This is a genomic window from Methylobacterium ajmalii (genome assembly GCF_036448855.1).
GTDB classification, from domain to species: domain Bacteria; phylum Pseudomonadota; class Alphaproteobacteria; order Rhizobiales; family Beijerinckiaceae; genus Methylobacterium; species Methylobacterium ajmalii.
Map to the genome: position 1 here is coordinate 1 of NZ_JAZFXT010000055.1, position 54,584 is coordinate 54,584.

The window sequence follows — 54,584 nt, forward strand, 5'->3', positions numbered from 1 at the left end:
GCACGTCCACCTGCCGCAGCTTGGCCACAACCTCTTCCGGTTTGTGCTTCTTCGTTCCCATCGCGTCCGTCCTCCGTCGGCTCAAAGCCATACTTCAGGGCGGACCACTCCGATGGGGGCTGACCACCAAATGTAGTAAATTTTATAACTCTTTCTTTTGCCTTTTGTAGTGCGGGTGAATCGGTTTCTTTTTCTAGTTGTTTTATTCTGTCGAAATATCTTACCGCTGCCTCTCTGGCGGCTTCCCGCTGACCATGTTTGATAAGAGCGCTGAGATGACCATTAATTAATGTCACGATGGGATATTGATCTGTTGTGATTTGACTTTTGGCATCTTGCGTCGCAAGCGATTTAACGGCGTTATTGATCAATGATCTAGTGGCCGTATCGTAGTTTGGTCTGTCTTTTGCGACTCTGAGTTCTATATCAGCGAGGGCGTGAATGGCAAATTCATTGGCGGAGTACGCCTCAATCGATTTTTTTAACATCACGATAGCGGATCCGAGTTTATTCACATCCGCCATGTATAGACCGTACTGGAGCCAAAAATGGCCATCCAGCTGAAAATCTACCTCAAAATCCTGATAAACTTCTGCTCCTCTTTTTATTCGACCATGACTTTTGGCAATATTTATAACGAAGGAATGGTTGGTGACATACTTGAATAAGGTGTAATCAGTACGTGCAACACTTTTTATAACCGGAATATCAAATTTGCGATAAGTTTTGAGAATTGCTGTTATAGATTTGACGATTTCATCGAAATTTGTGACACTATCTAGAATATGTCTAACATATAGGTCGTGTCTTGCTACTAAACGGCCAGTCTCAGTTTCTGATACTATCCCATCTAGAGGGCTGATTGCTTGCTCGAAGCTTCTTTTTTCCGATATGTATCCATATGCCTCTTTGGCGGCTTCAATGCTTATACCAACTCGGGCAAGCGTGGATATTCCAATAATAATAAATAATCTACGAGAGTCATCGTCGGGCAGGCCTTCGAACTCGCTAGTAATGATCTCATCAAACCGCTCAGACTGTGTGGCTTCACGCAGCGCGATCAGCAGCTGGCTTTTGGAGTCGGCAAGTTTTGATATCTGCTCCTGTTTATTTAGCTGCCGAAATTTAGGAGACGGTACATATTTAACCAGCCGTTCAATCAGAGGTTCGTAATCTTTTCTGATGAATCTCTGAAACTGAAATGGCGTAACGAGATCGCCTAAATACCGTATAAAATGCTCGCCCCACTCGCCAGATCGAGCAGTAGAAACAACAATCGTTTGCTCGCCAGATACGCTATCCAAATAATTCCTAAAGTTGTCACCATAGATAAATAGGTCGCCAATATAAACGATTATTTTTCGATGATGAATCCGTTTAAGTACCGAAAATACTTTCGAAATATTTTTTACATCGGGCTTTAGTTCGTAGATGTCTAAATTGTTATTTTCGCTATATTTTGCGATCATGGACATTACGGCAGTTGTTTTACCGCTACCGGCCTGACCAGTAACAATAAAAAACTTGTTATTATTTTTTACGGCAACATCGAATGATCTGCACAGCTGCTCTGTATTGTCTAGCCACACTGGAATGTCTGATAATGCCACAACCCAACTTGGTTGAAAACCTTCGAGAAAATTTCGCGCTCGTCGATCTTGGTCGGTTTTGCTCAAGTGGACAAAGTTATCTCTGATTTCTCTAACCGAGATGGGTTTTACATTGTGAAGTGCCGGAATTTCATCGTAGCTGATCCCATCAAGATAATTCGATCGAAGATTATTAGCAGCCGCGACTATATCTCTCGGCGACCAGCCTCCTGGCATTTGGACTTTTAACCATTTAACAAACTCTTCTAAAGTACTTTGGATATGAACAATGCCTTTTGCTTTAAGGCTTGCTGTTTGTATGACCGATAATTTGTCAGGTGTTACTAGAAAAGATTTACCACCAACAACTTTTCCATCGCGTTTTGCCCGCTCAATTTCTGCAGTAAGTATAGGCTCTGCGAGCCTGGACCCAATAAATATCGGACATGTTGATAGATAGTCCTGAGCTAATTTCTGATACCAAAAATGCTTTTCATTTTTTATGTACTCGGCGTACTCTTGTTCTGTTAAAATGAATCCATGTTCCGGTTTCGCTGCCTCGCCATGAAGATGTATAATGTGAAGTATGTTTAGTCCTTCAAATTGGACTGCCTTATCTCTTAATCCGTTGTAATATCTTTTGGACTGTACCGATTTTCCTCTAGCATTCTCCAGTGTATCATCAATATTCCATGTATATATTCTCTTCCAAGTAAATTTAAAAAGGTCTTCTAGTTCAGAGGACGGTGTGCATCCTTTGAATTCGGTCGCTAGTATTGAATGAATTATTGGATCGCTTAATATAGCGCCCCTCACAGCCCCCAGAACTTCGACAAGATTTTCCCCCGCATATTCGATACCAGCGCGTTCTGCAAAAGTTTTTGCAAGACTGTCTCCAATCTTTATCTTCTTGCCGTGAGCGTTTTCGCTTGTAAACGACGCCCCCGCGCCAAGTACAAGCATTGCTTCTCCTGCCTTCAGAGAACTAATGAGATAGGACTGATCGCCAGAATCAATGTTCATAGTCTCAAGCTCGATATTGCTAGCCGCGCCGACTTCAATTCACGATTTATTGCAAATTATCGAGGCTTGCACAACCCATTATAGGCTTTAAGATGTATGCCGATGTCTTGGATGCGGCCAAATTACACAGAAAATCTTTTGCAACATTAAAATTCTTACAAATATTTGAAATTTCCCTTTGGGCTAGCGTGCACGATCAATCTGATAAGTATATCGAAATAACTAATTGATAATAGCAAATTACAACTAGATAGTAATTGGAGTGAAGACTAAGTGCGGCGCAAGCGGGCTCAGAATCACACTTGCGCCACGCCCTACTACGCCACCGCCGCCACACCCCCCGGCATCAACCGTCCTTCCTCCACCGCATGACACGCCACCCCATCCCGGAACACCGGCACCTCCGCCTTGCACCGCTCATTCGCGAACGGGCAGCGCGGGTGAAAGGTGCAGCCTGACGGCGGATTGATCGGGTTCGGAATCTCGCCCTGCACCGGCACCCGCTGCCGTCCGACATGCGCAAGGTCGGGGACCGCGTCGAGGAGCATGCGGGTGTAGGGGTGCTTCGGGGCGGTGAAGAGCTCGCGGCCGCCGCCGATCTCGACGATGCGGCCGAGATACATCACGCCGATGCGGTTCGCCATGTGGCGCACCACGGCGAGGTTGTGGCTGATGAACAGGTAGGTCAGGCCGAGCCGGTCCTGCAGGTCGCGCATCAGGTTCAGGATCTGGGCCTGGACCGAGACGTCGAGGGCCGAGGTCGGCTCGTCGGCGACCAGGAACTCGGCCTCGGAGGCCAGCGCCCGCGCGATGGCGATGCGCTGGCGCTGGCCGCCCGAGAAGGCGTGGGGGTAGCGCTTGCCGTCGTCCGGGTGCAGGCCGACCAGGGTCAAGAGCTCGCCGACCCGGGCTTGAATCTCGCGCTCGCCGCTGAGGAGCCCGAAGGCGCGGATCGGCTCGGAGACGATCCGGTCGACCCGCCAGCGCGGGTTCATCGAGGCGTAGGGGTCCTGGAAGATCATCTGGATGCGGCGGCGCAGCTGGCGCCGCTCGGCGGCCTGGCGCGGGTCGGTCATCGAGATGCCGGCGATCGTCACCTCGCCGTCGGAGGGCGGCATCAGGCCGACCACCATGCGGGCGACCGTCGACTTGCCGGAGCCGGATTCGCCGACGATCGCCAGGGTCTCGCCCTTGGCGACCGAGAACGAGACGTGGTCGACGGCGCGCAGGTACTGGCGCGGCTGGCGCTCGATCACCCGGTTGAGCCAGGGGCGCGAGACGTCGAACAGGCGGCGCAGGTCGCGGACCTGCACGTAGTCGGGCTGGGGGGTGATCACGGGCTTCAACGCAATGTGGGGCTTCATGCGGCGGCCTGTCCGGACGCGTCGTAGAGGTGGCAGGCGACCCGGTGCGAGCCGACGACCAGGGGCTCGGGCCGGTCCACCGTGCAGCGGGCAAAGACTTTAGGGCAGCGCGGGTTGAAGGCGCAGCCGGGCGGGATCGCCGAGAGCCGCGGCATCGCGCCGGGAATCTGGGCCAGCCGATCGGCCTCGTGCGACAGGGACGGGATCGCCCCCATCAGGCCCTTGGCGTAGGGGTGGAGCGGATCGCCCACTACGGCTGCCACCGGGCCGATCTCGGCGACGCGGCCGGCATACATCACCGCGACGCGGTCGGCGGCCTCGGCGATCACCCCCATGTCGTGGGTGATCAGCATCACGGCGGTGCCGTGATCGCGCCCGAGGCGCTTCAGGAGCGTGATGATCTGTGCCTGGACCGAGACGTCGAGCGCCGTGGTCGGCTCGTCCGCGATGATCAGCTCCGGCTCGGCGGCGAGCGCGAGCGCGATGACGACGCGCTGGCGCATGCCCCCCGAGAATTCGTGCGGGAAGCCGTCGATCCGCCGCTCCGGCGCCGGGATGCCGACCTCGGCCAGCAGGTCGATCGCCCGCTGGCGGGCGGCTCGTGCCGAGAGATCGGTGTGGGTGCGGATCGTCTCCTCGATCTGCCAGCCGACCCGGTAGAGCGGGTTGAGGCTGGTCAGCGGGTCCTGGAAGATCATGCCGATGCGCTTGCCGCGCACCTTGCGCATCGCGTCCGGAGCGAGGTTGTCGATGCGCTCGCCATTGAGGCGGATCTCGCCGCCGGCGATGCGGCCGGGCGGGTCGATCAGGCCGATCACCGCCGAGCCGGTCACCGACTTGCCGGCGCCGGATTCGCCGACGACGCCGAGCACCTCGCCGCGGTTGATCTCGAAGGAGACGCCGTCGAGGGCGGTCAGCACGCCGCGGCGGGTGGCGAACTCGACCCGCAGGTCGCGCACCGAGAGGACGGGTTGGGTCATGTCGGTCATTGCAGCTTGGGGTTCAGGGCGTCGCGCAGCCAGTCGCCGAGCAGGTTGATCGCCAGCACCAGGCCGGCCAGCGCCAGGCCCGGAAAGGCGACGATCCACCACTCGCCCGAGAACAGGAAGCGGTTGCCGGTGCGGATCAGCGTGCCGAGCGACGGCATCGTCTCCGGCAGGCCGGTGCCGAGGAAGGACAGCGTCGCCTCGGTGATGATGGCGAGCGCCAGGTTGATGGTGGCGATGACGAAGACCGGGCCGGTGACGTTCGGCAGGATGTGGCGGGTGAGGATCACCGGCGCCGACAGGCCGATGAGCCGGCCGGCCTGGACGTAATCCTTGTTCTTCTCGACCATCACCGAGCCGCGCACGGTGCGGGCGTACTGCACCCAGAACGACAGGCCGATCGCCACGACGATCAGGGCGATCTGCGTGTTCGCCTCCATGTGGCCGCCGGCCACCGCCTTGGCGACGCCGTCGACGATGAGCGCGATCAGGATCGCCGGGAAGGTCAGCTGCACGTCGGCGACGCGCATGATGATGGTGTCGACCCAGCCGCCGGCATAGCCGGCGATCAGCCCGAGGCCGATGCCAATGAAGCCCGACAGCAGCACGCCGAGCACGCCCACGAGGAGCGACAGGCGCATGCCGTAAAAGACCGCCGAGAGCACGTCGCGGCCCTGATCGTCGGTGCCGATCAGGAACGGCGCCTGGCCGTCGGCGTACCAGAGCGGCGGCAGGCTGGCATTGATCAGCTCGAGCTGCGCCGGGTCGTAGGGGTTTTGCGGCGAGATGACGGGGGCGAGGAGCGCCAGGGCGACGAACAGAACGGTGGCGGCGAAGGCCGCGATGGCGAGCTTCGAGCGCTTGAAGTTGGCGAAGAGATCCGAGTCGAGGAAGCGCGCGAGGCGCGAGGGTGGCGCTGCGGCTGAGAGGGCGGGGGCAGGGGAGGCCATGAGCTTCAAAAAATCCTCACGTCGCCCGCCGCACCGAGAGGCGCAGGCGCGGATCGACGATGGTGTAGAGGAGATCGACCACGAGGTTGATCGTCACGAAGATGAGGGCGACCAGCAGCAGGTAGGCGGCCATGATCGGCACGTCGACGTTCTGCACCGCCTGCACGAACAGGAGGCCCATACCGGGCCACTGGAACACCGTCTCGGTGATGATCGAGAACGCGATGATCGAGCCGAGCTGGAGGCCGGCGACGGTGATGACCGGCACCAGCGTGTTCTTGAGCGCATGGCCGAAATGGATGGAGCGGGTGGTGAGGCCCCGCGCTCGCGCGAAGCGGATGTAGTCGGTGCGCAAAACCTCCAGCATCTCGGCCCGGACGAGACGCATGATCAGCGTCATCTGGAACAGGCCCAGCGTGATCGAGGGCAGGATCAGGGCCTTCCAGCCCGACACCGTCAGGAAGCCGGTGGTCCACCAGCCGATCCGCACCGTCTCGCCGCGGCCGTAGGACGGCAGCCAGCCGAGCGTCACCGAGAACAGGAAGATGAGCAGGATGCCGATCAGGAAGGTCGGCAGCGAGACGCCGACGAGGGAGATCGCCTGGACGAGCTTGGCGCCGACGCTGTCGCGGCGGAGCGCCGAGTAGACCCCCATCAGGATTCCGGCGGTGAGCGCGAACAGGGTGGCGCAGAGCGCGAGCTCGAGGGTGGCGGGCATGCGCTCGGCGAGCAGCGTCGAGACCGGCTGGCGGAACTGGTACGAGTTGCCGAACTGGCCGCGCACGGCGTTGCCGGCGTAGCGGGCGAACTGCACCAGCACCGGATCGTCGAGGCCGAGGCTCTGGCGGATCTGCAGCCGCTCGGCATAGGGCGTATCGGGTGCCACGAGCTGGTTCACCGGATCGCCGGCGAACCGGAACATCGCGAAGGCGATCAGCCCGACCGCCAGCAGCACCCCGACGGATTGCAGCAGGCGGCGGAGAATGAAGGCGAGCATGAGGGGGTTTCTTGGGTTCTGGTGTGGTCCGAGGATTCCCTCGGGCTGAAGTTTGAAAAATAGAGCGCTTTCCCCTCCCCCTTGTGGGGAGGGGTCAGGGGTGGGGGTCGTGCCGCGTAGAGCTGGGCGGTGCCTCCAGCACCACCCCCACCCCTAGCCCCTCCCCACAAGGGGGAGGGGAAGTGCTCGTCCTTACAAGGGGTTGGCTCTCAGAGCGCCTTACGGCTCCTTCGACACCCAGTACAGCATCATCTGGTTGTCGGCGCGGGGCACGAGCTTGACCTTCTTCGACACGCCCCAGGCCAGCGCCTGCTGGTGGAGCGGGATGTAGCCCCAGTCGTTCATGACGATCTCGTAGGCCTGCTTGATCAGCAGGTTGCGGGCCTCCTGGTCGGTCTCGCGCTCGATCTTGTCGGCCAGGGCATCGACCTTCGGGTTGCAGTAGTTCCCGAGGTTGGTGGTGCCGCGCGGCGAGGCCTTGTCGGTGCGGCAGCCGGCGATCTCGAACAGGATGTTGTGCGAGTCCATCGACGACGGCGTCCACCCCAGCATGTAGAACGAGGTGTCGAAGGCGGGCTTCAGGATCTTGGCGAAGTACTTCGCCTTGGGCTGGGCGATCAGGTTCACCTTGACGCCGACGCGGGCGAGCATCGAGGTCACGGCCTGGCAGATCGCCTCGTCGTTGACGTAGCGGTCGTTCGGGCAGTCGAGGGGCACCTCGAAGCCGTTCGGGTAGCCGGCTTCCGCCAGGAGCGCCTTCGCCTTGTTCGGGTCGTAGGCCGGGCGCTTGAACTCGCCGGCGAGCGGGAAGAGCGGCGGGGCGATCAGCAGGGCGGCCGCGGTGGCCTGGCCGCGCATGACGCGCTTGACGATCGCGTCCTCGTCGATGGCGCGGAAGAACGCCTCGCGCACCCGCACGTCCTTGAACGGGTTCTTGCCCTTCACGTTGGAGCCGCGCAGCTCGTCGCTGGTCTGGTCCATGCCGAGGTAGATCGTGCGCAGCTCGGGCGCGTTCACCACCACCGCGTTGGGGCTGGAGCTGACCCGGCTCTGGTCCTGGAGCGGCACCGGATCGACCCAGTCGACCTCGCCCGAGATCAGCGCGGCGACGCGGGTGGCGTCGTTGCTGATGGTGGTGAAGATCGCCTCGTCGAGGTTCGACTCGACCTTGCCCCAGTAGCCGTCGAACTTCTTGAACACCGTGCGCACGCCGGGCTGGTGCTCGGTGATGGTGAACGGGCCGGTGCCGTTCTCATGCAGCGCCGCGTAGCTCGGGGCCGAGGCCGCGACCGGGGTGGGCTTCAGCGCATCGTGCTTCTCGGCCCAGGTCTTCGACATGATGTACCAGCCGCCGAACTGGTACAGGGCGATGGGGTTGGGGTTCTTCAGCACCATGTCGACGGTGTGATCGTCCACCTTCACGAAGGTGGCGTCCGCCGGCACGTTGGTCTGGAAGTTGGAGCCCGGCGCCCGCACGCGCTCGGCGGAGAAGATCACGTCGTCGGCGGTGAAGGGCGAGCCGTCGTGGAACTTGACGTTCTTGCGCAGCTTGAAGCGGTAGCGGGTCGGCTCCGGGGTCTCCCAGGATTCGGCGAGGCCCGGGACCAGCTTCAGGTCCTTGTCGCGGGTGACGAGGGACTCGTAGACCGCGCCGTGCGCCGCGATCGTGAACGTCTCCTTCAGGGTGTACGGGTCGAGGGACTTGAGGTCGCCCTGGAAGGCGAACCGGAAGGTGTTGGCGGCCGAGGCCGGCGCGGCACCGGCGACCGCCATCAGGGCGGTGGCGGCGGTCAGGCAGGCCAGCAGCGGACGGGACTTCACGAACGACATCGACGGGCACACTCCGCGGGGGACGCTGAAGCTCTTACTAGAGCCTTCCGGCGCCGCGCGCGACGCCGGATTGATGAAAAATGATGCATCGTCCCCGGTTCGTCTCGCAGGACGTCCCGCGGGGCCGGCGCGATCGCGCAGCTCTAACAAATCTCGGGCCAACCGGGCGAGGCCATGCGCCGGGCGCCGGGCCCGCGCCGTTCGCGAATGGCCGGAGGGAGTTGACCGCGCGCCGCTCTGCCTGTTGCATCCTGCGCGTCCGTTTCCGCCCCCACACGAGCGTATCGTCACATGCCCGTCATCAACCGCGTCGCCGCCCTCACCGACGAGATCACGGCCTGGCGCCGCGACTTCCACCAGCATCCCGAACTGCTGTTCGCCCTCGACCGCACCTCCGGCCTGGTGGCCGAGCGGCTGCGGGCCTTCGGCTGCGACGAGGTGGTGACGGGCCTGGGCAAGACCGGCGTCGTCGGCGTCATCCGCGGGCGCAGCGGCGGCTCGGGCAAGGTGGTGGCCCTGCGCGCCGACATGGACGCCCTGCCGATCGAGGAGACGAGCGGCGTTCCCCATCGCTCGACGGTGCCGGGCAAGATGCATGCCTGCGGGCACGACGGCCACACCGCGATGCTGCTCGGGGCCGCCAAGTACCTCGCCGAGACCCGCAACTTCGACGGCACCGCGGTGGTGATCTTCCAGCCGGCGGAAGAAGGCGGCGGCGGCGCCGACGAGATGCTGAAGGATGGTCTGATGGAGCGCTTCGGCATCCAGGAGGTCTACGGCCTGCACAACATGCCCGGCCTGCCGCTGGGCCACTTCGCAATCCGCCCGGGCGCGATCATGGCGGCGGCCGACCGGATCACCATCACGGTGCGCGGCAAGGGCGGCCACGCGGCGGCGCCCCACAACTGCATCGACCCGGTGCTGGTCGCCTCCCACATCGTCACGGCGCTGCAATCGATCGCCTCGCGCACCGTCGACCCGGTGGAATCGGCGGTGATCTCGATCACGCAGGTCAAGGCGGGTGACGCCTTCAACGTGATCCCGGAGACCGCGATCCTCAACGGCACGGTGCGCACGCTCTCGGAATCGGTCCGCGACCTGTGCGAGGCGCGCATCGGCCAGGTGGCCTCGAACATCGCCGCCGCCTTCGGCGCCACCGCGAGCGCCGATTACGGCCGCGGCTACCCGGTGACCGTCAACGACGGGGAGCGCGCCGGCTTCATGGCCGACATCGCCGCCGAGGTCTCGGGGGAGAACGCGGTGGAGCGGGCGGTCGCCCCGATGATGGGCGCGGAGGACTTTTCCTACATGCTGAACGCCCGGCCCGGCGCCTACATCTTCCTCGGCACCGGCCCGGGTGCCGGCCTGCACCACCCGGCCTACGACTTCAACGACCAGGCCACGCCCTACGGCGTCTCGCTGTTCGCCCGGATGATCGAGCGGGCGATGCCGGCGGCGTGAGGGGGCCGCGCTGTCGGATTGCCTCGTCCGATGGCTTGAGCAGCTTGCGGCTCATCCCCACTCGCTCAGGCGTGTGAAGGGAAGCTTCACCGTCGCGGGCCGGTCGTACCATTTCCGGAAGATTATTGCCGGAAATGGTACGACACGATAGGCGTCGCCTTTGCCGCGATCGCTCGAGAGGAACCCGATGCTCCACCAGTTGCGGACTCTCGTCCTGTCTGCAGCGCTCGGATTGCCGCTCTCACCCGCGCTCGCATTGGACGATGCGCCCGCGAGGCGTCCGGGTGCGCTCGATCAGTTCGACGTCGGCGGCGCGATCAGCCTGCCGGCCACCGGGGAGCTCGACCTCACGCTCGCCAGCACCGTCAATCCGGACGCGATCAAACTTGCGCCCGGCAACCGCGTGTCCTTCTGCCCAGCCTTGTCGTGCATCCGCGGCCCGAATGGTGACGCGAGCGTACCCGCCTTCTTCGATCACCAGCGCGCCTCGCTCCTGATTTCGGGCCGCTCGCAACTCGATGGCATCGCACAGGAGCAGACTTTCGCTGTCACCATGACGATCGGGACCGGCTACGCCAAGCCCTACGCGGCCTCCACCGCCTACGCCGCCGGCGACAACGTCAACATCGGAAATGCAACCTATCGCGCGGTGCAGGGCGGCACCACGGGACCCCACTCGGCCCCGCCCGGATCCCGCCCGGAGAAAGCGCCGTTCATTGCCAAGGATGGCACCGTGCGTTGGCAGTGGATCAACGATGCCATGATCAATGCCAAGGTCGGAAGCTACTTCGAGACGGAGGTCATCGATGGCGCCGGCGCGGCCTGGGGGGCGGCGTTCAACTACCACATCAAAACGAAGCCGAAAGCCGGTCAGTTCTTCCCCGGCGTTGAATTCGACTACGCCAACGACAGCGGCGCTGACTGCGCGCTCGGCGTCACCGATTGCACGGCAATCCGCGTCGGCCTCGCCGGCGATGCGCAGGTCACGCACGGCCTGCAGATCACCGGGGAGGGCTCGGCGACGACCGGCTATTCCGCGCTCTGGGCGCTGCGCATCAACGGCGAGAAGGTGGCACAACAATCGTCGATCGAGGTCGACTCGATGTCGGCGGTCGGGCTCGGGTTCGGGATTTCCGGCATCGGCACCTCGGCGCACAGCGTGGCGGCCATCCGGGACGTGTCGACGAGCCCACGCTCGATTCAGATCGCAGGAACGAAATCGTCGTCCGCGATCGAGGATACTTCGACGACACCCACTTTCGCCAATATCGGTGGGACGAAATCACTCGCCGGCCTTAGGGAGGCGTCGACCACGCCGACCGGAATCCTGCTCCAAGGCCGCTATGCGACGGCCCAGATCAGCGGGACCGGCTGGAGCGTCAATCCGGCGGGTATCCTCACCGCGGCACGCCTGAACTCGCCCCTCGCGACGCCGGCCTCGTCCAAGGCTCCCTGCGCGCCCGGCGACTGGGCGCACGATACCGGCTTCGTCTATACCTGTGTGTCCGCCAACACCTGGAAGCGCGCCGCCCTCTCGTCCTGGTGAGGGGCGGCGCCAAGACGCGATAAACCTTGCGCTCTACACCTCGAACGTCACCCCCTGCGCCAGCGGCAGGGTCTTGCCGTAATTGATCGTGTTGGTGGCGCGCCGCATGTAGGCCTTCCAGGAATCCGAGCCCGCCTCGCGGCCGCCGCCGGTCTCCTTCTCGCCGCCGAAGGCCCCGCCGATCTCGGCCCCCGACGGGCCGATATTGACGTTGGCGATGCCGCAATCGGAGCCCGAGGCCGATAGGAAGATCTCGGCCTCCGACAGGTCACGGGTGAAGATCGACGAGGACAGGCCGGCCGCGACCGCGTTCTGGGCGTGGATCGCTTCCTCAAGCCCGGTGTAGCGAGTCACGTACAGGATCGGCGCGAAGGTCTCGCGGCGCATCGGGCCGGTCTGTTCGGGCATCTCGACGAGAGCCGGGCGGACATAGGCCGCCGCCTCGCCGCGGATGTCGCGCAGGCGCTCGCCGCCATGCACCGTACCGCCGATGGCGCGGGCCTCGTCGAGGGCGCGCGCCATGCCGTCGGCGGCATGAACGTCGATCAGCGGGCCGATCAGGGTGGCGGGGTCGCGCGGATCGCCGATCCGCACCGAGCCGTAGGCGGCCTTCAGGCGCGGTACTAGCGCATCGTAGACGCTGTCATGCACGAAGAGCCGCCGCAGGGTGGTGCAGCGCTGGCCGGCGGTGCCCATCGCCGCGAAGGCGATGGCGCGCAAAGCCAGGTCGAGATCGGCCGAAGGCGCCACGATGGCGGCGTTGTTGCCGCCGAGCTCCAGGATCGCCCGGGCGAAGCGGGCGGCGAGCTTCGGCGCCACCTGCCGGCCCATCGCGGTCGAGCCGGTGGCGGAGACGAGCGCCACCCGCTCGTCCTCGACCAGCCGCTCGCCGAGTTCCCGGCCGCCGATCAGGAGGCCGAGCAGGCCGTCGGGTGCGTCCGACCCGAAGCGCCTCACCGCCTTCGCGGCGAGCGCGTGGACGGCGAGCGCGGTGAGCGAGGTCTTCTCGGACGGCTTCCAGATCACCGGATCGCCGCAGACGAGCGCCAGCGCGGCGTTCCACGACCACACCGCGACGGGGAAGTTGAACGCCGTGATGACGCCGCAGATGCCCAGCGGGTGCCAGACCTCCATCATCCGGTGGTCCGGCCGCTCTGTGGCGATGGTGAGCCCGTGCAGTTGCCGCGACAGGCCGACGGCGAAGTCGCAGATGTCGATCATCTCCTGGACCTCGCCGAGGCCCTCCGAGAGGATCTTTCCGGCTTCGAGCGTCACGAGGCGGCCGAGATCGTCCTTGTGGGCGCGCAATTCCTCGCCCAGCAGCCGCACCAGCTCGCCGCGGCGCGGGCCCGGCACCCGGCGCCAGGCGAGGAAGGCTTGCGATGCCTGCGCCAGCGCCGCCTCGGCCTCCGCGGCGGTGGTCTCGCGGACCGTCGTCACCACGCCGCCGTCGATCGGCGAGCGCGCCGGCAGGCCGCCCTCTCCACCTTCCGTCGCGAAGGCCGAGGCCGGGACGCCGAGGCGCTCCAGCACCGCCAGGGTGTCGTCGCGGACGGACAGGATGGTGGGGGCCATGGGGGATGTGCTCCGGCGGATCTCAGATCGGCGCGGACACTGCGACAGCGCCGCCCGCAGGGCAACCCGGGCTCACAGCCACCCGAGGGCGCGAAACCAGAGGATGTCGAGGGGCACCAGTATCACGGCGGTGACGGCCGCCACCGCGAGGCAGAGGCGCAGGCCGTCCCGGGCCGGGACACGCCCCATGCCCATCGCCACCACGACCGGCGAGGCCTGGTAGGGTAGGAGCGGGGTCGCGTAGCCGATCACCTGCACCATCAGCACCGTGGCGAGGGGCAGGCCGCTGGCTTCGGCGAGCCCGTGGGCGAGGGGTGTGAACAGGGCCGGGACCCCGTTCGCCGTCACGACGACGTTGAGCACTGTCGCGAGGCCGAGAAGGCCCGCGACGCTGGCAGCTGGCCGCGCCGGATCGAGGGGCAGCCAGGGCAGCAGCGCCTCGCCCACCCGGTCGCCCAGCCCGGTGCGGGCCACGAAGGCGGCAAAGCCCAGGATGCCGGCGATGTACAGGCAGGTGCGGACGTTGACCCCGGCGGCGAACTCGTCGCCGGACAGGAAGCCCACCCACGGCAGCAGGCACAGGCAGGCCGCGGCAAGGCCGATCCAGGCCGCCGTGACACCGTGCAGGGAATCGGTCATCCAAAGGACCAGGGTGGCAATGAGCAGGATCGCCAGCCGCACCTCCGCCGCGCTCACCGGGGCGGGCGCCGCTCCGGCAGCGACGGGCGCGAGGGGGCCGGGCGCGAAGAGCCGGACGACGCAGCCGGCGAGAACCGCCCCCTTCAACAGGCCCAGGACCGGCGCGTGCAGGGCGAGATAGGGCAGGTAGGCGAGACGGATCCCGTAGGCGCTCTCGGCCGCCCCGACCATGACGAGGTTCGGCACGTTGGCCGGCAGGATGCTGGCCGAGAGCTGGAACGTGCCGAAGCCTACCACCAGGGCGAGGCCGGTCCTGCCGCGCCCCTGCGCCGGCAGCCCGGCCCGGTCGGCGAGTGCCATCACCACCGGCATCAGCACGGCGATGCGGCCCATGTTGGAGGGCATGACGAAGGCGAGGGCGTAGGTAAGCCCGACCGTGCCGGCGACGAGGGCCGGCCAGGAGCCGACGAGGCGCGGCGCCAGGAGACCGGCGACCCTATCGGCGAGGCCGACCTTGCGGATCGCCGTCCCGATCACGAAGCCGCTCAGCACCAGCCAGAAGGCCGAGGATGAAAAGCCCGAGAAGATCACCTCGGGGGCTGCGAGCCGCAGGATCGTGGCGGCGGCGAAGAACAGCAGCGCGGTGAGGAATTCGGGCAGGAGGGCGAAGGCCCACAGCCCGATCGTCGCGGCCGCCAGCAGGGCCGGCAACACGAGGCCGCCCGCCATCGTCATGTCCATCGCAGAGCCTTCCCGTCATCTCGTCGGGGGCAGCGTCCGGTCTGGGCGGGTGGAAGAAAAGACGTGATCGCGGAAGGTCGGCTTCGTGCCGTGCGAAGGCCGGGCGTCGCTGATCCCGGTCCTTTCCTCGCGGAGCAGGGCGGCCCTCCCTCAAGGGGAGGGCCGGGCGCGTCACGCTGCCTTCTGCTTGGGCGAGATCAGCTTGCGGTTGATCAGCACCTCGGCGATCTGGACCGTGTTGAGGGCCGCGCCCTTGCGCAGGTTGTCCGACACGCACCAGAACGACAGGCCGTTCTCGACCGTGATGTCCTCGCGGATGCGCGAGATGTAGGTCGCATCCTCGCCCGCCGCCTCGTGGGGGGTGATGTAGCCGCCGGGCTCGCGCTTGTCGTCGACCAGGATGCCGGGCGCCGAGCGCAGGATCTGGGTGGCTTCCTCGGCCGAGAGCGGGCGCTCGAACTCGACGTTCACCGCCTCGGAGTGGCCGATGAACACCGGCACGCGCACGCAGGTCGCCGTCAGCTTGATCTTGGGGTCGAGCATCTTCTTCGTCTCGGCCACCATCTTCCACTCTTCCTTGGTGGAGCCGTCTTCCATGAAGACGTCGATGTGCGGGATGACGTTGAAGGCGATGCGCTTGGTGAACTTCTGCATCTTGACCTCGCCGGCGGTGAACACCGCGCGGGTCTGGTTGAACAGCTCGTCCATCCCTTCCTTGCCGGCGCCGGAGACCGACTGGTAGGTCGCGACGACGACGCGCTTGATGGTAGCGGCCTCGTGCAGGGGCTTCAGCGCCACGACGAGCTGCGCGGTCGAGCAGTTCGGGTTGGCGATGATGTTCTTCTTGGTGAATCCCACCACCGCGTCGGCATTCACCTCGGGCACGATCAAGGGCACGTCGGAATCGTAGCGGAAGGCCGATGAGTTATCGATGACGACGCAGCCCTGCTGGCCGATGCGGGGCGACCACTCCTTCGAGGTCTCGCCGCCGGCCGACATCAGGCAGATGTCGGTGTCGGAGAAGTCGTACTGGTCGAGGGCCTGGACCTTCAGGGTCTTGTCGCCGAAGGACACTTCCTGGCCCAGGCTGCGACGGGAGGCGAGCGCCACCACGGTGTCGGCCGGGAAGGCGCGCTCGGCCAGGATGTCGAGCATCTCGCGGCCCACATTGCCGGTGGCTCCGACGACGGCAACCTTGTAACCCATCTCAATCGCTCCAGTTCGGACTAACTCCTCCCCGGACGATCTCAGGCGGGCTTCGGGTAAGCCCGGCCTCCGTCCGCCACGGACGGGGAGGGATCCGAGGACGACGCGAGGCTTCAGCCGGCGGCGGTAATCGCCGTCGTGGCTTTGCGTTTCGTCGTGGTCGACACGAGCCGCATGGCGCGGGGTCAGTCCTCGAAAGGCGCACCCGAGACGGGGTGCGCGAGCGCGGACAGCAACAGCCCGAACGCGACGACCTGTCAAGGGGTGAATGGCGGACCGGATCGGGAGCCGGCGACAGATTCCGCAACCCGTCACGCGTTAGCGTGCCGTTCACCCTGACTCGCGCCGCCTGAGGACAAGCCGGGCCGGGTCAAGGAAATCGCTAAAATGCGATGCGACTCTTGGTTTCGCGAGATTGCGCGAACCGAAGGAGCGAGCCCGTGCGGCACAGGCCGGACTTCGACGACGCCGCCCTGGCGCGGGCGGGCCGAGCCCTCGTGCAGGACATCGGTGTCCAGGACATCGGTCCCGTCGAGCCGCTGCTGCCGCGGCCCTTGTCCCGCGCGGAGCCCCGCCGGCTCTCGCGCGGCGCCTGGCGCCTGCGTGCGCTGGCCCGCACCCTCGGCGCCGCCGGGGTGATCGCGCTGCTCAGCGTGCTCGCCAGCGAGCGGCGCCTCGCCGACCCGCCGCTCGCCGCCGAGCCGGCCGCCTTCGTGCCGCGCTACGCCGCTCCCGCGGTGGCGCCGCCGGCCTGGCGCGAGGCGGCGGCCGACCGCTACCGCCTCGGCGAGGCGACCGTCAGCGCCCGCACGCAGCCGGGCCTGCGGGAGGACACCCTGACCGCCGGCGAGTTCGCGGTCCAGGAGGCGCCGTACCTGCGCCTCGTCGCCGCCGAGTCCTCCGGACCGGACGGGGAGGGGAGCTTTTTCGTCACCCTGGCCCGCCGGGCCGCGGAGGCCGGCGGCCTCTCGGTGGTGCGCACCGGCGAGCGTGGCCAGGTGTCGAGCCGGTTCGGCGCCCTCGATACCGTCGACGCGACCCTGGCGGACGGCGAGGGGCGGCGCGCCTGCACGGCGTTCCGGATCACGGCCGCCCTGCGGCTCGAAGGCTGGCTCTGCGCCCCCTTGGGTCAGCTGCCCGAGCCGCAGGCGGTCGCCTGCACGGTCGAGCGACTCGCGGCGCTGCCGGGAGCCGACCTGCCGGCGCCGCTCGCCGCCATGCTGGCCGGCCCGCGCATGGCCGCGTGTCCGCCGGAGGAGCCGGCCACCACCGCGGCGGTGCCGGCGCCCCGCCGGGCGATCCGCAAGAATGCGGCGAGAGTGCGGCATTCGCGACCGGCTTCGCCGTGAGGTGGAACCTCGGCCGCGCTCGCACGTCTTTTTCCCCATAGGCGTCGTTTCTTAACGAGTGCGACGCTACCCCTGGCGACGTTCAGCAAAGGTGCGTCATGCGCTTCCAGACTCTCGCCCTGACCGGGCTTCTCTCCCTCGCGGCCCTGGGCGCCGGCACCGCTGCCTCGCAGGCGCAGGACAGCTACGTCATCCGCAGCTACAAGGACGGCCAGGGCCTCGCGATCCGGGTGCGCCCGCGCAGCTGGCTCGATGCCGGCAACGTGGTCGAGGCGAATTCGGGCGCGACCGGCAACCCGGCCACCAACCCGCACTTCATCACCGCCTCCTACCTGAACTCGCCGCCCTACATCGCCAACCGCGAGCGCTTCGGCGGCGCCGGCATCCTGCCCGACCCGATCACCAACGGCCCGTTCATCGGCGCCCGCCGCACCGCCGTCACGGTGGACCTCTCGGCGGTCGACTACCTCGATCCGACCTCGCCGCTGTCGCGGGCCCGCTACGGCTACTGAGCCGAGCGGCACGATCCGGATGCGCGACGGGCCCCGAAAGGGGCCCGTTTCCATGTCCGCGTCACGCGATCCTCGCGGCAGAGGGGCTGTAGGCCGTTACCGCTCCTCCGCCTTGACCCACTTGATCACCCGCGGCGGCTCGTAGGCGCGGATCCGCGCCACGAGGTCGGCGGGCTCGGTGCCGACGATCAGCATCGCCCGGTGCGGCTCGCGCACGAAGCCCTCCTCAACCACGGAGTCGAGGAAGCCCAGCAGCCCGTCGTAGAAGCCGCCGGCATTGAACACCGCGAGCGGCTTCCTGTGATAGCCGAGCTGGGCCCAGGTCCAGACCTCGAACATCTCCTCGAAGGTGCCCAGTCCCCCGGGCAGCGCCACGAAGCCCTCGGCGAGGTCGGCCATCATCGCCTTGCGCTCGTGCATCGAGGCGACGACGCGCAGATCGGTCAGGCCGCGATGCGCGGTCTCCTTCTCGACCAGGGCCCGGGGCATGATGCCGGTCACCCGGCCGCCGGCCGAGAGTGCGCCGTCGGCCACCGCCCCCATCAGCCCGACCTTGCCGCCGCCATAGACCAGCTCGATCCCGGCCTCGGCGAAGTGGCGCCCGAGCGCGGTCGCCGCCTCGCGGTAGAGCGGGCGGGCCCCGTCGCTGGAGCCGCAGAACACGCAGAGACGCATGGTGGTTCTTCCTGTCGATCGAAAACCGGGATCGGCTTGAACGTCATCCCATCCACGGCCTCATCCTGAGGTGTCGGTCGATCGAAGATCGATCGACCTCGAAGGAAGGCTCCAGGGATCGCCGAGACTCCTGGAGCCCTCCTTCGAGGTCCGCCGACGCGGCCACCTCAGGATGAGGTTGCGGGAGGGAGCGACCGCCTCTCAGCCCGCCAGCGCCTGCAGCTCGCGCACGATGGCGTCGCCCATCTCGGTCGTGCCGACCGCGTTGGTGCCCGGCCCGGCGATGTCGCGGGTGCGGGTGCCGGCGGCGAGCGTGCGGGTGATCGCGCCCTCGAGCTGGTCGGCGGCCTCGAGCAGGCCGAAGGAGTAGCGCAGAGCCATCGCCAGCGAGCCGATCATGGCGATCGGGTTGGCGAGGTTCTGGCCGGCGATGTCGGGGGCCGAGCCGTGGACCGGCTCGTAGAGGGCGCGGCGCGTGCCGTTCTCGACCGCGCCGAGCGAGGCGGAGGGCAGCATGCCGAGCGAACCGGTCAGCATCGCGGCCACGTCCGACAGGATGTCGCCGAACAGGTTGTCGGTGACGAGCACGTCGTACTGCTTGGGGTTGCGCACGAGCTGCATGGCGCAGTTGTCGGCCAGCACGTGCTCCAGCCCGACGTCGGAATACTGCTCGGCATGGAGCTTGGTGACGGTCTCCTTCCAGAGCACGCCGGTCTTCATCACGTTGTGCTTCTCGGCCGAGGCGACCTTGTTGCGGCGCTTGCGGGCGAGGTCGAAGGCGACCGCGGCGATGCGCTCGATCTCGCCGGTGGTGTAGACCTGGGTGTCGACCGCGCGCTTCTGGCCGTCCTCCAGGGTCACGATCTCCTTCGGCTCGCCGAAATAGACGCCGCCGGTGAGCTCGCGCACGATGACGATGTCGAGGCCCTCGACCAGCTCGCGCTTGAGGGCGGACGCCTCGGCGAGCGCCGGGTAGCAGATCGCCGGGCGCAGGTTGGCGAACAGGCCCAGGTCCTTGCGCAGGCGAAGCAGGCCCGCCTCGGGGCGCTTGGCGTAGGACACGCCGGCCCATTTCGGCCCGCCGACGGCGCCGAACAGCACCGCGTCGGCGGCCTTGGCCCGGTCCATCGCGGCTTCCGACAGCGGCACGCCGTGGGCGTCGATGGCAGCACCGCCGACGAGGTCGGTCTCGGTCTCGAACTGCGCGATGCCGGCGCGGGTGAACCAGGCCAGGACCTTGGAGACTTCCTGCGCCACCTCGGGGCCGATGCCGTCGCCGGGCAGGAGCAGGATCTTGTGCGTGGCCATGGCGTGGATCTTTCAAACCGGGAAGAGAGGGGAGGGCGGGAGGCGGTCCCCCCGCGGGAATCGAGGGATTTTAAGACTTGCGGGCGACGGTGAAGCGGGCGGCCTCGCACAACGTCGCGGCGGCCTCGCCCCAGGGCTTGAGCGCGGTCTCGCACTCGCCCACCAGGCGCTCGCACTCGGCACGCGCCCCGTCGAGGCCGAGGCGGTCGACGAGGGTGGCCTTGCCGGCATCCTTGTCCTTGCCGGTGCGCTTGCCCATCGCCTCGGAGGAAGCCTCGCGGTCGAGGATGTCGTCGGCGACCTGGAAGGCCTGGCCGAGCGCGCGACCGTAAGCGAGGAGCGCGCGGCGCTCCTCGGGCGAGGCGCCGCCGACGAGCGCCCCGGCATCGACCGAGAAGGCCAGGATCGCGCCGGTCTTCATCGCCTGGAGCTGGAGCGTCGCGTCGACGTCGAGGTTGGCCGGGCCGAAGCGCCCCTCCGCCCCGAGATCGAGGAGCTGGCCGCCGACCATGCCGCCGAGGCCCGAGGCGCGAGCGAGGCCCAGCACCAGCTCGGAGCGGATCAGCGGGTCGGCCTGCCAGGCCGGATCGGCGACGATCTCGAAGGCCAGCGTCTGGAGCGCGTCGCCGACCAGGATCGCGGTCGCCTCGTCGTACTTCTTGTGCACGGTCGGCTGGCCGCGGCGCAGGTCGTCGTCGTCCATCGCCGGCAGGTCGTCGTGGACGAGGGAGTAGCAATGGACCAGCTCGACGCCGGCGCCCGCCGCCATCGCGCCCTCGAACGGGCCGCCGAGCATCCGGGCGGTCTCGATCGCGAGGAACGGACGCAGGCGCTTGCCGCCGTTGAGCACGGCGTGGCGCATCGCCTCCATCAGCCGGGGCGGCCGGGCGATCTCGCCCGCCTGCACGCCGTCGCCGAGGCGCTCGGCGAGGAAGCCTTCGGTGCTCTTGGCCACGGCGGCGAGCCGCGCCGTGAAATCGCCTGCCTGCGGGTATCCTGTGGTGCCGGCCATCGTATTTTCCTGGGGACGGCCCGGCGTCGTGTGCTGCGGGGCCCGCGTTGACGTCATGGTGTCCTCGTATCGACGGGCACGCCGAGAGGAGGGTCGGATTCAGGAGCCGCGCGTCACGGCGGACCGCGACGGGGCTGGCCGGGACGGGAACGTCCTGCGGCCGCTGCGCCGCCTGGAGCCGAGCCACGCGCCGGTCGCCGGCAGCGCGACGCGGGCCCGCGGGCGGCGGGTGCTGCGCGCCGTGCTCCTCGTGCCCGTCATGGCGGTCGTCCTCGTCCTGGTCCTGGCGCTCGTCTATCGCGCGCTGACCCCGCCCTCAACCCTGATGCTCGGCCGCTGGGTCACGCTCCAGCCGGTGAGCCGCATCGCGGTGCCGCTGGAGGCGATCGCCCCGGCGCTGGTCCAGGGCGTCGTCGCCTCCGAGGACCAGCGCCTGTGCCTGCACGGCGGCGTCGATTGGGACGCGCTGTGGAGCGTCGTCGACGACGAGGACGGCCCGAGCCGCGGCGCCTCCACGGTGACGATGCAGACGGTGAAGAACGTCTTCCTGTGGCCGGGACGCTCCTACCTGCGAAAAGCTCTCGAGATCCCGCTGGCGCTGATGGTCGACTTGGTCTGGGGCAAGCGCCGGACGATGGAGATCTACCTCAACGTCGCCGAGTGGGGCGAGGGGATCTTCGGGGCCGAGGCCGCCGCCCGGCACTGGTTCGGCAAGTCGGCCCGCGACCTCACCCGGGGCGAGGCGGCGATGCTGGTCGCAACCCTGCCCAACCCCATCCTGCGCAACCCGCGCCGCCCGACCCGGGGCTTGCGGGCGATCGCGAACCGGATCCAGGGGCGGACGAGCGGGATCGGGGGCCTGAGCCAGTGCGTGCGGCCGTGACGTCCCGTGCCGGAGGCATCTGTCCGCGGCGTCCGCCTTGGGACGTCGCGATCATTTCGAGGCGGGAGAGAGCGATGGCGGGCCGCGGAGTTCGTGCGATCCGGGCCGCCGGCATCGGGGTCGTCGCGTTCCTGGCGGCGTCGCTCCCCGTGCCGGCCCGGGCCAACGACAGCGCCGCCGCCCTCGACGCCGGCGGCCTCGTGCTGGTGCGCGACCCGGACATCGCGCTCGCCAGCGAGGACCTGCGCATCGGCCTCGACCGCATCACGGTCGACTACGTCTTCCGCAACCGGGCCTCCGCGCCCAAGACCGTGCGGGTCGCCTTCCCGCTGCCGGCCATCGACGGGGCGCAGCTCGCGATGAGCGCGCTCGACCTGCCCCATGCCGACCGGGCGAACTTCGTCGGCTTCACGGTGACGGTCGACGGCGCGCCGGTGACGCCGCTCCTGGAGGAGCGGGCCCATCTCGGCACGAGCGAGGTGACCGGTTTGCTCGCCCGCCACGGCCTGCCGCTCAACCCGCTGCGGCGCGCGGACCTGGCGGCGGCGCTCGCGCGCCTGTCGCCGGCGGTGCTCGGGGAGCTGGAGAAGGCCGGCCTGCTCTCGGAGGCCAAGGCCGATGCGGAGTGCCTGTGGCGCAGCGAGGCGAAGTTCCACTGGGAGCAGACCTTCCCGGCCGGCCGCGAGCTGCACGTCTCCCACGCCTACGTCCCCGTCACGGGCAACCACCTGCTCTCGCGCGAGGAGGCGGCCACCCCCGCCTACCGCGCCCGCTACTGCCTCGACGAGGCCGGCCTCGCCGGGGTGCGGCGCCTGATCGCCGCCTCGCCGATGAAGGAGCAGGGCCTGACCCGGGCGATCGAGGTGCCCTACATCGTGACGACGGCGCGCAACTGGGCCGGGCGCATCGGCCGCTTCACCCTGACGGTGGACAAGGGCAGCCCGGCCGCGCTCGTCAGCTTCTGCCGCACCGGCGTGCGCAAGACGGGACCGACCACCTTCGTGTGGGAGGCGACGGATTACGCGCCGGATTCCGACCTGCGGATCCTCATCGTCTCGAACGACGACGGAGCCCTCGGCATCCGCTGAGCCGGCCCATCGCCCCGCGGTTCACGCGACTTTCCCTCGCGGCCGCCCGGAACGGGGCTGGCGCGGCGGCCTTTCCCCCCGTAACACGGCCCCGCCCGCCCGAGCGGCGCGGCCCTTGAAAAGGGAAGCACGATGTTCACTCTCGAGATCGACGGCACGGCCGTCGCCATCATCCGGTCGAACGAGGAGCGGGCCCGGGAGCTTCTCGAGGTCGAGGGTTTCCAGGACGACCTGCGCACCATGAAGAGCGATGGCCGCCCGCTGTGGACGGGCAAGGTCGAGTCGCTGAAGCTGCGCCCCGCGACCGAGGACGAGGTCGAGACCTTCGAGGACTCGATGGACGACGAGGATTTCGAGGACGAGGACGAGCCCAAGGCCGCCAATGACAGCCAGGGCGAGACCGACGACGAGGACGAGGAGGACGACGTCGACATCCTGTTCCTCGTCGACATCGACGACGAGGACGAGGCGTAAGACGCCCCGCGGCCGGCGTCCCGCCGGTCGCATCTTTCCTGTCCGAGGCCCGCTCCGTCGCCGGAGCGGGCCTTTTTTCGCTTACGCGCCCAGCTTGCGCTTGCGCTGGCCGAGCGTGCGCAGGCGCAGCGCGTTGAGCTTGATGAAGCCCGCCGCGTCGCGGTGGTCGTAGGCGACCGCGCCCTCCTCGAAGGTGACGAGGTCCTGGTCGTAGAGCGAGTTCGGGCTCTCGCGGCCGATGACGTGGACGCCGCCCTTGTAGAGCTTCAGCCGCACCGTGCCGGTGACCATCTCCTGGCTCTTGTCGATCAGCGCCTGGAGCATCTCGCGCTCCGGCGAGAACCAGAAGCCGTTGTAGATCAGCTCGGCGTAGCGCGGCATCAGCTCGTCCTTGAGGTGGGCCGCGCCGCGGTCGAGGGTGATCGACTCGATCGCCCGGTGGGCCGGCAGCAGGATGGTGCCGCCGGGGGTCTCGTACATGCCGCGGCTCTTCATGCCGACGAAGCGGTTCTCGACGAGGTCGAGGCGGCCGATGCCGTTGGCCCGGCCGAGCTCGTTGAGCTTGGCGAGCAGGGTCGCGGGCGACAGCGTCTCGCCGTCGATCGAGACCGCGTCGCCGCGCTCGAAGCCGATGGTGATGACGGTCGGCGTGTCGGGCGCCTCCTCGGGCGACAGGGTGCGCGAGTAAACGTAGTCCGGCACGTCCTGCGCCGGATCCTCCAGCACCTTGCCCTCGGAGGAGGCGTGCAGGAGGTTGGCGTCGACCGAGAACGGCGCCTCGCCGCGCTTGTCCTTGGCGATCGGGATCTGGTGCTGCTCGGCAAACGCGATCAGCGATTCGCGGGAGCGGAAATCCCACTCGCGCCAGGGGGCGATCACCGTCACGTCGGGCTTCAGCGCGTAGTAGCCGAGCTCGAACCGGACCTGGTCGTTGCCCTTGCCGGTGGCGCCGTGGGACACGGCATCCGCCCCGACGCGCTCGGCGATCTCGATCTGCTTCTTGGCGATCAGGGGCCGGGCGATCGAGGTGCCGAGCAGATAGATGCCCTCGTACTGGGCATTGGCCCGGAACATCGGGAAGACGTAGTCGCGGACGAATTCCTCGCGCAGGTCCTCGATGAAGATGTTCTCGGGCTTGATGCCGAGCAGTTCCGCCTTCTTGCGGGCCGGCTCCAGCTCCTCGCCCTGGCCGAGATCGGCGGTGAACGTCACCACCTCGCAGCCATAGGTGGTCTGGAGCCACTTGAGGATGATCGAGGTGTCGAGGCCGCCCGAGTAGGCGAGCACGACCTTCTTCACGCGCTTCTGGGGCTGGTCGGACATGCGGGTCGGGCCTCGAGCAAAAAGGGAACTGAGTGAACGCGCCGGGGCTTAACAGCCTGGCCCGGCCGCGTGCAACCGCGTTGCCGAACTCCTCGCTCCGGCCCGTGGCGAAGCGACGCCCGGACCGGCGCTTGTGGGCGGGGCGCGCGGACGCGAAGGTGCCGGCTTCAGCCACACGGAGGGGTGCGATGCCGCGCGGGCCCACGCTCGAATTCTGGTTCGAGTTCGCGTCGACCTATTCCTACCTCGCCGCCATGCGGATCGAGGCGCTCGCCGAGGCGGCCGGGGTCACCCTGCGCTGGCGCCCGTTCCTGCTCGGGCCGGTCTTCGCCGCGCAGGGCTGGGCCTCCTCGCCGTTCAACCTCTACCCGGCCAAGGGCCGCCACATGTGGCGCGACCTCGCCCGCGAGGCCGCCCGCCTCGGCCTGCCGCCGGTGGTGCGGCCCGAGAGCTTTCCCCAGAACAGCCTGGCGGCGACCCGGGTCGCGGTCCACGGCGCCGAGGAGCCGTGGATCGGGACCTACGTCCGGGCGGTCTACGACGCCGAGTTCGCCCGCGGCCAGTCGATCGCCGAGCCCGCCGCGGTCTCGAACCTCCTCAACGGCCTCGACCTCGACGGGCCGGCGCTGATCCGCGCCTCGACCCAGGAGCCGGTGAAGAGCCGCCTGCGCTCGATCGGCGAGGAAGCGAAGTCCCGCGGCCTGTTCGGCGCCCCGACCTTCCTCACCGAGGACGGCGAACTGTTCTGGGGCAACGACCGGCTGGAGCAGGCGCTCGCCTGGGCGATGGGCGAGCGGTCGGCGGGGATGCGCTGAGCCTCTACTCCTTCTCGAGGATCGACACCGTGCCGTCGCGTTCGACGACCGCGACCGCGACCTTGTCGAGGTCGTCGAGCTTCTCCTGGCGGGCGGCGGTGCGGATGTCGGCCTGCTGCATGCGCAGGCGGCGCATCGCGGTCTCGTTCCAGCGGCCGTCGCGGAACACCACGATCGGGGTGCCGTCGACGATGCGCTCGAACCAGACGAAGCGCAGCTTCAGCCACGACACCGCGACGTGCATCAGCCCGACGGTGAAGAGCGCGCTCATCGCGCCGACGAACGAGCGGTCGTCGCCCAGCACGGCGCTGACCGAGAGGCCGCCGAACAGGAAGAGCACCACCATGTCGATCGGCGCCTGCTGGCTCGCGGTGCGGCGCCCGATCAGCCGGATCACGAACAGCACGATGATGTAGGCCGCCGCGGCCTTGAGGACGGTATTCATCGCTAGAGCATTTTCCGACGAAGTGGAAACCGGTTCGTCGCAGAAAATGCGACAAAACAATGACTTAGAGAGCTTCGCGATTGCAGCGCGATCGTGAAGCGCTTTAGGGCACCGCGAATTGCGACCAGGACAGGGTCTCGCCCTCGTCGAGGCGAGCGGTGAGATCGACGGCGCCGCGGAAGCTCGGCGAGCCGGTGAAGCGGATCACCGCGTGCGTCTCGCCCTTGATCACCGGGAAGACGAGGCGGATGTTGCCCCCCGCCACCTGCCAGGTCTGGGGCCGCGGCGTGATGCTCTCGAGCCCGAACAGGTCGACGAGTTCCTTGGCGATCGTCACCGCGACCTGGTCGCCGCCGGGCGGCACCCGGGTGTCGAGCCGCACGATCGTCGGCGCCCCGAACCGGGCCACCGGCTCGTAGTGGATCACGATCGACCCGTCGCGGTTGGAGCGGGTGTGCTCGCTGAGGGGGCCGCGCCCGAGGAGGCCGAGGGCGCAGACGACCACGAACGCCAGCATCAGCCAGCGTCCGGCGAGCTCGGCCCGGCGCCAGCGATCCTCGAAGGCGGGATAGAAGCCGGCCGCGATCTCCTCGCGCATCGGCGGATCGTCATGGATGACCTTCACCGGGACCCCTCTCGTCGCGGGCGCCCCGTCGGCAGCGTCTCGCCGGGTCGCAGGCGACCGACATAGTGTCCCCGCGTCATCCGGCCATCATCGGGCGCGGGGCGGCTGGCCCCGCGCCCGGGCCGGGCCTACAATCGAACGCTGCGTCAACCGGCCCCGCGACGATGCCAGGCACCCCCCGCCCTTCCCCCGCCGAGCCGGCCGGGCGCCTCGTCGTGCTCGACCGGATGCGCGGGTTCGTGGTCGGCCTCGTCGTGCTGCACCACGCGGTGCTGGCCTACTGCACCTTCGGCCATGTCGACCGGATCCACTACGCCCTGTCGACCGCGCCGATCGTCGATTCCGCGCGCTGGATCGGGTTCGATCGCCTCGTCATGCTGAACGACGGCTTCTTCATGCCGCTGCTGTTCGGGCTCTCGGGCCTGTTCGTCCGGGACGGCCTCGCGCGGCACGGCGCGAAGGTCTACCTGCGGGCCCGGCTCGTGCGCCTCGGCCTGCCGTTCTGCGCGGCCGTCCTCACGCTGATGCCGCTCGCCTACTACCCCTCCTTCCTCCAGGCCGGCGGCGCACCGGGTTTTTCGGAGTTCTGGCTCGCGACGGTCACGACCGGGCCGTGGCCGAGCGGGCCGCCCTGGTTCATCGGCGTGCTGCTGCTGTTCGATGCCGCTGCCGCCCTGGCCTTCGCCCGTGCCTCGCGCGGCCCGGCCCCCGTGCCCCGATCGCCGGGCCCGGGCCGGTGCTTCGCGGCCCTCGTCGCCGTAACCGCCGTCGCCTTCCTGCCCCTCCTCCTCGCATTCGGTCCATTCCGCTGGTTCGCGATCGGGCCCCTCGCCGTCCAGGGCAGCCGGATCGGCCTCTACGCCGCCTACTTCGCTGCCGGCGCCTGGCTCGGACGGGGCGGCGGGGCGGCGGTCGCCGGGTTCGGGCGGGCGCTCGCCGGCCGCTGCGGGCTCTGGGTTGCGCTCGCGGTCGCGGCCGGTGCGGCCTTCCTCGCGGCGCCCTCTCTCGGCCGGGCCCTGCACCTGCCGGCTCCGGCGGCGCTGGCGCTCGTCGGCGCGGTGCAGGTGGTCTTCTGCGCGGCCGCCTGCTTCGCCATGCCGGCCGTCTGTCTGCGCCTCGCCGGGGGCCGGCGCCCGGTCCTCGACAGCCTCGCGGCGAACGGCTTCGCGATCTACCTGCTGCATTATCCCGTGGTGACCTAGATGCAGGACGGCCTGCTCGGCCTGAAGGCCGGTGCCGTCGCGAAGGGACTCTCGGTGTTCGCGGTCGCGCTCGCGGGCAGCTGGACCTGCACCGCGGTCCTGCGGCGGATTCCTCTCGTCGGACGGAGGCTCTGAATGGTCGCGACGCTCCCTCCCGCGGCGGTCCTGCCCTGGAGCGCGCTCCTCGACGGCTCCGCCGACCGGGCCGATGCGGGCCTCGTCACCGTCACCGGGTGGCCGGTCACGGCGACGGAGGCGGCCGAGGCGCGCTACTGCCTGCTGGTGCCGGAGCCCGCCTGCTGCGGCGGCTGCCTGCCGGGCAATCCGGCCGCCTGCATCGAGATCGTCGCCGACGCGCCCGTCCCGCTCGACGGCCGGGCGGTGACCCTGCGCGGCCTCTTCCGCCGCCTGCACGACGACCCGTGCGGCTGGCGCTACCGGCTCGAGGCCGCCGTGGTCGTGCCCGGCGGCGCGTCGCACCGCCAACGCGTCTCCCGTCATGGCCTGTCCCGCCGCGGCCTCGTGGCGGCGGCCTCGCTCCTCTGCCTGCCGGTCGCGGCCGCCGCGCAGGAGGTCGTGCCGGTCCCCGAGGCCGTGACCGAGGCCCGGCGCGCATCCGCCGGAACCTTCCTGGCCGCACGCCCGACGATCGACTGCCACAGCCATGCCGGCCGCGTGCTGCGGGTGCGGGAGGCGGAGGGGCACGCGCCCTTCACGCCGCTGGCGGGGCCGATGCGGGCCGGCGGCCTCGCGGTCGCCTGCCTGGCGATCGTGTCGGATTCGCCGACCCACCGGGTGACGCCGGAAGGCCGCATCCGCGCCTTCCGCGAGCCCGAGCCCGGCGAGCTGCGATCCTACGCCGAGCGCGGCTTTGCCCGCCTGCACGCCCTGGTGCGCGAGCAGGGCCTGCGCCTGGTGCGCACCGCGACCGACCTCGCGGCGGCGCGGGCCGCCGACCCGGCGGTCCTCGTCGCGGCGGAAGGGGCGGATTTCCTGGAGGGCGATCTCGGCCCCCTCGAGGACGCGTACCGGCGGGCGGCCCTGCGCCACCTCCAGCTCACGCATTACCGGGTGAACGCCCTCGGCGACATCCAGACCGAGCCGCCGGTCCATGGCGGCCTGACGGCGTTTGGCGCCGCGGTGATCCGGCGCTGCGAGGCCCTCGGCATCGTCGTCGACGTGGCGCACGGGACCGAGGCGCTGGTGCGCCGCGCGGCCGAGGTGGCGACGAAGCCCCTCGTCCTCTCGCACACCTCGCTCACGACGCGGCCGCGGCCCTGGACCCGCCGCATCACCCCCGCCCATGCCCGGATCGTCGCGGCGACCGGCGGCGTCATCGGCCTGTGGCCGCCCGCGGGCCTGTTTCCCGACCTCGCGGCCCTGGCCGAGGGCATCGCCCGGATGGCGGATGGCGGATGTGGTCGGGGCGGACCATGTCGGGCTCGGCACCGACATGATGGGCCTCGTCGGCCCGAGCGCCCTGCCGGATTACGCGGCCCTGCCCGACCTCGCCGCCCACCTCCTCGCCCGGTTCACCCCGGACGAGACCGCCGGTATCCTCGGCGGCAACTACCTGCGGGTGGCCCGGGCGTGCCTGGCGGCGTGAGGCGCGCCGGGGCCGCCCGCAGGGAGTTGCCGCGGCGGGCAAACCCGCTACGATGGTTTTCGGGTCGGCAGTCACCCAGGCGTCACCGCCCCGCGGAGGGGAGCTAAACCTGCCCGTTGTCCTTCGGCATGCCCTCGTTCCCGTGCCGCGTCGCAAGCCGGTGACCCTCGACACCTGATCCCAGGTCGGCATCCGGAGACGAACCGTGCCGAGAGACCCGATCCCCTTCGCGACCCGCGACGTGTCGGCGCTGGCCAAATCCCTGCGCGCCCAATGGGCGTTGCGGGCGAGCCCGCCGAGCCACGTCGAGATGCTGAACATGCTGGCCCGGGCCGCCGGCCACCGCAACTTCCAGCACTTCCGCGCCCGGGGCGACCAGCGGCCGCCGGGCCCGCCGGAGCCTGCCGCCGAGGCCGATCCCTCGGCGGTCCTGCGCGCCGCCCGCCACTTCGATCCCGAGGGGCGGCTGCGGAGCTGGCCGGCGCACCGGTCGATCCAGGACCTGTGCCTGTGGGCGGTCTGGGCCCGGATCCCGGCCGGGTGCCGCTTCGACGAGCGCGAGGTCAGCGCGCGCCTCACCGCGCTGCACCTCTTCGGCGATCCGGCGATCCTCCGGCGCACGATGTGCCATATCGGTCTGATGACGCGCACGCCCGACGGGCGCGAGTATCGCCGCATCGAGCGGTCGCCCTCGCCCGAGGGGGCCGCGCTGATTCGCCGGCTGCGTGCGCCGGCGCACTGATCCCGCTCGTGTGAACCCGGCATTCCGCCGGTACCGGACGCGATCCCGGAGCCGCAACAGCAGGCTTCGGGATCGCGGGCGGCGTGTCCGGCGTCGTCGCCCGTTACCGCCCGCAGGCCGGCGTGCCGTAGCCCGCATAGACTACCCGCACATTGCGGCAGGCGGGGGCCGGCGCCTCGGCGGCGGCGGGCTTGGCCGCCTCGACGGCGGCCGTCGGCTCGGCCTTCGGGGCGTCCGCGCCCGCCCGCACCACCAGCGGGGTCGCGACCAGGGAGAGCAGTGCGGCGGCGGCGACCAAGGTCAGGCGGTGGGTCACGGACAGTCTCCCCTAGTCTTGCACCGCGCCCGGCGGCATAGTGTTCGGATCTGTACTGTCAACGAGCTTGACCGTTTTTCGGTTCCAGCCCCGCTTCGGGTTCGTGCGGGGGCGCACGCGCGCTTGACTCGGGCGCCGCCGGTTCCCAAGGGTCGCGGCACGATCCGACCCCGCCCGAGCCGCAAGCCCCCGCCCATGACCGCCACCGACGCCGACCTCCAGCCGACCCGCTCGTTCCAGGGCCTGATCCTGACGCTCCAGCGGTTCTGGGCCGCGCAGGGCTGCGTGATCCTCCAGCCCTACGACATGGAGGTGGGCGCCGGCACGTTCCATCCGGCCACCACCCTGCGGGCGCTGGGGCCCAAGCCCTGGAAGGCGGCCTACGTCCAGCCCTCGCGCCGGCCGAAGGACGGGCGCTACGGCGAGAACCCGAACCGGCTCCAGCACTATTACCAGTTCCAGGTCATCCTGAAGCCGAACCCGCCGAACCTCCAGGAGCTGTACCTCGCGTCGCTCAAGGCGATCGGCGTCGATCTCGCGCTCCACGACATCCGCTTCGTCGAGGACGACTGGGAAAGCCCGACGCTCGGCGCCTGGGGCTTGGGCTGGGAATGCTGGTGCGACGGGATGGAGGTGAGTCAGTTCACCTACTTCCAGCAGGTCGCCGGCTTCGAATGCTCACCGGTCGCCGGCGAGCTGACCTACGGCCTCGAGCGCCTGGCGATGTACGTCCAGGGTGTCGAGAACGTCTACGACCTCAACTTCAACGGCCGCGAGGGCGACGAGAAGGTCACGTACGGCGACGTCTTTCTGCAGGCCGAGCAGGAATACTCCCGCCACAACTTCGAGGCCGCCGACACCGAGATGCTCTTTCGGCAGTTCCGCGACGCGGAGGCTGCCTGCCGCGCATACCTCGAGGCCGGCGAGCCGGGGGCGGACAGCAACGATCCGCGTCACCGCATGGCGCAGCCGGCCTACGACCAGTGCATCAAGGCCAGCCACGTCTTCAACCTGCTCGACGCGCGCGGGGTGATCTCGGTCACCGAGCGGCAGAGCTACATCCTGCGGGTGCGCGAACTGGCAAAAGCCTGCGGCGAGGCCTGGCGGCGCACCGATGCGGGCGGGCTTGCCGGTGCGGGCGGCCTTGCGGGCGAAGCGCCCGCCGCCTGACATCCGCGCCGCCCGGCGCTACACACCCGCCAATTCCCTTCTCCCGATTCCGGGCCCTCCCGACGGAGTGCCTCGAGGCCGCCCGATGCCCGACCTGCTGCTCGAACTCTTTTCCGAGGAAATCCCCGCCCGCATGCAGCGGCGCGCGGCCGAGGACCTGCGCAAGCTCGTCACCGACGCGCTGGTCGAGCGCGGCTTCCTGTACGAGGGCGCCAAGGCCTTCGCGACGCCCCGCCGCCTCGCCCTCCACGTCGCCGGCCTGCCGGCCCGCGGCCAGGACGTGCGCGAGGAGCGCAAAGGGCCCCGCGTCGGCGCCCCCGAGGGGGCGGTCCAGGGCTTCCTGAAGAGCGCCGGCCTCGCCAGCCTCGACGAGGCCAAGGTCGTCTCCGACCCGAAGAAGGGCGAGTTCTACGTCGCGGTGATCGAGCGGCCCGGCCGCGAGACCATCGAAGTCCTGGCCGAGATCATCCCGGCGATCGTCAAGAGCTTCCCCTGGCCGAAATCGATGCGCTGGGGCGCGGCCTCGCGCGAGCCCGGCTCGCTCCGCTGGGTCCGCCCGCTGCACTCGATCGTCGCGAGCTTCGGTCCCGAGACCGAGACGCCCGAGCTGGTGCCCTTCGCCATCGACGGGGTCGAGGTGGGGTTCACCACCCGCGGCCACCGCTTCCTGGCGCCGCAGGCGATCGAGGTGCGCCGCTTCGCCGATTACCTGCCGGCCCTCGAGCGGGCCTTCGTGGTGCTCGACGCCGACCGGCGCAAGGACATCATCCTGCACGATGCCCGCGACCTCGCCTTCGCGCGCGGCCTCGACCTCGTCGAGGACGAGGGCCTGCTGGAGGAGGTGGCCGGCCTCGTCGAGTGGCCGGTGACCCTGATGGGCGCCTTCGACGAGCGCTTCCTCGCCATCCCCCCGGAGGTGATCCGCGCGACCATCCGGGCGAACCAGAAGTGCTTCGTGCTGCGGGGCGCCCCCGGCCCCGACGGGCGCGAGCGCCTAGCCAACGCCTTCATCCTGGTCTCGAACCTGGTGGCCTCCGACGGCGGCGCCGCGATCGTCGCCGGCAACGAACGGGTGGTGCGCGCGCGCCTCTCCGACGCGGCGTTCTTCTGGGAGACCGACCGCAAGACCCGGCTGGAAGACCGGCTGCCGAAGCTCGGCAACATCGTCTTCCACGAGAAGCTCGGCACCCAGGCCAAGCGCGTCGAGCGGATCGCGGCCCTCGCCCGGGCGCTGGCGCCGGTCGTCGGGGCCGACCCGGATCTCGCCGAGCGGGCGGCGCGGCTCGCCAAGGCCGACCTCGTCACCGAGATGGTCGGCGAGTTCCCCGAATTGCAGGGACTGATGGGCCGCTACTACGCGGCCGAGCAGGGCGAGGACCCGGCGGTCGCCGCGGCGATCGAGGACCATTACAAGCCGCTCGGGCCCAGCGACCGGGTGCCGTCCGAGCCGGTCTCGGTGGCGGTGGCGCTCGCCGACAAGCTCGACACGCTGGTGGGTTTCTGGGCGATCGACGAGAAGCCGACCGGCAGCAAGGACCCGTATGCTCTGCGCCGCGCGGCGCTCGGCGTGATCCGGCTCGTCCTCGCCAGCGAGGCGCGGCTCTCCCTGCGGGCGCAGATCGCCGCCGCGTCCGCCGGCCACGGGCGGGACGCGGGCGCCTTCGCGGACGACCTCCTCGCCTTCTTCGCCGACCGGCTGAAGGTCTACCTGCGCGACCAGGGCGCCCGCCACGACCTCATCGATGCCGTCTTCGCGCTGCCCGGGCAAGATGACCTCCTGATGGTGGTGCGCCGGGTCGAGGCGCTCGGCCGCTTCCTCGACACCGAGGACGGCAAGAACCTGCTCGCCGGCTCCCGTCGCGCCGCCAACATCCTGCGGATCGAGGAGAAGAAGGACGGCCGTGCCTACGACGCGGCGCCGGACCAGGGCCTCCTACGCCTGCCCGAGGAAGCGGCCCTGGCCGAGGCCCTGCGGACGGCCGGCGCCGAGGCGGGCAAGGCCGTGGTGGTGGAGGATTTCGAGGGGGCGATGCGGGCGCTCTCGACGCTCCGCGCGCCGGTCGACGCCTTCTTCGACAAGGTGACGGTGAACGCCGACGAGCCGGCCCTGCGCGCCAACCGGCTCGCGCTCCTCAACGCGCTCCGGGCGGCGACCCGGGAGGTCGCGGACTTCTCCCGCATCGGTGGCGAGGGCCGCTGAGAACCGCCCGCGGGCGCGGCGCCGTGAGAACGACGCCGTGAGCCAATCCGCGTCTCCCGCGTTTCCCCGGCGGGAGAGGGCGGCCGCCCCCCTTCTCCCTCGGTCTCCCGGGGGACCGGACGGATCGACACGGCGCGGCGAGGGACTTTGACTGCGATGCACCAGGACGCCATCCGACCGCACCGGGACAAGCCGGGAGTCTCGGCCCGCGGCATCGTGCTCACCCTGCTCGGAGTCGTGATCGGCACTGCCGGCTACTACGCCTCCTGGCGCTACCAGACCCCGCTCGGCACGATCGGCGGCATCGCCGGTCTGGCGCTCTGCGTGATCGGCACCAGCCACGGCCACGAGGGCGGGCATTAGAGCGGCAGACCGGCGCGCCTGCGGCACGATGCGCCGCGGGCGCAGTCGATCCGGCGGGAGGCGAGGGACGTTGGTCCGCACGATCCCGCCAAGCAGCGCCCAATGAACGCCAATTCCCCCGAGCACCGCGTCGGTCACGACGTCGATTCCGTCGATCAGGTCAGCAGCGTCACGCTGCTGGGCTTCGCCGTCGTCGGCGCGGCCCTGACGGTCGCCCTCAACGCGATGCTGATCTGACGCGACCACCCCGTGGGGGGCGGCGCGAGCGCCGTCCCACAAGGTCATTCCACTTCCCCGGCGATGCCCGAAGGCAGCCAGCCTAATCACCGCCGCCAGATGCCGATCCGGTTCGACCGGGCCTGCTCCTCGGCGGCGAGGAGGTCCGGGGTGGCGTCGGCGCTGGCGCGGCCGCCACCGTTGAACAGGATCAGCTCCGACAGGTCCTGGCCGTCGAGGGAGCAGCGATAGGCGCCGCCCTCGGCCGGCGAGCAGGCGACGTCGCGGCGGCGCAGGTAGCGGCCGAGCTCGCGGGCGTTGCGGCCCGACAGGCCCTCGACCCCGGTGAGCCGCACGGTGCGCCCGTCGAAATCGAGGGTGCCGGTATCGACCACCGCGGGCGAGCCCCGCAGCACCGCGCGGCCCGCGGGATCCTGTCCGCCCCGCGGGTCCGCATCGGGCTCGGCGACGCTCGCCGTCTGCGGCGCCGGTACGGGGTGGGCGGCCTCGGGCCTGCCGGCGGACGGGGCCTTGCCGGCCTTGGCCCGCGCGGCCAGGGCTTGGGTGACGAAGTCGTGCCAGATGAGCGCCGGCATGTCGCCGCCGGTGACGCCGGCCATCGGCGTGTTGTCGTCGTTGCCGAGCCAGACCCCGACGACGAGGTCGCCGGCAAAGCCGACGAACCAGGCGTCGCGGCTGTCCTGGGTGGTGCCGCTCTTGCCGCCGGCGGGCACCGAAACCCGGGCGTTCTTGCCCGTGCCCTCACGGATCACGGCGCTCAGCAGGTCGAGCATCCCGGTGCGGGCCGCCTGGTCGCGGGCCGGGGTCGGGGCGGTTTGCGGTCGCGTGTAGAGCGTCTGCTCGCGGGCGAGGATCTGGCGCACGCTGTAGGGCTCGACGGTCTCGGCGCCCGCTGCCACCGCCGCGTAGGCCCGGGTGATCTCGAGGAGGGTCGTCTCGGCCGAGCCGAGGGCGAGGCTCGGCAGGTTCGGCAGATCGGAGGTGATGCCGAGGCTGCGTGCCGTCTCGATCACCGCCGGGATCCCGACCGCCTCGGCGAGCTGCACCGCCACGGTGTTGATCGAGTGGGCGAAGGCGCTGCGCAGCGAGACGGCGCCGCGGTAGCGCCCGCCGTAATTCTCCGGCTCCCACTCGCCGATCTGGGTCGGGCGATCGACCATCGTCGAGTCCGGCCGATAGCCCTGCTGCAGGGCGGTGAGGTAGACGAAGAGCTTGAACAGCGAGCCCGGCTGGCGCTTGGCCTGGGTGACGCGGTTGAACTGGCTGTCGGCGTAGTCGCGCCCGCCGACCATGGCGAGGATCGCCCCGTCGGGGGCCATCGCGACCAGCGCGCCCTGCGAGACCTTGCGGCGCTCGCCGTCCTGGTCGAGGCGGCGCGCGATCACGCTCTCGGCGATGTTCTGGAGCGTCAGGTCGAGGGTGGTGCGCACCGTGGCGTCCGCCGGCCCGGTGCCGATCAGGCCGCGCACCGAATCGGCGACATTGTCGACGAAGTAGTTGGTGCCGACCGGCGTCTCCGTCGGCACACGCACGGTGGCGGGCGCGCGCTTGGCCGCCTCGGCCTCCGCGGCCGTGATCGCCCCGGTCTCCACCATCGCGTCGAGCACCTGGGCGGCGCGGCCCCGCGCCCCGTCGAGGTTGCGGTGCGGGGCGAGCTGCGAGGGCGCGCGCACGAGGCCCGCCAGCATGGCGGCCTCGCTGAGCGTCAGCTCCTTGGCCGGCTTGCCGAAATAGCGCTGCGCCGCCGCGTCCGCGCCGTAGACGCCGGCGCCGAAATAGGCGGCGTTGAGGTAGCGGGTGAGGATCTCGTCCTTCGGCAGCTGCGATTCGAGCCACAGCGACAGCACCGCCTCCTGCACCTTCCGCTTCAGGGTGCGGTCCTGCGACAGGTAGCTCATGCGTACGAGCTGCTGGGTCAGGGTCGAACCGCCCTCGCGGGTGCCGCCGGCGGCGGCGTTGCGGAAGGCGGCGCGCACGAGCCCCCGCAGGTCGACGCCGTGATGCGCGTAGAAGCGGCGGTCCTCGATCGCCACGATCGCCTTGGCGAGGACCGGCGGCACCTCCTTGGGTGCGAGCTTGGCTCCCTTGATGACGCCGCGGGTGGCGAAGGCCTGCCCGTCGGCGGCGCGCACCACCAGGGCCGAGGCCGTGGGCTCGATGGTGAGCCCGCCATTCACCGGCAGGGTCGTGAGCGCGTAGAGCGTGTAGGCGAGGACGAGGCCGAGCCCGAGGGCGGCGGTGGCGGCAGCGACCCGCAGCCAGGGCACGCGCCGGGCGAAGGCGGCGGCCGGCCGCCATGCCGCGGCGGTGGCGGCGGCCGCGCGGCGGGTGGCGGGATGTCCGGCGAGGCGGGTGGCGCCCGCCCGCGCCCGAGCGAACCCCGTGCGCGCGGCCGGCCCGATCCGGGCCCCGATTCCGGCGGCGGCGCGGGAGACCCCCGCGAACCGACCCGTGGCGGGAGCTCCCTGGGTGGTGGCTCCCTCGGGAGCTCTCCCGGTGGATTCCCGGGACGCGCCCTCGGGGGCGCCCGACGGGTCGGCCGCCGGCCGGGCCGGGCCGCCGAGATCGAGCCAGTCGCGGGGGCGTCCCTCGGGACCGGGTTCGGGCGGCCGCTCGCTCAAGGCTCAGCGTCCGTCGCGGCGGGGTTCGATCCAGCGCACCGGGCGGGCGGCTGGGCGGCTGAAATGCAGCCGGCCGACATGCCGGCGCGAGACGTGCCGATGGCGGCGGTAATGGGCCCGGGCGTAATGGCGGCGATGGTGCCAGTGGCGCCGGTGATGCCAGTGACGGCGGTAGTGGCGGCGGTGATGCCAATGGCGGCGATGCCAGTGCCGACGGTGCCAGTGCCGGTGGCGCCGCCAGCGCACCGTCTCGACCGTGGAGGGCTGGTCGAGGGCGGTGGTCACGGCGGCGCTCGGCATCAGCGGCGAGGCGCCGGCGAGACCGCCGAAACCGGCGAGCAGGAAGAGGGCCAGCAGCAGGGAACGTAGGCGCATTGGGGCTCCGGGGCGGGAGGGCCAGGGGGCGGGCGGCTCGACAGGCGGGACGGCAGCGTACGGGCCGCTGCCACATCAGAACTGGAACTCAACGCCAAGCTCTGCCGTTCCGTTCCGCGGCAGGGTCCATTCCGGGGGTACGGTCCGCCCCGGGGCAGGGCCTGCCCGGTTCCCGGCGTCCGGCGGGCTCCTGCCCGGCAAGCCTGGCCGGAGCCGGGCGGCGCGTTAGGTGTTGTCCAGGTGGTGTCCCGTCGCGCGGGCGGTGCGCGGGACGGGTTCGAGGAGAGGTCAGCCATGCGGCCGGGCGTGAAGCGGCTCTATCTGTGGTCGGCGGCGGCGGCGTTGCTCGCCGGCGGCATCAGCGCGGCGGAGGCCGGCTGCCTCCAGCGCGTCGTCAACCGTTCGCCCTACTTCGCGGTGGCGAGCCGCAACGGCGGCCCGAGCGTCGGCATCCCGCCGCACTCCTCGCGGGCGATCCGCATGCTCGCCCCGGGCCGGGTCGACATCGCGGCCCATTGCGCCGCACGCGGCCCGCGCGGGCGCCTCGTCCCGGTCGGCCCCCCGGTGGCGCAGGACAGCTACACGTTCACGGCCGTCCTCGACCGCTGCTACTACGATCTCGGCCTGATGGGCTTCGGCCAGGGCGGCACCGAGCCGTTCGTGCTCAATACCCCCCAGCAGGGCGACCTGACGGTCGGCCCGTTCGCCTCGGCCTGCCCGCCGCGCTGACGCGCGAGATCGGGGTTGCGCGGCCCGAGTGAACTGGCTAAGAAGCCCCCGTCGGCGCCGAACGCGAGCGCCGGCCGGCATTCCCCGATAGCTCAGTTGGTAGAGCAGGCGACTGTTAATCGCCTTGTCGTAGGTTCGAGTCCTACTCGGGGAGCCACCTTTTCTTCCAAAAAATTCGGCGGTTTCCTGCGGTGACGCTTCTGCGGCCCCGATGCCGTCACGCATCCGCGCCCAGGCTCTCCCGCCGGAACGCCGCCGGGCTCACGCCCGCCCGCGCCGCGAAGAACCGCGAGAAATACGCCGGATCGTTGAAGCCGAGGTCGAAGGCGATCTTCGAGACCGGCAGCGTCGTGTAGATCAGGCTGCGCTTGGCCTCGAGCATCAGCCGGTCGTGCAGGATGCCCTGCGGTGCGCGGCGCACCGCCTCGGTGCAGGCGGCGTGGAGCCGGTCGGGGCTCACCCCGAGCGCGGCGGCGAACCGGGCGATCGGCCAGTTCTCGCGCAGGTGCGCCTCGACGAGGCGCCGGAAGCGGCGGTGCAGGTCGGCCCGCGCCAGCGCCGCCGGTTCGGTGATCGCCCGGGTGGCGCGGGTGCGCAGGACCCCGACGACGAGGAGCTTGACCAGGGCCGCCACCGCGCTCGCCGCCCCCGGCAGGGCGCCGGCGGCCTCGCGGGCGAGCGTCTGCACGAGGCCCGCGAGGTCGAGGTCGATCTCTTCCGGCGAGCCGGGCCGGCCGCTGAACGTCGCCTCGGCCGTGGCGCGCAGGCGGGCCGCGTCCGGGTCGGGATCGAGCACGGCGGCGAGGAAGTCGTCGGCGAGCGACAGCACCACCCCGTCGGTGCCGGGCCGGAACGAGAAGGCGTGGACGACGCCGGACGGCACCCAGACCAGCCAGGGCGCGCAGAAGTCCTCGCGGCTCGCATCCAGCGACACCGCGCCGTGGCCCTTCGTGATCACCAGTCCCTGCGCCAGGGCGCCGTGGCGGTGGGGCGCGATCTCCCAATCGTGCAGGGCCGCGCTGGTACCGATCCGCTCGGCATGGACGAAGCCCGGGACCGTGGCCCCGGCAACCTCGCCGTAGAGTCGAAAGACCGGGATCGGCCGTTCCAGCCGCCTCTGCATCGCCGTGTCCTCCCGGCCCGAGGCTACGGGACGGCGCCGGATCCGTCCAAGAAATTCCGGCGCCCGTCCATGGCCGAGCCCCGCCCGGGCGGCTAGCGTCCGAGCATCGAACCGGATCAGTTCCAAGTTGCTGATTTGGCACGCGAAACTTGTGTGCGGCGCAGCATCGGCCGGTTCGCCGGCGCGAGACGGGAACGACTCCGCCAAGCGACCCGATACGGCCAAGCCGGCCGCCGCACGACCGGACCTTCAGCGTGGCGACAGACCCGCGAGGCCGGCACGACGAGGGAGAGAACGATGAGGGATCCCAAGGGCTTCCCCCTGAACGCGTGGTACGCCGCGGCCTGGGACCACGAGATCGGCCGGGCGCTCACGCCGCGTCGGATCTGCGACAAGGACGTGGTGCTCTACCGCCGCACCGACGGCGGCGTGGCGGCGCTCGAGGATGCGTGCTGGCACCGGCTGATGCCGCTGTCGCTCGGCCACCTCAAGGGCGACCAGGTGATGTGCGGCTATCACGGCCTCGTCTTCGATGCCGCCGGCCGCTGCACCCACATGCCGGCGCAGGAGACCATCAATCCGTCCGCCTGCGTGCGCGCCTTCCCGGCGGTGGAGCGCTACCGCCTGGTCTGGCTCTGGATGGGCGATCCGGCGCTCGCCGATCCCAACCTCGTGCCGGATTTCCACTGGAACAGCGACGCGCCCTGGGTCGGCGAGGGCGGCACCTTCTACGGGCTGAAGTGCAATTACCGGCTGGTCATCGACAACCTGATGGACCTGACCCACGAGACCTACGTCCATGCCGGCAGCATCGGCGACGACGCGATCACCCGCAGCCCGTTCGAGGTGACGCATACCGAGACCTGCGTCACCGTGGAGCGCTGGATGGAGGGCATCGAGCCGCCGCCGTTCTGGGCGCGCAACCTCGGGCGGCCCGGCCATGTCGACCGCTGGCAGATCATCCGCTTCGAGGCGCCGAGCGTGGTCGCGGGCGATGTCGGCGTGGCCCTCGCCGGCACCGGCGCACGCCGGGGCGACCGGTCCCAGGGCGTCAACGGCTTCTTCCTCGCGGCGATCACCCCGGAGACCGCGACGAGCTGCCACTATTTCTGGAACTTCGTGCGCAGCTTCCGCACTGACGACGAGGAGCTGACGAAGCGCCTCACGCTCGCCCACGTCAACGACGGCAAGGGCGTCTACGACCAGGACCACGACGTGCTGGAGGCCCAGCAGCGGGCGATCGACCGCCAGCCGCGCCAGCCGTTCTACAACCTCAACATCGACGCCGGTTCCCTGTGGGCGCACCGCCTGATCGACGGGATGATGGCCGCCGAGGGCAGGGGGCCGGTCAAGGATCCTGGCAGGGACCCGGCCTCGGGCGGCATGGCGGCGGAGTAGGCCGGCATGCCGACGAAGGCCGCTCCGACCGAGGCCGCTCCGATCGACTGGCGCCCCGCGCGCCTGCGCGCCACCCGGGCGCTGACGCCCGACATCCGGCTCCTCGAGATCGAGCCCGCGGGCGCTATCGTGCCGGCCGCGCCCGGCAGCCATCTCGGGGTGGCGGTGATGATCGGCGAGCGGCCGGACACCCGCTCCTACTCGCTGCTCGATTCCGGGGCGGACGGGGTCTACCGCATCGCCGTGAAGCGGCTGCCCGACAGCCGCGGCGGCTCGGCCTACATGCACGGGCTCGCACCCGGCGCCCGGCTCGGCATCGCGGGGCCCCGCAACCACTTCGCCCTCACCCACGGCCGGCCCGGCTACCTGCTGGTCGCCGGGGGCATCGGCATCACGCCGCTCCACGCCATGGCGCTGGCGCTGCACCGGACCGGCACGCCCTTCCGCCTGCTCTACGCTGCCCGGACCCGGCAGGACCTAGCGCTCGCCGACGACTTGCGCGCCCGGATCGGCGACCGGCTTGAGACCGTCGTCGACGCCGAGGGCGGGCGGATCGACCTCCCCGCCGCCATCGCCGCCCTGGCGCCGGGCGGCGAGGCCTATCTCTGCGGCCCGCTCGGGATGATGGAGGCGGCGCGCGCGGCCTGGGCGGCGGCGGGGCGGCCGGCGCAATCCCTGCGCTTCGAGACCTTCGGCACCGGTGGGCGCCACGCCGCCGAGCCGTTCACGGTGCGCATCCCGCGCCTGTCGAGGGAGATCGTGGTCGCCCGCGGCCAGACGATGCTCGAGGCGCTGGAGGCGGCCGGCGTCGGCATGATCTCCGATTGCCGGCGCGGCGAGTGCGGCCTGTGCACGGTGAAGATCCTGGAGGCCGACGGCACGGTGGACCACCGCGACGTCTTCTTCAGCGATGCCCAGAAGGCGACCGACGCCCAGCTCTGCACCTGCGTCTCCCGCGTGGTCGGGGGCGGGATCACCATCGACACGGCGGACCGGACGGGGTGAGCCGGGCTGTTCGAAGGCGGCGGCAGATGCCGCGACGATTTTTCATCCAGCCATCGACCTCATCCTGAGGTGTCAGTCGATCTCGATCGACCGACCTCGAAGGAAGGCTCCAGCAGGTCTGTCGGTTTCTGGAACCCTCCGTCGAGGTTAGCCCATCGCCGATGGACCAACACTTCAAGACGAGGTCGTGATTTGGCTTGAATGTCGCTTTTCGACCGGGGTCAGCCGAAATGCCGCAACCGCTCTTCGACCGCCGTCGGCGGCAGGTTCACAGCACCGGCATCGCCCCCGCCACCGTCACCAGCGCCCCGGAGGTGTAGCTGCTCTCGTCGGAGGCCAGCATGACGTAGGCCGAGGCGAGCTCCGCCGGCTGGCCCGGACGCCCGAACGGGACCTGGCTGCCGAACGACTTGACGGAATCCTGCTCCATCCCGGACGGGATGAACGGGGTCCAGATCGGGCCCGGGAGCACGCCGTTCACCCGCACGCCCTTCTCGGCCAGGAGCTGGGACAGGCTCAGCACCAGGTTGCTGAGCGCGCCCTTGGTGGCGCTGTAGGCCAGCAGCGAGGGCATCGGGTGCTTGGAGTTCACCGACGAGGTGAAGATCACCGAGGCACCGGGCTTGAGGTGCGCCATCGCCGCCTTGGTGACCGAGAAGGCCCCGAAGACGTTGGTGCGGAAATGCTCCTCGAACACGTCCTCGTCGATCGAGGCCAGGTCCTGGTTCGGCTGCTGGAAGGCGCCGTTGTTCACCACCACGTCGAGGCGGCCGAAGGTCTCGGCGGTGCGGGCCACGATCTCGCGGGCATAGGCGCGGTCCTTCAGGTCGCCCGGCAGCAGCAGGGCGCGGCGCCCCGCCTTCTCGACCCACTGCGCCACGGCCTCGGCGTCGCCCTGCTCGGAGGGCAGGTAGGAGATCGCCACGTCGGCGCCCTCGCGGGCATACGCGATGGCGACCGCCCGGCCGATGCCGGAATCGCCCCCGGTGATCAGCGCCGCCTTGTCGGTGAGCTTGCCGGCGCCCCGGTAGCTCGTCTCGCCGTGGTCGGGCTCCGGCTTCATCCGTCCGGTCAGGCCGGGAAAGCCCTGCGGCTGGGCCTCGAAGGGCGGGCGGGGATGCTTGGTGAGCGGGTTCGGGAAATCGGACGACATGGGCGGGAGGGCCTCGCGGGCTGGGGTGGCAGGCCGCCGTCAACCGGGGAGGCCCCCGGCCGTTCCCTGCTCTCCCGCAGTATCACTCCCGCGATATCCCTCGTGCGAAATCCGACGGATTGCTTGGCCATGCGGATGTCGTCGTCGCTCAGGCGCCGCGCCGGATCGCGTATCACTCCTCGTGCGAGCCGTCGTCCCGGCCGAGGGCGTCGTCCTCGCGGCCCGGGATCGCGTAGTGGCCGCCGAGCCAGCGCTGCAGGTCGACGTCGGCGCAGCGCTTCGAGCAGAACGGCTTGTGGGTCGGCACGACCGGCTTGCCGCAGATCGGGCAGGCCGGCTTCGGCGCGTCGTCGTCGGGCATCGTCATCGTTGCGCCTCCTGTCCTGCCGCTCGTGCCGGGTCTCAGCCCACGTCCCGCCAGGCGCCGCGGACCGGGTAGCCCTCGCCCTCGAGCAGGCCGACCGTCTCGTAGAGCGGGAGGCCGACCACGGCGCTGTAGGAGCCGACGAGCTTGACCACGAAGGAGCCGGCCAGCCCCTGGATCGCGTAGCCGCCGGCCTTGCCGCGCCACTCGCCGCTGGCGAGATAGGCGTCGACCTCGCGGGAGGACAGGCGCTTGAACCGCACCCGGGTCTCGACCAGGCGCTCCCGCGGCCGGTCCTTCGGGCCGACGACGCAGACCGCGGTATAGACCCGGTGGGCGCGGCCCGACAGCATCCGCAGGCACTCCGCCGCCTCGTCGGTCACCTCGGCCTTCGGCAGGATGCGCCGGCCCACCGCCACCACCGTGTCGGCCGCCACCACGTAGCTCTCGCCGAGCTCCCCCGTGGCGCGCGCCGCGGCCGCGGCCACGTCGAGCTTGGACCGGGCGAGCCGCCGCACCAGGTCGCGGGGCTTCTCGCCCTTGAGCGGTGCCTCGTCGAGATCGGCCGGCAGCAGGGCGTCGGGCTCGAGCCCGGCCTGCTGCAGGAGCGCGAGGCGCCGGGGCGAGGCCGAGGCGAGGACGAGCTTGGCGCGCGCGGCCTGCAGGAGCGGGGTGGTCTCGGTCATGGGGCGCCGTGTCACGAAAGGGGGGTTGCTGCGCCCGATGCCCTATCTGGCCGGCGAAATCCAGCGTCGCGGGCCCGCGCGCCGCCGGGCCTCTCCCCCGCCGGATCCCGCCCGGCCGCTGCCGACGGATATGCTGTATGGTGGAGGCAGGTTTAGCCGCAGCCGGAAACCGGCCTAACCCGATGTAGCGCGTTCGGCATGGTATGACGCCATTGTCTACCTGCCGGGCAGATCGGCAATTAACTCGTCTTTATCGCCTTTGATGCATGCCGGGCGGAGATTGCCGTCCAGCGGCCGGGCGCCAGCGCGGCCGGATCCACCCTGCGGGGCCCGATGCGTATCGTCCTCGTCGAACCCGGCCTGACCCTCCGCAAGATCGTCGCCCGACTCGTCGCGGATGCCGGGCACGCGGTCGATTCGTTCTCCGATTCCGCCCAGGCGCTCGCCCATGTCGCGGCCCAGGAGGACGTGGCCTGCGTGATCACCAGCCTCGAGGTCGCGCCCCTCTGCGGGCTCGAACTGTGCTGGTCGCTGCGCGCCCTCGCCGGCACCACGCGTCCGCTCGCGGTGATCGCGATGTCGGCGGACCGGGCCGGACGGCGCCTCGGAGAGGTTCTCGACAGCGGCGCCGACGACTTCATCGCCAAGCCCCCGGAGGCGGCGGAGCTGCATGCGCGCCTGCGGGTGATCGAGCGCAGCCTGACCCTGCAGCGCCGGCTGATCCGCGACGCCGACATCGATTCGCTGACCCAGCTCCTCGGCCGCGGCGGCTTCATGCGCCGGGCCAAGGCCTGCCTCGCGGTGGGCGGGCCGCCCGAGCCCCTCACCGCCTTGATGATCGACATCGACCGCTTCAAGGCGATCAACGACCGGCACGGGCACGACGGCGGCGACCGGGTGATCCGCGCCGTCGCCGACGTGCTCAAGGAGACCGGGGCGCTCGCCGGTCGGATCGGCGGCGAGGAATTCGCCGTCCTGATGCCCGGCCACGGTCTCGGCGGCGCCGGGGTGGTGGCCGAGCGGATCCGGGCGGCCTGCGCCCGCCTGCGGGTGCCGGGGCGGCGCGGCCCGATCCCGGTCACCTGCAGCCTCGGCCTCGCCGCCTGGAACGAGGGCGACACCCTCGAGAGCCTGCTCGCCCGCGCCGACGGGGCGCTCTACGCGGCCAAGGCGGGCGGTCGCAACCAGGTCGTGTCCGCGACCGGGGAGGGGCTCGACCGGGTGAGCTGATGCGACGTCCGGCAGATTGCTTCCGGACTTCGCATCGTCGGCCGGCGCGGCGCTTGAGCGACGCCGAGATCCGCATTGCGGCGCAATCGGCCGGATTTCGGACGAGGCCGCGCCTCGCCGCTGCAGGGGCGAACGACCCTTCCTCGGCCAAGCCCGGCAGACCCTCGGGGATGCCGGCTGCCCTTCGTCGCCATCCCTGCAACGCCGCGTCGCCCGTGCCAGGCTGCGCGATGCCGACGAGGCAGGGCTCGCCCTTCGGCGCCGACCCGGAAACGGGACGAGCGGCAGCCCGGTCGCCGGGGGCCGTCTTGCCGGGGCCGTCTTGCCGGCCTCACCACCCGCCCCGCCGCGGCCGCAGGTGGTCCGGCGTGATCGCCTCGAGCGTCGGCGTCCCGAGCAGGGTCATCGCGTTGTCGAGTTCGCCACGGACGATCTCGATCGCCCGGGAGACGCCCTCGGTGCCGCCGGCCGAGAGGCCCCAGAGGAACGGACGGCCCAGGCTGCACGCGGTGGCACCGAGCGCCAGCGCCTTGATCACGTCGGTGCCCCGGCGCACGCCGCCGTCGAGGACCACCTCGGCCCGGCCCGCCACCGCCTCGGCGACGCCGGGCAGGGCGTGGATCGCCGCCGGCACGTCGTCGAGCTGGCGGCCGCCGTGGTTGGAGACAATCACCGCTTCGATCCCGAGCGCCACCGCCCGCGCGGCGTCGGCCGGATGCAGCAGGCCCTTGAGCGCCATCGGGCCGCGCCACGCGTCGCGGATGCGCGCGATGTCGTCCCAGCTGGCGGAGGGGTCGAACAGCGAGGCGACGTGCTGGGCGACGCTGGTGAAGCCGTGGCCCGCCGCGGCGCCGCCGGCCTGGAAGCCCCCGGCCTGGAAATTGCCGAAGCCGAGCCGCGAGCGGGCGGCCCCGGCGAGCCAGCCCGGTCTCCGGGCGAGGTCGAGGGCGATGGAGAGGCGCGGTTTCAGCGGCATGGTGAAGGCGTTGCGCAGGTCGCGCTCGCGCCGGCCCTGCACCGCGAGGTCGACGGTGAGGCACAGCACCCGGTAGCGCGCGGCGGCCGCGCGGCGCAGGAGCGCCTGCATCCACTCCCGGTCGCGCAGGAAGTAGAGCTGGAACCAGCGCTCGCCCTCCGGGGCGCCCTCCGCGACGTGCTCGATCGAGCCGACGGAGTTGGTCGAGAGGCAGTAGGGGATGCCGGCCCGCGCGGCGGCTTGCGCGCCCGCGACCTCGCCGTCGGGCCAGAAGAAGCCGGCGAGCCCCGTCGGCGCCATCATGATCGGCAGGGACGCGCGGTATCCGAGGATCGAGCGCGACAGGTCTCGGGTGGCGACGTCGATCCCGACCCGCGGCATCAGCATCCAGTCGTCGAAGGCCTCGACGTTGTCGCGCAGGGTCCGCTCGTCCTCGGCGCCGCCGTCGATGAAGTCGAACACCGCCTTCGGCAGCCGCCGGGCGGCCTGTCGGCGCAGATCCGCGATCGCGTGGGCCCGCTGCAGGCGTGCGCCTAGCCGGGTCGGGGTGGGGGCAGCCGCGGGTGCCGGCCGGGACGGCTGCACGGTCGGCTCGGTGGAGGGCCGGTGCGCGACGGCCCGCCCCGTCCGGCGCTCGTCTGCCTCCATGCCGGCCTCCCGCTGATCCCGTTTCGACGATCGGTAGCACCCGCGCCGCGCGGCTCGCAACCGACGGGTCGGCCGGTCGCGGAACGCGGGACGAGGTTGTGCGTCGATCCGGCTCCAGCCCTTGTCGGGCAAGGCGGCCCTTCGCGGGCAAGGCAGCCCTTGGCGGGCGAGGGGCGACGGCATGACCGGGCGGGACAGTGCGGAGCGAGACTCGCCGGAGCGGGATTCTCCGGATCTTGCCGCGGCCGAGCGCGACGAGATCGAGGACCGGTCGGCGCCCCGCGCCACGATCGTCCACGAGGTGGTGCGCAAGCAGGGGCAGGATGAGCTGGCGCGTCCCGCCGGCTCGCTGTTCTGGTCGAGCGTCGCGGCGGGCATCGCCATCACGGCCTCGGTGATCGCGCAAGGGGCGCTGTACCACAAGCTGCCGGCCGGGATGGGGGGCCGCACCCTGGTGGCGCAGCTCGGCTATCCCCTCGGCTTCCTGATCGTGATCCTCGGCCGGATGCAGCTCTTCACCGAACAGACCATCGTGACGGTGCTGCCCCTCGTCACCCGGCCGAGCGGCCGGGCGCTCGCCGGCACGGCGCGGCTCTGGGGAATCGTGCTCCTCGGCAACCTCGTCGGCGCCGGCGCGGCGGCGGCGATCGAGACCTGGGGCGGCGTGGTGAGCCCGGACCTGCTCGCCGCCATGCAGGCGGTGTCGCGCGAGAGCCTGCTGCACAAGGCGCCATCGGATCTCCTGCTCCGGGGCATCCCGGCCGGTTTCCTGATCGCGGCCGTGGCCTGGCTGCGGGCGGCGTCGAGCGGCGGAGAGGTCTGGATCGTCTTCCTCCTCACCTTCGCGATCGTGCTCGGCGACTTCACCCACGTGGTGGCGGGGGCGGCGGAGGCCTTCCTGCTGCTCTGCGCCGGCGAGGCCGGCCCCGGCGAGGTCTTCGGCGGCATGATCCTGCCGGCGCTCGTCGGCAACGTGATCGGCGGCACCGGCCTGTTCGCGCTCCTCGCCCACGCCCAGGTGCGCCAGGAGCTGTGACGCGACGCCGGCGAGGTGTGGCGGCCTGCCGATTTTCTCCCTCCCTCGCGCTTGGTAAGGAGACCGCGTTCCATGCGCGGAAAAGGGAGACCCATGAGCTTCGTCCAGGCGGCCTTCGGCCGGTTCAAGCAGACGGTGACGGCCTATGCGGGCGACGAGCCGCTGATGAAGGCGGCGGTGTCGGCCTGCGCCAACGTGATCGTGGCCGACGGCGAGGTCGCTGGGGCCGAGTTCGAGACGGCGCTCAAGGGCATGCTGGCCGATCCCGTCCTCGAGAAGGGCTACGACAGCCTGATGCTGGAGGAAGAGCTGTACGACGCGATCGGGCGGGCCCGCACCCGGGCCGGCCGGATGCAGAACATTCACTTCATCGAGGCCCTGGCCGAGCGCCCGGCCGAGCAGCGCCAGAGCGTCTTCCTCATCGCTGCCGACGTCGCAGATTTCGAGGGTATCAGCCCCTCCGAGCACCGGGCCCTGACCGAGGTGGCGGCGGCCCTCGGGCTGGACCGGGACGCGCTGCTCGCCTGATCGGTCATACGAAACCCGATCGATTGCTTCGCAATGCGGATTTCGGCTTCGCTCAAGCGCCGCGCCGGCTGGTGATATGGGATCCGGAAGCAATCTTCCGGACCCCATATCACCCGTCCCGGATCGCGCTCGGCGGGCCGTCATTGACCCGGCTCCAGGCGCGGCGGAGCTGGCGCGGCGAGGCGAAGCCCGCCCGCTCGGCGACGCGCTCCATGTCGAGGCGGGTCCGGGCCAGGAGATCGCGGGCGAGCGCGACCCGCAGTCCGTTGACGTAGGCCGGCAGGCTCATCCCGGCATGGCGGTTGAACAGCCGCGAGAGGTGGCGCGGGCTGGTGGCGGCGAGGTCGGCGAGCGTCTCCAGGCTCCAGGCCCGGGCCGGGTCGGCGCTCACCGCATCCTGCACCCGGTGGATCGCCGGGTGGAGGTGGTTGCGGCCCTCGAGCCAGGGCGAGGCCTGCGGGTCGTGCCCGGCGCGGCGCAGGTAGACCACGAGGTAGCGCGCCACCGCCGCGGCGCAGGCCGGATCGACGAGGCGCGCCACGAGGTGGAGCATCAGGTCGATGCCGGCGGTGATGCCGGCACTCGTCAGCCGCTCGCGGTCCTCGACGAACAGCCGGTCCTCCAGCACCCTGGCGGCGGGGGCGAGCGCGGCCAGCTCCGCGCAGGCGGCGTGATGGGTGGTGCAGTCATGCCCGTCGAGGAGCCCGGCCCGGGCTGCCAGCAGTGCGCGGGAGCAGATCGAGACCAGGCGGTGGCCGGGCCTCACCTCGGCCCGCAGCCAGGCGACGATCGCGTCTTCCGCCGCCCGCTCGTCCTCGCCCGGGGGGTCGGAATCCCCCAGCACCAGTTCCGCCGTGCCGGCGAGCACCACGGTCGCGCCCTCCGGCAGCGGCGCGGGCAGGGGCTCGAGCCCCGAGAGCCCGAGCCCGATCGAGCTCGTGACCGCGGGGCACGGCCCGACATGATCGACCCGAAAGCGGACCCGGTCCTGGATCAGGTTGGCCTTGCGCAGGACCTCGACGGGACCGGCCACGTCGAGGAGCAGGGTGCGCGGCGGGCACACCACCACGACCGCGATCTCGGCCGGCCCGCTCACGCGGCGAGGCGGGGCGCCGGTCCGGAGAGCGCCTCCTCGACCGTGGCGATGCGGGCGAAGCGCCCGGCCAGCACCAGTTCCGTGCGGGCGCGGATCTCGTCGGCGCTCCAGCGCCGCCCGGCGGCGTCCGTCATCGCGAAGGTGAGCGTCGCCTCCCCGACGTAATCGACGCCGTAGCCGAGGTCGGAGGCGTGGCGGGTCGTCGTCTCGCAGCATTGCTCGGTGCGGATGCCGCTGACGATCAGCCGGCGGATCCCGGTCCGGGTCAGCCAGACGTCGAGCCCGCTGCCGACGAGCGCAGAGTGGCGGCGCTTGTGGAACACCGCGTCGGGGGCGATCCGCAAGGGTTCGAGGGCGCGGACATGGCCGGAGGCGAGGGAGAACGGTCCCTCGTCCTCGACGTGGAAGATCTGCACCACGGGGACGTTTCGCGCCACGGCGCCATCGATCAGGGCCTGCTGGCGGTCGAGGAAGCGGACGAGGTCCGCCTCGTCCCAGTAGGGACGGTGACGAAAGGATTCCTGGACGTCGATGACGAGGAGCGCTGTGTCCGGCATGGCGGTCTTCCTATCGGGTGGGACGGCGCCAGGATAGGCGCCGCCGCGGGTCCCGAAAGGCCGTCGCCGGACCGGAAGCGGACGAAAAAGGACAGGGCGTCAACGCACCGCGACCACCGCCACGCCGGCCCCGACCATCACGCCGCCGGCGGCCCGGTTGGCCCGCCGGACCGCGGCGCGGGTGCGGAGCAGGCGCCGCAGCCGGCCGGCGAGGAGGACGTGGGCGCCGATCACCAGCGCCTCGACCGCGACGATCACCGCCGCCAGGAGCCCGACCTGGGGCGGCGTGAGCACGGTGCCGACGACATTCGGCAGCAGGGCGAGGTAGAACAGCGGCATCTTCGGGTTGCCGAGATTGAGGGCGAGGCCTGCCAGGACGCTCGCCGCGAGGCCGGGCCGCCGTCCGTCCGTGCGCTCCGTCGGCAGCACCGGCTCGGCCGTCCAGAGCCGGATCCCGGTCCAGACCAGATAGGCGGCGCCGGCATAGCGCAGGACCGTCATCGCCGTTCCCATCTCGCGGGCCACGACCGCCAGCCCGGTGGCGGCGAGCACCAGCAAGGCGAGAATGCCCGCCACCATGCCGAGCCCGTAGGCGATGCCGGCGGCGGGCCCATGCGACAGGGTGCGGGCGACGATGGTGTCATGTTGTCGGGCCCGGGGCTGGCGGCGAAGACCAGGAAGGCGGCAGCAAAAGCCAGAAGGGTCGTCGGGTCCATCGGTGTGCCCCCTGTCCGAGGTCGTGTCCGACGATCAATCAAGATTCGGGCCGGTTTTCGCCAGGTCATATCCGTGGCGAGATGCAGGGAGCGTGCGCCGCGCCGCAGGGCCGGCGCAGGGCGAGGGCGGTTCGGGCCGCGGCGTCGCCTCCCAGCGACACCGCCGGGAAGCCGCGCCCCCGCATCGATCACCGCGCGGGCCGTCGCGGGTCTGGCTCGCCGCTTCACCCCACGCGTGCGCGCCGCCTGGACGGGCAGGACCGTCGCCGATGATCAGGACGCCGCCAGCCGACCTCGCCGCCTGAATCATTCAGGCCCGAAGCGGCAACGCTCCTGCCATCGCGACGTTTGCCTCGGGATTGGACGCGGACCTCGCGGCTGTCCGGGCCGCACTGACGGAGCCGCGGCTAGATCAATCGGCTCAAGCGCATCAAGTGCCGATGTTGCGCATGGGTCGGCCTCGATCCCTGGAGCGTCGCATGGTGCTGGCCGCCCGATCCACGCAAAACGACCGAGACCATCGATCCGGTGCATTCCCACTGACGGGCGACACGTTCACCGCGGCCGACGCCTATCTCTCCTACCTCGTGCGACAGGGGCAGCGGAGTCGCTCGAGCCGACCTACCGCACCGACCTCCACTCTGACGGCCTCGCTCATCGCGGGACCTGGTATCGACGGGTGAGAGCGCGGCCGGCGGTTCACCGAGCCCGTGCGGCGGAAGGGCTGGAGTAAGCCGATGCGGGGCGGGACCGGAACCTTCGCCCGGTGCCTCGTGAGTGCGGACAGCGATGGAAAGACCATCGGACCCGGTCGCCGGTCGCTCCGCCATCGGCATTCTTGAATGTGCTTTTCGCAGTGGGCGGCCCGACGATCACCTCGCCGGGCCGCCCCCGTCCACTTACGCCGACACCAGCGGCGTCCCCGCCTCCGCCGCGCTGTCGCCCTCGGGCGTCAGCACCTCCTGGCCCTGCGCTTCCACCACCGCCGCGGCCGTGATGTTGACGATGCCGCGCGCCGTCACCGAGGGGGTGAGGATGTGGGCGGGCCTGGCCGGGCCGAGGAGCAGCGGGCCCACCGGCAGGGCGTCGGCCAGGGTCTTCGAGAACTGGAACGCGATGTTGGCCGCATCCAAGTTCGGCATGATCAGCACGTTGGCCTCGCCCTTGAGGCGCGAGCCCGGCAGCACCTTGTCGCGGATCGCCTGCGACAGGGCGGTGTCGGCCGCCATCTCGCCGTCGACCTCGAGGTCGGGGGCGCGCTCGCGCAGGAGCGCCAGGGCCTGGCGCATCTTGCGCGACGAGGCGGTGTCGAACGAGCCGAAATCGGCGTGGCTGACCAGCGCGATCTTCGGCGACAGGCCGAAGCGGCGGGCGGTGTCGCCGCAGGCGATGGCGACGTCGGCGATCTCCTCGGCGCTCGGATCGGGCCGCACGTGGGTGTCGGCCAGGAAATAGGCGCCCTTCGAGGTGACGATGAGGCTGAGCGCCGCGAAGTCCCGGGCACCCGGCGCGAGCCCGATGATGTCGCGGATCACCCGCAGCTTGCTCTCGAAGCGGCCCTCCAAGCCGCAGATCAGCGCGTCGGCCTCGCCGCGGCGGACGGCCAGCGCGCCGATCACCGCGTTGTTGGTGCGCACCAGTGTGCGGGCGCCGTCCGGCGTGATGCCGCGGCGTCCGGCCAGATCGATGTAGGTCTGGACGTAGGTGCGGTAGCGCGGATCGTCGTCGGGGTTGATCAGCTCGAAGTCGCGGCCGGGCTGGATCGCGAGGCCGAAGCGCTTGAGCCGGGTCTCGATCACGTTCGGGCGGCCGATCAGGATGGGTTTGGCCAGCCCCTCCTCGACGATCGCCTGCACGGCGCGCAGCACCCGCTCGTCCTCGCCCTCGGCGTAGACGACCCGGCGGGGATCCTGCTTGGCCGCGGTGAAGACCGGCTTCATGATGAAGCCGGAGCGGTGCACGAACCGGTCGAGGGACTCGGCATAGGCCTGCACGTCCGGCAGCGGCCGCTTGGCGACGCCGGAATCCATCGCCGCCTGCGCGACGGCCGGGGCGATGCGCAGGATCAGGCGCGGGTCGAACGGGCTCGGGATCAGCGAGTGGGGGCCGAAGGGCCGCGCCTCGCCGCCATAGGCGCGGGCGACGACGTCGGACGGGGTCTCGCGGGCGAGCCCGGCGATCGCCTTGACGGCCGCCGCCTTCATCTCCTCGTTGATCGTGGTCGCCCCGACGTCGAGCGCGCCCCGGAAGATGTAGGGGAAGCACAGGACGTTGTTGACCTGGTTCGGGAAGTCGGAGCGCCCGGTGCAGATCATCGCGTCCGGCCGCTTCTCCTCGGCGAGGTTCGGCATGATCTCCGGATAGGGGTTGGCGAGCGCCATGATCAGCGGCTTCTCGGCCATCCGCTCCAGCATCTCGGGCTTGAGCATGCCGCCGGCCGAGAGGCCGAGGAAGACGTCGGCGCCCGGGATCACCTCGGCGAGCGTGCGGGCCTGCGTCTCCTGGGCGTAGACCGACTTCCAGCGGTCCATGAGTTTCTCACGGCCCCGGTAGACCACGCCCTCGATGTCGGTGACGAAGATGTTCTCGCGGCGCGCGCCGAGCGAGACGAGCTGGTTGAGGCAGGCCAGCGCCGCCGCACCCGCGCCCGAGGTGACGATCTTGACGTCCGAGATCGTCTTGCCGGCGAATTCGAGGCCGTTGAGGACGGCCGCCGCGACGATGATCGCGGTGCCGTGCTGGTCGTCGTGGAAGACCGGGATGTTCATCCGGGCCCGGCAGCGCTCCTCGACCTCGAAGCACTCCGGCGCCTTGATGTCCTCGAGGTTGATGCCGCCGAAGGTGGGTTCGAGCGCCGCCACCACGTCGACGAGCTTGTCGACGTTCTTCTCGTTGAGCTCGATGTCGAAGACGTCGATGCCGGCGAACTTCTTGAACAGGACCGCCTTGCCCTCCATCACGGGCTTGGAGGCGAGCGGGCCGATATCGCCGAGGCCCAGCACCGCGGTGCCGTTCGAGATCACCGCGACGAGGTTCTGGCGCGCGGTCAGGTTCGCGGCCTCCTCCGGGTCGGCGGCGATCGCCTCGCAGGCGGCGGCGACGCCGGGGGAGTAGGCCAGCGCCAGGTCGCGCTGGTTGCCGAGCGGCTTCGTCGGCTGGATCTCCAGCTTCCCGGGCCGCGGATGACGGTGGTAGAACAGCGCGCCGCTCTTCAGATCGTCCGAAATGTTGCTGCTCACCGCGCTCTCTCCCCGGATCGCCCGAAAAGTCGGGCTTGCCATCCCGCCCGCGACTCGCAAGCGAGCACGCGGGTGAGGGGTTTCCTGCACCGCCTGCGGCAGGGGCGCAACCCTCACAACGAGACGCGATTGCATCTGGCCAAGCTCGCGGCCCGGCACGGCTTCCGGGTGGCGCCGTACTCCTACGGCAGGCCGAAGGTTCGCTTCCCGGAAGCCGGCGCGCGACTGACGATCGGTCCCTACTGCTCCATCGCCGACAAGGTCGAGATCCTGCTCGGCGGCAACCACCGCACCGATTGGGTCTCGACCTATCCGTTCGCCGCGATGAAGGGCCTGTGGCCGGACCTCGACGCGCCGGAGGACTACCACGCCTCCCGGGGCGACGTGACGATCGGGGCCGACGTCTGGCTCGGCTCGGGCTGCCTGATCCTGTCGGGGGTCGCGATCGGTCCCGGTGCCGTGGTGGCGGCCCACGCGGTCGTGACCCGGGACGTGCCGCCCTTCGCCGTCGTCGCCGGCAACCCCGCCCGGGTGATCCGCCACCGCTTCCCGCCCGACATCGTGGCGGCGCTTGTCGAGACCGCCTGGTGGGACCTGCCGCCGGAGCGGGTCCGGGCCCTGGTGCCGCTGCTCCAGAGCGGCGAGGCCGAGGCCCTGGTGCGGGCCCTGCGGGACGGTCACGGCCGGACGCACGGGGAGGGGCCTTAGTGTCTCTCACAAAACTGCCGATCACCGCCTCGGCTTGCTGTGGCAGCGACATTGCGGCGGGAGTTTTGTGAGGTGCACTGAACCGCCTCTTCTCCCGCCCGCGGGGGAGAGGAGAGACCCTGCGCTCCTCTCGTCCCGACCGTC

The 54,584-nt window shown here is 70.1% G+C and carries 49 protein-coding genes, 1 tRNA gene and 2 pseudogenes; 25 read left to right on the forward strand and 27 right to left on the reverse strand.

The window, feature by feature from the left end; all coding sequences use genetic code 11:
* The 6 genes from V3T34_RS22540 to V3T34_RS22565 form a co-directional block, all read right to left on the reverse strand.
* A partial coding sequence (locus tag V3T34_RS22540; RefSeq protein ID WP_305078727.1) for a P-loop NTPase occupies positions 1-2,612 on the reverse strand: 2,612 nt, incomplete at its 3' end.
* A 317-nt stretch (positions 2,613-2,929) separates the two neighbouring features.
* On the reverse strand, positions 2,930-3,976 hold the full coding sequence (locus tag V3T34_RS22545; protein ID WP_305078728.1) for an ABC transporter ATP-binding protein: 1,047 nt from the start codon (positions 3,974-3,976) through the stop codon (positions 2,930-2,932).
* Positions 3,973-4,956: an ABC transporter ATP-binding protein gene (locus tag V3T34_RS22550; protein WP_305078729.1), complete on the reverse strand. Its 984-nt coding sequence runs from the start codon at positions 4,954-4,956 to the stop codon at positions 3,973-3,975. The genes V3T34_RS22545 and V3T34_RS22550 overlap by 4 nt, the downstream gene beginning before the upstream one ends.
* A gap of 5 nt (positions 4,957-4,961) precedes the next feature.
* Positions 4,962-5,912 carry an ABC transporter permease gene (locus tag V3T34_RS22555; RefSeq protein WP_305078730.1) on the reverse strand — a complete coding sequence of 317 codons (951 nt, stop codon included), beginning with the start codon at positions 5,910-5,912 and terminating at the stop codon, positions 4,962-4,964.
* A gap of 16 nt (positions 5,913-5,928) precedes the next feature.
* Positions 5,929-6,909, reverse strand: coding sequence for an ABC transporter permease (locus tag V3T34_RS22560; protein WP_305078731.1), 981 nt, complete (start codon positions 6,907-6,909; stop codon positions 5,929-5,931).
* A 219-nt stretch (positions 6,910-7,128) separates the two neighbouring features.
* Positions 7,129-8,739 (reverse strand): ABC transporter substrate-binding protein, encoded by a 1,611-nt coding sequence (locus V3T34_RS22565; protein ID WP_407942754.1) that lies wholly within the window; start codon positions 8,737-8,739, stop codon positions 7,129-7,131.
* A gap of 291 nt (positions 8,740-9,030) precedes the next feature.
* Between V3T34_RS22565 and V3T34_RS22570 the strand changes: the two genes are divergently transcribed.
* Both V3T34_RS22570 and V3T34_RS22575 read left to right on the forward strand, forming a co-directional pair.
* On the forward strand, positions 9,031-10,200 hold the full coding sequence (locus tag V3T34_RS22570) for a M20 aminoacylase family protein (RefSeq protein ID WP_060846777.1): 1,170 nt from the start codon (positions 9,031-9,033) through the stop codon (positions 10,198-10,200).
* A 187-nt stretch (positions 10,201-10,387) separates the two neighbouring features.
* The gene (locus tag V3T34_RS22575) at positions 10,388-11,746 is read left to right on the forward strand and encodes a hypothetical protein (protein WP_305078732.1); all 1,359 of its coding nucleotides are present in this window, start codon (positions 10,388-10,390) and stop codon (positions 11,744-11,746) included.
* Between the two features lie 33 nt (positions 11,747-11,779).
* Here the strand turns inward: V3T34_RS22575 and amaB are convergent, their stop codons facing one another.
* From amaB to V3T34_RS22590, 3 genes are all read right to left on the reverse strand, one after another.
* Positions 11,780-13,321, reverse strand: coding sequence for an L-piperidine-6-carboxylate dehydrogenase (gene amaB / locus V3T34_RS22580; RefSeq protein ID WP_305078733.1), 1,542 nt, complete (start codon positions 13,319-13,321; stop codon positions 11,780-11,782).
* A gap of 72 nt (positions 13,322-13,393) precedes the next feature.
* On the reverse strand, positions 13,394-14,701 hold the full coding sequence (locus V3T34_RS22585) for an SLC13 family permease (protein ID WP_305078734.1): 1,308 nt from the start codon (positions 14,699-14,701) through the stop codon (positions 13,394-13,396).
* A 171-nt stretch (positions 14,702-14,872) separates the two neighbouring features.
* Positions 14,873-15,907 (reverse strand): aspartate-semialdehyde dehydrogenase, encoded by a 1,035-nt coding sequence (locus V3T34_RS22590; RefSeq protein ID WP_048429215.1) that lies wholly within the window; start codon positions 15,905-15,907, stop codon positions 14,873-14,875.
* Positions 15,908-16,347: 440 nt separating this feature from the next.
* Between V3T34_RS22590 and V3T34_RS22595 the strand changes: the two genes are divergently transcribed.
* Both V3T34_RS22595 and V3T34_RS22600 read left to right on the forward strand, forming a co-directional pair.
* Positions 16,348-17,256, forward strand: coding sequence for a hypothetical protein (locus V3T34_RS22595; RefSeq protein ID WP_305078735.1), 909 nt, complete (start codon positions 16,348-16,350; stop codon positions 17,254-17,256).
* A gap of 98 nt (positions 17,257-17,354) precedes the next feature.
* Complete coding sequence (locus tag V3T34_RS22600; protein ID WP_048429213.1) at positions 17,355-17,768, forward strand: hypothetical protein; 414 nt, start codon at positions 17,355-17,357, stop codon at positions 17,766-17,768.
* Between the two features lie 96 nt (positions 17,769-17,864).
* Here V3T34_RS22600 and V3T34_RS22605 read toward each other — a convergent pair whose 3' ends face one another.
* The 3 genes from V3T34_RS22605 to V3T34_RS22615 all read right to left on the reverse strand — a co-directional run bounded on the left by V3T34_RS22605 (position 17,865) and on the right by V3T34_RS22615 (position 20,763).
* Complete coding sequence (locus V3T34_RS22605) at positions 17,865-18,443, reverse strand: LOG family protein (RefSeq protein WP_305078736.1); 579 nt, start codon at positions 18,441-18,443, stop codon at positions 17,865-17,867.
* Between the two features lie 201 nt (positions 18,444-18,644).
* Positions 18,645-19,751: a 3-isopropylmalate dehydrogenase gene (gene leuB, locus V3T34_RS22610; protein WP_060846771.1), complete on the reverse strand. Its 1,107-nt coding sequence runs from the start codon at positions 19,749-19,751 to the stop codon at positions 18,645-18,647.
* Between the two features lie 70 nt (positions 19,752-19,821).
* Positions 19,822-20,763: a polyprenyl synthetase family protein gene (locus V3T34_RS22615; RefSeq protein ID WP_048429210.1), complete on the reverse strand. Its 942-nt coding sequence runs from the start codon at positions 20,761-20,763 to the stop codon at positions 19,822-19,824.
* Between the two features lie 259 nt (positions 20,764-21,022).
* Here V3T34_RS22615 and V3T34_RS22620 point away from each other — a divergent pair, with 259 nt between their 5' ends.
* The 3 genes from V3T34_RS22620 to V3T34_RS22630 all read left to right on the forward strand — a co-directional run bounded on the left by V3T34_RS22620 (position 21,023) and on the right by V3T34_RS22630 (position 23,208).
* On the forward strand, positions 21,023-21,646 hold the full coding sequence (locus tag V3T34_RS22620; protein ID WP_305078760.1) for a biosynthetic peptidoglycan transglycosylase: 624 nt from the start codon (positions 21,023-21,025) through the stop codon (positions 21,644-21,646).
* Between the two features lie 74 nt (positions 21,647-21,720).
* Positions 21,721-22,734, forward strand: a complete 1,014-nt coding sequence (locus V3T34_RS22625) for a DUF4424 family protein (RefSeq protein ID WP_305078737.1) — start codon at positions 21,721-21,723, stop codon at positions 22,732-22,734.
* 132 nt (positions 22,735-22,866) lie between these two features.
* Positions 22,867-23,208: a hypothetical protein gene (locus V3T34_RS22630; protein ID WP_060846769.1), complete on the forward strand. Its 342-nt coding sequence runs from the start codon at positions 22,867-22,869 to the stop codon at positions 23,206-23,208.
* An 81-nt stretch (positions 23,209-23,289) separates the two neighbouring features.
* Here the strand turns inward: V3T34_RS22630 and V3T34_RS22635 are convergent, their stop codons facing one another.
* Positions 23,290-24,531, reverse strand: coding sequence for an argininosuccinate synthase (locus V3T34_RS22635; RefSeq protein WP_305078738.1), 1,242 nt, complete (start codon positions 24,529-24,531; stop codon positions 23,290-23,292).
* A gap of 188 nt (positions 24,532-24,719) precedes the next feature.
* On the opposite strand from V3T34_RS22635, the gene V3T34_RS22640 reads away from it, so the two are divergent.
* Complete coding sequence (locus V3T34_RS22640) at positions 24,720-25,346, forward strand: 2-hydroxychromene-2-carboxylate isomerase (RefSeq protein ID WP_305078739.1); 627 nt, start codon at positions 24,720-24,722, stop codon at positions 25,344-25,346.
* 4 nt (positions 25,347-25,350) lie between these two features.
* Here the strand turns inward: V3T34_RS22640 and V3T34_RS22645 are convergent, their stop codons facing one another.
* Both V3T34_RS22645 and V3T34_RS22650 read right to left on the reverse strand, forming a co-directional pair.
* Positions 25,351-25,791 carry a DUF421 domain-containing protein gene (locus V3T34_RS22645; protein ID WP_060846764.1) on the reverse strand — a complete coding sequence of 147 codons (441 nt, stop codon included), beginning with the start codon at positions 25,789-25,791 and terminating at the stop codon, positions 25,351-25,353.
* Between the two features lie 103 nt (positions 25,792-25,894).
* Positions 25,895-26,416 (reverse strand): hypothetical protein, encoded by a 522-nt coding sequence (locus tag V3T34_RS22650; RefSeq protein ID WP_060846763.1) that lies wholly within the window; start codon positions 26,414-26,416, stop codon positions 25,895-25,897.
* A gap of 164 nt (positions 26,417-26,580) precedes the next feature.
* On the opposite strand from V3T34_RS22650, the gene V3T34_RS22655 reads away from it, so the two are divergent.
* The 5 genes and pseudogenes from V3T34_RS22655 to V3T34_RS22675 all read left to right on the forward strand — a co-directional run bounded on the left by V3T34_RS22655 (position 26,581) and on the right by V3T34_RS22675 (position 29,966).
* Positions 26,581-27,618 (forward strand): acyltransferase family protein, encoded by a 1,038-nt coding sequence (locus V3T34_RS22655; RefSeq protein WP_305078740.1) that lies wholly within the window; start codon positions 26,581-26,583, stop codon positions 27,616-27,618.
* The gene (locus tag V3T34_RS22660) at positions 27,619-27,753 is read left to right on the forward strand and encodes a hypothetical protein (RefSeq protein WP_305078741.1); all 135 of its coding nucleotides are present in this window, start codon (positions 27,619-27,621) and stop codon (positions 27,751-27,753) included.
* A 597-nt stretch (positions 27,754-28,350) separates the two neighbouring features.
* Positions 28,351-28,902 (forward strand): annotated as a pseudogene (locus V3T34_RS22665) (membrane dipeptidase); the annotation flags it as partial.
* Positions 28,903-29,074: 172 nt separating this feature from the next.
* The gene (locus V3T34_RS22670) at positions 29,075-29,224 is read left to right on the forward strand and encodes a hypothetical protein (protein WP_305078761.1); all 150 of its coding nucleotides are present in this window, start codon (positions 29,075-29,077) and stop codon (positions 29,222-29,224) included.
* A gap of 205 nt (positions 29,225-29,429) precedes the next feature.
* Positions 29,430-29,966: a DUF2087 domain-containing protein gene (locus V3T34_RS22675; protein ID WP_305078742.1), complete on the forward strand. Its 537-nt coding sequence runs from the start codon at positions 29,430-29,432 to the stop codon at positions 29,964-29,966.
* 103 nt (positions 29,967-30,069) lie between these two features.
* Here the strand turns inward: V3T34_RS22675 and V3T34_RS22680 are convergent, their stop codons facing one another.
* Positions 30,070-30,282, reverse strand: a complete 213-nt coding sequence (locus V3T34_RS22680; protein WP_060846760.1) for a hypothetical protein — start codon at positions 30,280-30,282, stop codon at positions 30,070-30,072.
* A gap of 195 nt (positions 30,283-30,477) precedes the next feature.
* Here V3T34_RS22680 and V3T34_RS22685 point away from each other — a divergent pair, with 195 nt between their 5' ends.
* From V3T34_RS22685 to V3T34_RS22700, 4 genes are all read left to right on the forward strand, one after another.
* Positions 30,478-31,452, forward strand: coding sequence for a glycine--tRNA ligase subunit alpha (locus tag V3T34_RS22685; protein WP_305078743.1), 975 nt, complete (start codon positions 30,478-30,480; stop codon positions 31,450-31,452).
* Positions 31,453-31,537: 85 nt separating this feature from the next.
* Positions 31,538-33,652 (forward strand): glycine--tRNA ligase subunit beta, encoded by a 2,115-nt coding sequence (glyS, locus tag V3T34_RS22690; RefSeq protein ID WP_305078744.1) that lies wholly within the window; start codon positions 31,538-31,540, stop codon positions 33,650-33,652.
* A gap of 156 nt (positions 33,653-33,808) precedes the next feature.
* Positions 33,809-34,015 (forward strand): hypothetical protein, encoded by a 207-nt coding sequence (locus V3T34_RS22695; RefSeq protein ID WP_060846757.1) that lies wholly within the window; start codon positions 33,809-33,811, stop codon positions 34,013-34,015.
* A 102-nt stretch (positions 34,016-34,117) separates the two neighbouring features.
* Positions 34,118-34,252 carry a hypothetical protein gene (locus tag V3T34_RS22700; RefSeq protein WP_268926681.1) on the forward strand — a complete coding sequence of 45 codons (135 nt, stop codon included), beginning with the start codon at positions 34,118-34,120 and terminating at the stop codon, positions 34,250-34,252.
* A gap of 86 nt (positions 34,253-34,338) precedes the next feature.
* Here V3T34_RS22700 and V3T34_RS22705 read toward each other — a convergent pair whose 3' ends face one another.
* Together V3T34_RS22705 and V3T34_RS22710 are read right to left on the reverse strand one after the other, a co-directional pair.
* Positions 34,339-36,873 carry a PBP1A family penicillin-binding protein gene (locus V3T34_RS22705; RefSeq protein ID WP_305078745.1) on the reverse strand — a complete coding sequence of 845 codons (2,535 nt, stop codon included), beginning with the start codon at positions 36,871-36,873 and terminating at the stop codon, positions 34,339-34,341.
* Positions 36,874-36,876: 3 nt separating this feature from the next.
* Positions 36,877-37,248 carry a hypothetical protein gene (locus V3T34_RS22710; RefSeq protein WP_288584258.1) on the reverse strand — a complete coding sequence of 124 codons (372 nt, stop codon included), beginning with the start codon at positions 37,246-37,248 and terminating at the stop codon, positions 36,877-36,879.
* Between the two features lie 294 nt (positions 37,249-37,542).
* Between V3T34_RS22710 and V3T34_RS22715 the strand changes: the two genes are divergently transcribed.
* Complete coding sequence (locus V3T34_RS22715) at positions 37,543-37,977, forward strand: hypothetical protein (protein ID WP_305078746.1); 435 nt, start codon at positions 37,543-37,545, stop codon at positions 37,975-37,977.
* Between the two features lie 81 nt (positions 37,978-38,058).
* Positions 38,059-38,134, forward strand: a tRNA-Asn gene (locus tag V3T34_RS22720).
* 60 nt (positions 38,135-38,194) lie between these two features.
* Here the strand turns inward: V3T34_RS22720 and V3T34_RS22725 are convergent.
* Positions 38,195-39,100 carry a helix-turn-helix domain-containing protein gene (locus V3T34_RS22725; RefSeq protein ID WP_305078747.1) on the reverse strand — a complete coding sequence of 302 codons (906 nt, stop codon included), beginning with the start codon at positions 39,098-39,100 and terminating at the stop codon, positions 38,195-38,197.
* A gap of 297 nt (positions 39,101-39,397) precedes the next feature.
* Between V3T34_RS22725 and V3T34_RS22730 the strand changes: the two genes are divergently transcribed.
* Entirely contained in the window at positions 39,398-40,498 is a 1,101-nt protein-coding gene (locus tag V3T34_RS22730) for an aromatic ring-hydroxylating dioxygenase subunit alpha (protein ID WP_305078748.1), read from the forward strand.
* A 6-nt stretch (positions 40,499-40,504) separates the two neighbouring features.
* Positions 40,505-41,503 (forward strand): PDR/VanB family oxidoreductase, encoded by a 999-nt coding sequence (locus tag V3T34_RS22735; protein WP_305078749.1) that lies wholly within the window; start codon positions 40,505-40,507, stop codon positions 41,501-41,503.
* Between the two features lie 268 nt (positions 41,504-41,771).
* Here the strand turns inward: V3T34_RS22735 and V3T34_RS22740 are convergent, their stop codons facing one another.
* The 3 genes from V3T34_RS22740 to V3T34_RS22750 form a co-directional block, all read right to left on the reverse strand.
* Entirely contained in the window at positions 41,772-42,656 is an 885-nt protein-coding gene (locus V3T34_RS22740) for an SDR family oxidoreductase (RefSeq protein WP_091883582.1), read from the reverse strand.
* Between the two features lie 172 nt (positions 42,657-42,828).
* Positions 42,829-43,023: a DNA gyrase inhibitor YacG gene (locus V3T34_RS22745; protein WP_305078750.1), complete on the reverse strand. Its 195-nt coding sequence runs from the start codon at positions 43,021-43,023 to the stop codon at positions 42,829-42,831.
* Between the two features lie 35 nt (positions 43,024-43,058).
* The gene (locus V3T34_RS22750) at positions 43,059-43,706 is read right to left on the reverse strand and encodes a Maf-like protein (protein WP_305078751.1); all 648 of its coding nucleotides are present in this window, start codon (positions 43,704-43,706) and stop codon (positions 43,059-43,061) included.
* Positions 43,707-44,039: 333 nt separating this feature from the next.
* Here V3T34_RS22750 and V3T34_RS22755 point away from each other — a divergent pair, with 333 nt between their 5' ends.
* Positions 44,040-44,936 carry a GGDEF domain-containing protein gene (locus V3T34_RS22755; protein ID WP_305078752.1) on the forward strand — a complete coding sequence of 299 codons (897 nt, stop codon included), beginning with the start codon at positions 44,040-44,042 and terminating at the stop codon, positions 44,934-44,936.
* Positions 44,937-45,267: 331 nt separating this feature from the next.
* On the opposite strand, the gene V3T34_RS22760 is transcribed toward V3T34_RS22755, so the two are convergent.
* On the reverse strand, positions 45,268-46,560 hold the full coding sequence (locus tag V3T34_RS22760) for an alpha-hydroxy acid oxidase (RefSeq protein ID WP_305078753.1): 1,293 nt from the start codon (positions 46,558-46,560) through the stop codon (positions 45,268-45,270).
* 181 nt (positions 46,561-46,741) lie between these two features.
* Between V3T34_RS22760 and V3T34_RS22765 the strand changes: the two genes are divergently transcribed.
* The gene (locus V3T34_RS22765; protein WP_305078754.1) at positions 46,742-47,596 is read left to right on the forward strand and encodes a formate/nitrite transporter family protein; all 855 of its coding nucleotides are present in this window, start codon (positions 46,742-46,744) and stop codon (positions 47,594-47,596) included.
* 93 nt (positions 47,597-47,689) lie between these two features.
* Positions 47,690-48,124, forward strand: a complete 435-nt coding sequence (locus V3T34_RS22770; RefSeq protein WP_305078755.1) for a tellurite resistance TerB family protein — start codon at positions 47,690-47,692, stop codon at positions 48,122-48,124.
* 109 nt (positions 48,125-48,233) lie between these two features.
* Here the strand turns inward: V3T34_RS22770 and V3T34_RS22775 are convergent, their stop codons facing one another.
* The 4 genes and pseudogenes from V3T34_RS22775 to V3T34_RS22790 all read right to left on the reverse strand — a co-directional run bounded on the left by V3T34_RS22775 (position 48,234) and on the right by V3T34_RS22790 (position 53,732).
* The gene (locus V3T34_RS22775) at positions 48,234-49,220 is read right to left on the reverse strand and encodes a GlxA family transcriptional regulator (RefSeq protein WP_305078756.1); all 987 of its coding nucleotides are present in this window, start codon (positions 49,218-49,220) and stop codon (positions 48,234-48,236) included.
* Positions 49,217-49,777 (reverse strand): isochorismatase family protein, encoded by a 561-nt coding sequence (locus V3T34_RS22780; RefSeq protein WP_305078757.1) that lies wholly within the window; start codon positions 49,775-49,777, stop codon positions 49,217-49,219. The genes V3T34_RS22775 and V3T34_RS22780 overlap by 4 nt, the downstream gene beginning before the upstream one ends.
* Positions 49,778-49,876: 99 nt before the next feature.
* Positions 49,877-50,493: pseudogene (locus V3T34_RS22785) on the reverse strand (LysE family translocator).
* Between the two features lie 899 nt (positions 50,494-51,392).
* Positions 51,393-53,732, reverse strand: a complete 2,340-nt coding sequence (locus V3T34_RS22790; RefSeq protein WP_305078758.1) for an NADP-dependent malic enzyme — start codon at positions 53,730-53,732, stop codon at positions 51,393-51,395.
* A gap of 84 nt (positions 53,733-53,816) precedes the next feature.
* Between V3T34_RS22790 and V3T34_RS22795 the strand changes: the two genes are divergently transcribed.
* A complete protein-coding gene (locus V3T34_RS22795; RefSeq protein ID WP_305078762.1) occupies positions 53,817-54,440 on the forward strand; it encodes a CatB-related O-acetyltransferase in 624 nt (207 codons plus the stop codon).
* The last annotated feature ends 144 nt before the right edge of the window (positions 54,441-54,584 follow it).

What these genes read in the sequence shown, in the direction of transcription:
- V3T34_RS22545 (WP_305078728.1), bottom strand. Translation starts at nt 3,976, where the DNA reads ATGAAGCCCCACATTGCGTTGAAGCCCGTGATCACCCCCCAGCCCGAC.
- amaB (WP_305078733.1), bottom strand. Translation starts at nt 13,321, where the DNA reads ATGGCCCCCACCATCCTGTCCGTCCGCGACGACACCCTGGCGGTGCTG.
- V3T34_RS22725 (WP_305078747.1), bottom strand. Translation starts at nt 39,100, where the DNA reads ATGCAGAGGCGGCTGGAACGGCCGATCCCGGTCTTTCGACTCTACGGC.
- V3T34_RS22685 (WP_305078743.1), top strand. Translation starts at nt 30,478, where the DNA reads ATGACCGCCACCGACGCCGACCTCCAGCCGACCCGCTCGTTCCAGGGC.
- V3T34_RS22730 (WP_305078748.1), top strand. Translation starts at nt 39,398, where the DNA reads ATGAGGGATCCCAAGGGCTTCCCCCTGAACGCGTGGTACGCCGCGGCC.
- V3T34_RS22755 (WP_305078752.1), top strand. Translation starts at nt 44,040, where the DNA reads ATGCGTATCGTCCTCGTCGAACCCGGCCTGACCCTCCGCAAGATCGTC.
- V3T34_RS22630 (WP_060846769.1), top strand. Translation starts at nt 22,867, where the DNA reads ATGTTCACTCTCGAGATCGACGGCACGGCCGTCGCCATCATCCGGTCG.
- V3T34_RS22660 (WP_305078741.1), top strand. Translation starts at nt 27,619, where the DNA reads ATGCAGGACGGCCTGCTCGGCCTGAAGGCCGGTGCCGTCGCGAAGGGA.
- V3T34_RS22740 (WP_091883582.1), bottom strand. Translation starts at nt 42,656, where the DNA reads ATGTCGTCCGATTTCCCGAACCCGCTCACCAAGCATCCCCGCCCGCCC.
- V3T34_RS22635 (WP_305078738.1), bottom strand. Translation starts at nt 24,531, where the DNA reads ATGTCCGACCAGCCCCAGAAGCGCGTGAAGAAGGTCGTGCTCGCCTAC.
- V3T34_RS22620 (WP_305078760.1), top strand. Translation starts at nt 21,023, where the DNA reads ATGGCGGTCGTCCTCGTCCTGGTCCTGGCGCTCGTCTATCGCGCGCTG.
- V3T34_RS22695 (WP_060846757.1), top strand. Translation starts at nt 33,809, where the DNA reads ATGCACCAGGACGCCATCCGACCGCACCGGGACAAGCCGGGAGTCTCG.
- V3T34_RS22655 (WP_305078740.1), top strand. Translation starts at nt 26,581, where the DNA reads ATGCCAGGCACCCCCCGCCCTTCCCCCGCCGAGCCGGCCGGGCGCCTC.
- V3T34_RS22710 (WP_288584258.1), bottom strand. Translation starts at nt 37,248, where the DNA reads ATGCGCCTACGTTCCCTGCTGCTGGCCCTCTTCCTGCTCGCCGGTTTC.
- V3T34_RS22565 (WP_407942754.1), bottom strand. Translation starts at nt 8,739, where the DNA reads ATGTCGTTCGTGAAGTCCCGTCCGCTGCTGGCCTGCCTGACCGCCGCC.
- V3T34_RS22670 (WP_305078761.1), top strand. Translation starts at nt 29,075, where the DNA reads ATGGGCCTCGTCGGCCCGAGCGCCCTGCCGGATTACGCGGCCCTGCCC.
- V3T34_RS22625 (WP_305078737.1), top strand. Translation starts at nt 21,721, where the DNA reads ATGGCGGGCCGCGGAGTTCGTGCGATCCGGGCCGCCGGCATCGGGGTC.
- V3T34_RS22715 (WP_305078746.1), top strand. Translation starts at nt 37,543, where the DNA reads ATGCGGCCGGGCGTGAAGCGGCTCTATCTGTGGTCGGCGGCGGCGGCG.
- V3T34_RS22640 (WP_305078739.1), top strand. Translation starts at nt 24,720, where the DNA reads ATGCCGCGCGGGCCCACGCTCGAATTCTGGTTCGAGTTCGCGTCGACC.
- V3T34_RS22765 (WP_305078754.1), top strand. Translation starts at nt 46,742, where the DNA reads ATGACCGGGCGGGACAGTGCGGAGCGAGACTCGCCGGAGCGGGATTCT.
- V3T34_RS22605 (WP_305078736.1), bottom strand. Translation starts at nt 18,443, where the DNA reads ATGCGTCTCTGCGTGTTCTGCGGCTCCAGCGACGGGGCCCGCCCGCTC.
- V3T34_RS22575 (WP_305078732.1), top strand. Translation starts at nt 10,388, where the DNA reads ATGCTCCACCAGTTGCGGACTCTCGTCCTGTCTGCAGCGCTCGGATTG.
- V3T34_RS22555 (WP_305078730.1), bottom strand. Translation starts at nt 5,912, where the DNA reads ATGGCCTCCCCTGCCCCCGCCCTCTCAGCCGCAGCGCCACCCTCGCGC.
- V3T34_RS22615 (WP_048429210.1), bottom strand. Translation starts at nt 20,763, where the DNA reads ATGGCCGGCACCACAGGATACCCGCAGGCAGGCGATTTCACGGCGCGG.
- V3T34_RS22760 (WP_305078753.1), bottom strand. Translation starts at nt 46,560, where the DNA reads ATGGAGGCAGACGAGCGCCGGACGGGGCGGGCCGTCGCGCACCGGCCC.
- V3T34_RS22780 (WP_305078757.1), bottom strand. Translation starts at nt 49,777, where the DNA reads ATGCCGGACACAGCGCTCCTCGTCATCGACGTCCAGGAATCCTTTCGT.
- V3T34_RS22600 (WP_048429213.1), top strand. Translation starts at nt 17,355, where the DNA reads ATGCGCTTCCAGACTCTCGCCCTGACCGGGCTTCTCTCCCTCGCGGCC.
- V3T34_RS22735 (WP_305078749.1), top strand. Translation starts at nt 40,505, where the DNA reads ATGCCGACGAAGGCCGCTCCGACCGAGGCCGCTCCGATCGACTGGCGC.
- leuB (WP_060846771.1), bottom strand. Translation starts at nt 19,751, where the DNA reads ATGGCCACGCACAAGATCCTGCTCCTGCCCGGCGACGGCATCGGCCCC.
- V3T34_RS22770 (WP_305078755.1), top strand. Translation starts at nt 47,690, where the DNA reads ATGAGCTTCGTCCAGGCGGCCTTCGGCCGGTTCAAGCAGACGGTGACG.
- V3T34_RS22570 (WP_060846777.1), top strand. Translation starts at nt 9,031, where the DNA reads ATGCCCGTCATCAACCGCGTCGCCGCCCTCACCGACGAGATCACGGCC.
- glyS (WP_305078744.1), top strand. Translation starts at nt 31,538, where the DNA reads ATGCCCGACCTGCTGCTCGAACTCTTTTCCGAGGAAATCCCCGCCCGC.
- V3T34_RS22700 (WP_268926681.1), top strand. Translation starts at nt 34,118, where the DNA reads ATGAACGCCAATTCCCCCGAGCACCGCGTCGGTCACGACGTCGATTCC.
- V3T34_RS22560 (WP_305078731.1), bottom strand. Translation starts at nt 6,909, where the DNA reads ATGCTCGCCTTCATTCTCCGCCGCCTGCTGCAATCCGTCGGGGTGCTG.
- V3T34_RS22585 (WP_305078734.1), bottom strand. Translation starts at nt 14,701, where the DNA reads ATGGACATGACGATGGCGGGCGGCCTCGTGTTGCCGGCCCTGCTGGCG.
- V3T34_RS22745 (WP_305078750.1), bottom strand. Translation starts at nt 43,023, where the DNA reads ATGACGATGCCCGACGACGACGCGCCGAAGCCGGCCTGCCCGATCTGC.
- V3T34_RS22750 (WP_305078751.1), bottom strand. Translation starts at nt 43,706, where the DNA reads ATGACCGAGACCACCCCGCTCCTGCAGGCCGCGCGCGCCAAGCTCGTC.
- V3T34_RS22550 (WP_305078729.1), bottom strand. Translation starts at nt 4,956, where the DNA reads ATGACCCAACCCGTCCTCTCGGTGCGCGACCTGCGGGTCGAGTTCGCC.
- V3T34_RS22590 (WP_048429215.1), bottom strand. Translation starts at nt 15,907, where the DNA reads ATGGGTTACAAGGTTGCCGTCGTCGGAGCCACCGGCAATGTGGGCCGC.
- V3T34_RS22645 (WP_060846764.1), bottom strand. Translation starts at nt 25,791, where the DNA reads ATGAATACCGTCCTCAAGGCCGCGGCGGCCTACATCATCGTGCTGTTC.